The sequence below is a fragment of the Streptomyces sp. NPDC007983 genome (assembly GCF_042958345.1).
Lineage (GTDB): Bacteria > Actinomycetota > Actinomycetes > Streptomycetales > Streptomycetaceae > Streptomyces.
This window is the reverse complement of sequence record NZ_JBIBJI010000002.1, coordinates 1-56,660: the sequence shown is the minus strand read 5'-3', so window position 1 is coordinate 56,660 and position 56,660 is coordinate 1. Positions and strand designations below refer to the sequence as shown.

The following is a 56,660-nucleotide window of genomic DNA, read 5'->3' as shown; positions in this document are numbered from 1 at the left end:
ACTGAGCATTCCGAAACGGCGTGCGAACGTGTGCGATCACCGCGGAGTGACGATGGCCGACATCCGAAGCCTGCACGACGCCGTGGCGGACCTCATCCACGACGGGGACACCGTCGCGATGGAGGGTTTCACCCACCTGATCCCGTACGCCGCCGCGCACGAGGTCATCCGCCAGGGCATCACCGACCTCACCCTCGTCCGCATGACCCCCGACGTCGTCTACGACCAGCTGATCGGCGCCGGACTCGTCCGCAAGCTGGTCTTCTCCTGGGGCGGAAACCCCGGCGTCGGCTCACTGCACCGCTTCCGCGACGCCGTCGAGAACGGCTGGCCCCGGCCCCTGGAGCTGGACGAGCACAGCCACGCGGGCATGGCCAACCGCTATGTGGCGGGGGCGTCCAAGCTGCCGTTCGCCGTGCTGCGCGGCTACCGAGGCAGCGACATCCCGGCCCGTACGGACACCATCTCCACCGTCACCTGCCCCTTCACCGGTGAGGAGCTGGCCGCCGTCGCCGCGCTCAACCCGGACGTCACCGTGATCCACGCCCAGCAGGCCGACCGCGCGGGCAACGTCCAGCTGTGGGGGCTGACCGGGGTGCAGAAGGAGGCAGCACTCGCCGCCGAGCGGGTGCTGGTGACGGTCGAGGAGATCGTCGAGGAGCTGGCGCCGCGGCCGGGCGGGATCGTCCTGCCGACCTGGGTGATCGACGCGGTCTCCGTCGTCCCCGGCGGGGCGCACCCCTCATACGCCACCGGGTACTCGGTGCGCGACAACGGCTTCTACCAGGCGTGGGACCCGATCGCCCGGGACCGCGAGGCGTTCACGCAGTGGATCGAGGAGAACGTGCGTACCGAACGTACCGAAAAGGCTGCCGTGCGATGACCGAAACCCCCGCCAAGACCCCCGCCGAGGACTTCACCGAGGACTTCACCCGCGACGAGCTGATGGAGGTCAACGCCGCCCGCGCCCTCGCCGGGGCCCGGACCTGCTTCGTCGGCATCGGCCTCCCCAGCACCGCCGCCAACCTCGCCCGCGCCACCGTCAACCCCGGGCTGGTCCTCATCTACGAGTCCGGCACCATCGGCTCCAAGCCGACCCGGCTCCCGCTGTCCATCGGCGACGGCGAACTCGCGGAGACCGCCGACTCCGTCGTCCCGGTGCCCGAGATGTTCAACTACTGGCTGCAGGGCGGCCGGATCGACGTCGGCTTCCTCGGCGCCGCCCAGGTCGACCGCTACGCCAACATCAACACCACCGTCGTGGACCGCGGCCCGGACAAGCCCGAGGGGCGGCTGCCCGGCGCGGGCGGCGCCCCCGAAATCGCCTCCAACTGCGGCCGGGTGCTGATGGTGCTGCGCCACTCCACCCGCAACTTCGTGCGGCAACTGGACTTCGTGACCACCATGGGCCACGGCAGCGGTCCCGGCGACCGCACGAAGCTCGGCATGCCCGGCGCGGGCCCGGTCGCCGTCATCACCGACCTCGGCGTCCTGCGCCCCGACCCGGCCACCGCCGAGCTGGTGCTCACCGAGCTGCACCCGGGCGTCACCGTGGAGCGGGTGCGGGCCGCCACCGGCTGGGAGCTGACGGTCGCCGACACCGTGGGCACCACCGAGCCGCCGACCCCCGACGAACTGGCGGCGCTGCGCGCGCTCAAGGCCGCCGGGAAGGACTCCCGATGAACGCATCGCACGCCCTGCGTGACGTCTACATCGTCGACGCCGTCCGCACGCCGATCGGCAAGTACGGCGGCGCGCTCGCGGGCGTGCGCCCCGACGACCTCGCCGCCCACGTCGTCCGCGGCCTGGTCGCCCGTACGCCCGCGCTCGACCCGGCCCGTATCGACGACGTCTACTTCGGCAACGCCAACGGCGCGGGCGAGGACAACCGCGATGTCGCCCGCATGGCCGTCCTGCTGGCCGGGCTCCCCGTCACCGTGCCCGGCGCGACCGTCAACCGGCTGTGCGCCTCCGGTCTGGAGGCCGTGCTCCAGGCGGCCCGGGCCATCGCCACCGGCGACGCGCATATCGCGCTCGCGGGCGGCGTGGAGTCCATGTCGCGCGCCCCCTGGGTGCTGCAGAAGCCGGAGCGCGCCTTCCCCGCCGGGCATCAGCAGATGTACTCCACCACCCTCGGCTGGCGCATGACCAACCCCGACATGCCGCCCGAGTGGACCGTCGCCCTCGGTGAGGGCGCCGAACTGATCGCCGACAAGCACGGCATCACCCGCGAGGCGCAGGACGCGTTCGCGCTCGCCAGCCACGAGAAGGCGGCGCGGGCGTGGAAGGACGGCGCGTACGAGGCCGAGGTGCTGCCGTACCCGGACACCGATCTGCTCCGCGACGAAACCATCCGCGACACGACGTCGATGGAGTCGCTCGCCAAGCTCAAGCCCGCCTTCCGCAAGCCGGGCGGCACGGTCACCGCGGGCAACTCCTCCCCGCTCAACGACGGCGCCGCGGCCCTCCTCCTCGTCGACGACGAGGGCCTGAAGGCCACCGGACGTGAGCCCCTGGCCCGCATCGGCGCCTCCGCCGTCACCGGCATCGAACCGCAGTACTTCGGCCTCGGCCCCGTCGAGGCCGTACGCCGCGCGCTGGCCAAGGCGGGCCGCGGCTTCGACGGCCTGACCACCCTGGAGCTGAACGAGGCCTTCGCCGCCCAGGCGCTCGGCTGCCTCGCCGAATGGCCCGGCCTCGACCCCGCCCTGGTCAACCCGCGCGGCGGCGCCATCGCCATCGGCCACCCGCTCGGCGCCTCCGGCGCCCGCCTCGCCGGGGCCGTCGCCCACCAGCTGGCCGCGGCGGGCTCGGGCACGGGCGTGGCGTCCCTGTGCATCGGCGTCGGGCAGGGCCTCGCCCTCGTCCTCGAAAGGTAAGGCGCACGCTCCCCATGACACTCACGCAAGCCGATATCGACCGCGAACTCGCCGACAGCCGCGCCGCGTACGGCAAGGCACGCGCCGACGGCGCCCCCGCCGCCGACCACCCCGCGCGCGACTTCGCCCCGTACCGCAGCAGCCTGCTGCGCCACCCCAAGCAGCAGCTGGTCGCGGTGGAGGGCGACCCCGAGACCGTCGAGCTGCACACGCCCGTCTTCGGCCACACCGACATCACCGACATCGACAACGACCTCACCATCCAGCACCAGGGCGAACCGCTCGGCGAGCGCATCACCGTCTCCGGGCGGCTGCTGGACAGCCGCGGACGGCCGGTGCGCGGCCAGCTCATCGAGCTGTGGCAGGCCAACGCCGCCGGCCGCTACGCCCACCTCCGCGACCAGCACCCGGCGCCGCTGGACCCCAACTTCACCGGCGTCGGACGCACCCTGACCGGCGACGACGGCTCGTACCGCTTCACCACCATCAAGCCCGGCGCCTATCCATGGCGCAACCACGAGAACGCGTGGCGCCCCGCGCACCTCCACTTCTCCCTCTTCGGTACGGCGTTCACCCAGCGCCTCATCACCCAGATGTACTTCCCCGGCGACCCGCTCTTCGCCTACGACCCGATCCTGCAGTCCGTCACGGACGAATCGGCGCGGCAGCGGCTCGTGGCCACCTACGACCACGGGCTGTCCCAGCCGGAGTGGTCGCTGGGCTACCGCTGGGACATCGTGCTGGACGGGCCGTCGGCCACCTGGATCGAGGAAGGCCGCTGATGACCCAGCTCTCCCCCACCCCCTCCCACACCGTCGGCCCCTTCTACGGCTACGCGCTCCCCTTCCCCGGCGGCGGAGACCTCGCCCCCGCGGGGCACCCCGACGCCATCACCGTGCACGGCCACGTCCACGACGGCGCGGGCGCGCCCGTCCCGGACGCCCTGATCGAGCTGTGGCAGGCGGGTCCGGACGGCTCGCTGTCCGGCGCGCCGGGATCGATGCGCCGCGACCCGGTGACCGGCGGCTTCGCCGGGCGCAACGGCGTCGACTTCACCGGCTTCGGCCGCATCGCCACCGACGCCGACGGCCACTGGACGGCCCGTACGCTCCGCCCCGGCGCCCCCGCCCCGGCAGCCCCCTACATCAGCGTGTGCGTCCACGCCCGGGGGCTGCTGCACCACCTCTACACCCGCCTGTACTTCCCCGAGGACGGCCAGGCCCATGCCGCCGATCCGCTCCTCGCCGCGCTGGATCCGGCGCGCCGGGAGACCCTGGTGGCGACGGCTGAGCCGCAGCCGGGGACGTACCGCTTCGACATCCGCCTGCAGGGTGAGGGAGAGACGGTTTTCCTTGAGTTCAGGTGACGACGCGGGGCTGCTGACCCCCGTACGGGCCGGGTCCGCGGCCGAGGACGCCACCGGCGATACGGCGTTCCTCCAGGCCATGCTCGACGCCGAGGCCGCCCTCGCCCGGGCGCTGGCCCCGGCCGACGCGGCGGCCGTGGTGACGGGCGCGGCCCGCGCCGGGCTGTACGACGTGCGTGACCTCGCCCGGCGGGCCCGCTCCGGCGGCAACCCCGTCATCCCGCTGGTCGCCGACCTCACCGCGGCGGTGGCCCGTGACGACGGCGACGCCGCGGCGTACGTCCACCGGGGCGCCACCAGCCAGGACATCCTGGACACCGCCACCATGCTGGTCGCGGCCCGCACCCTGCCGCTGATCACCACCGACCTCGACCGCACGGCGGCGGAGCTGGCGCGGCTCGCCGCCACCCACCGCGCCACCCCCATGCCGGGCCGCACCCTCACCCAGCACGCCGTCCCCACCACCTTCGGGCTCAAGGCGGCGGGCTGGCGTGCCGTGGTTCTCGATGCCCGCGCCCGGCTCGCGGGGCTGCGCCCGGTGGCCCAACTGGGCGGCGCGGCAGGCACGTTGGCCGCCTTCGACGACGGCATCCCGCTGCTGGCCCGCTTCGCGGCGGAGACCGGGCTCGCCGAACCCGACCTGCCGTGGCACACCCTGCGCACACCCGTCGCCGACCTGGCGTCCGCGCTGGCTTTCACCACTGGCGCGCTGGGCAAAATGGCTGCCGACGTCCTGGTGTTGTCCCGTACGGAGATCGGCGAGGTGGCGGAGGGCACGGGCGGCGGCTCGTCCGCGATGCCGCACAAATCCAACCCGGTACGCGCCACCCTCATCGCCTCCGCCGCCCGCCAGGCCCCCGGGCTCGCCGCCACCCTGCTCGGCTCCCTCGCCGCCGAGGACGAACGCCCCGGTGGGGCGTGGCACGCGGAGTGGCAGCCGCTGCGGGATCTGCTGCGGCTCGCGGGCGGCGCCGCCCGGGACGCCGCGGAACTCGCCTCCGGCCTGCGGGTCTTCCCTGACCGCATGGCCGCGAACCTGGAGCTGACGGACGGCCTGATCGTCAGCGAACGCCTCATCGCGGCCCTCACCCCGGCGCTGGGCCGCGCGGGTGCGAAGCAGCGGCTGACGGAGGCGGCACGGTCCGAGAACGGCCTGGCCGAAGCCCTGTCGGACGTCCTCCCGCCGGACCGCCTACGCGAGTTGCTGACCCCCACCACCTACGTAGGCGCGGCCCCCACCCTGACAGACCGCGCCCTGACCCGCGATGCATAACGCCTGGGCGGCGGGCCTTTCCCCACCCCGCCCCTTCCCGAAACCGGGACTCCGCCCCGGACCCCGGGCGGGGGGGGCTCCGCCCCCAACACCCCGCCGGGGCGCTGTCCCCCACCCCGGCCCCCTTCCCGAACCGGGGGACGCCCCCGGGCCCCCGATGCGGGGTGGACGCGGGGCGCCCCGCACCGGGAGCTCCGCCCCCGGCCCCCCGCCGGGGCTCCGCCCCCGGACCCCGCTCCTCAAACGCCGGAGAGGCTGGGCGGTACCGCCCGGTTGTGGGCAATCGTTCCTCCCCCAGCTACCGCTGGGAGGTGCCCCCTGGCGGAACGGGTGGGCACAACCCACCCACCGGCCCGCACCCGGCCACGAACCCCCGGGCCCCATGCGCAGCGCGCACCCGAGACCCCGGCCCCAGCGGGCCGGGACCGCAGCGAGCCGGTGGGGCACGCGCCCACCGCACCCCGGGGTCCAGGGCCAGCGCCCATGGTTCGGGAAGGGGCGGGGTGGGGGCAAACACCGGTCGCAACCACCCACCCGCACAAGGAGAGCCACCCCGTGACCCACACCCCGCACCTCCACACCACCCTGGACGGCCCCACCACCGCACCACCCCTCATCCTCGGCCCCTCCATCGGCACATCCCTCGCCGTCTGGGAACCCCAACTCCCCGCCCTCGCCCGCACCCACCGCACCCTGCGCTGGGACCTCCCCGGCCACGGCGGCTCACTCGCGGCGCTCCTGCCCTCCGACGGCAGCGCCACCATCGCCGACCTCGCCGCGCTCGTGCTGCGAAGCGCCGACGCGCACGGCTGGGACCGCTTCGGCTACGCGGGGATCTCGATCGGCGGCGCCGTCGGACTGCACCTCGCCGCGCACCACCCCGACCGCATCGCGTCCCTCGCCGTCGTCTGCTCCTCGGCGCACTTCGCCGAGCCCTCCGTGTGGCGGGAGCGGGCGAAGCTCGTACGGGAGCAGGGGACGGAGGCGATGGTGGCGAGCCGGCCGGGGCTCTGGTTCTCGCCGGGGTTCGCCGACACGCCCCGCGGCCGCGCGCTGCTGCAGGATCTGCGCGACACCGACCGCGCGGGGTACGCCGCGTGCTGCGACATCCTCGCCGACTACGACGTACGCGATGTATTGCCGTCCATCACCGCCCCCACCCTGGTCGTGGCGGGCCGCGACGACCCGGCCACCCCTCCCCCGCACGCGCGCGAGATCGCGGACCGGATGCAGGGCGCGAGCCTGGTGGAGGTCGCCCACGCGGCCCACCTGGCAGGCGTGGAGTGCCCGGAGACAGTGACCTCCGCGCTGGTCACCCACCTCGCGAACACGACCACCACCGAGGCGGCCACGGACGACGCCTCCCGGCACGCCGCCGGAATGGCCGTCCGCCGCGCCGTCCTCGGCGACGCGCACGTGGACCGCGCAGTGGCCCGTACGACCCCGTTCACCGCCCGTTTCCAGGACTTCATCACCCGCTACGCGTGGGGCGAGATCTGGACCGGGGACGGTCTGGACCGCCGGATGCGCAGCGCCATCACCCTCACCGCGCTCATCGCGCACGGCCATGACACCGAGCTGGCCATGCACGTCCGGTCCGCGCTCACCAACGGCCTGACGCGCGACGAGATCGGCGAGGTGCTGCTGCAGAGCGCGATCTACTGCGGCGTCCCTGCGGCCAACTCCGCGTTCGCCACCGCCCAACGCGTCTTCGACGAGATCGACAAGGAGCGCGGCAGCGGCAGTTGATATACGGCCGCAACCCACCTGTCGTAATTCCGCCCCATCGTTGATCGTTGTTCATACGGCGAGGCGGAGACGAGGCATCGAGGGGGCGGACATGTCCATCAGCCGTAGGAGACTGCTCGGCACCGGCGGCGGGCTCGTCCTGGCCGGGGCGACGGCCGCCGGATGCGGGTCCAACACGGGGCGCGACGGGGACGACACGGGCGGGAAGCCGGTCCTGTCGCAGTGGTACCACCAGTACGGCGAACCGGGCACCGAGCAGGCGGTGAAGCGGTACGCGGACGCCTTCGACGACGCACGGGTCGAGGTGCAGTGGCGGCCGGGCAACTACGACCAGCAGACGGCCGCCGCGCTGCTCACGGACTCCGGCCCGGACGTCTTCGAGGTCAACGGGCCCACCCTGGACCAGATCCAGGGCGGCCAGGTGGTCGATCTGACGGACCTCCTCAAGGAGGCGAAGGACGACATCAACCCGGCCGTGCTCGCCCCGAAGACGTACGACGGCAAGATCTGGGCCATCCCGCAAGTCGTGGACATGCAGCTGCTCTACTACCGCACGAGCATGCTGAAGGACGCCGGGGTGGAGCCGCCCCGGACCCTGGACGCGCTGGTGGACGCGGCGAAGAAGCTGACCACTGGAGACGTCAAGGGGCTGTTCCTGGGCAACGACGGCGGCCCGGGCGTCCTCGGCGGCACCCCGCTGAACGCCGCCGGTCTGGAGCTGATCACCGAGGACGGCAAGGTCGGCTTCGACGACCCGGCCGCCGCCCGCGCGCTCGGCAAGCTGCGCCAGCTGTACGCGGAGAAGTCGCTGCTGCTGGGGGCGCCGTCGGACTGGTCGGATCCGGCCGCGTTCACGCAGGGGCTGACGGCCATGCAGTGGTCGGGGCTGTGGGCGCTGCCGCAGGTGAAGAAGGCGCTGGGGGACGACTTCGGGGTGCTGCCGTTCCCCAAGGAGGGCGCGCACGGGAGGCCCGCGGTGCCGGTCGGGGCGTACGGGGCGGCGGTGAGCGCGCGCAGCGGGCACAAGGGGCTGGCGAAGGCCTATGTGAAGTGGCTGTGGGTGGAGAAGACGGAGTATCAGGAGGACTTCGCGCTCACCTACGGCTTCCACATCCCGGCCCGGATGTCGCTCGCGCAGAAGGCCGCCAAGCTGCGTCAGGGCGCGGCGGGCGAAGCGGTGCGGTACGCCACCGAGCACGGCCACGCCGAGCCGCTGCTGTGGACGCCGGCGAGCAAGGTCGCGTACCAGGACGCGCTGAGCCGCGTCATCAAGGGCGGCGCGAACCCGGAGAGCGAGCTGCGGTCGGTGGTCCGCAAGACGGCCGCTGAGCTGCGCCGCGTACAGAAGAAGAGCTGATGCGGGGCCGTCAGGACCGCACGCTCTGGTTCTGGGTGTTCGTCGGCCCGTTCGTCCTCGGCCTGACGCTCTTCACGTACGTCCCCCTCGTCTGGAGCGCCTACCTCAGCTTCTTCGACGCGCACAACACGGTCTCGCCGACCCGCTTCGTCGGGCTGGACAACTACACGGCGATGCTGCGCGACGACGCGTTCACCGGCAGCCTGGTGACGTTCCTGGTCTTCACGGCCTTCATCGTCCCGGCGACGTACGTGCTCTCGCTCTCCCTCGCGCTGATGGTGAACCGGCTGCCCCGGGCGCAGGCGTTCTTCCGGTCGGTGTTCTTCCTGCCGGTGGCGTGCAGCTATGTGGTGGCGGCGCTGATCTGGAAGATGTCGCTCTTCAACGGGGTGCGGTTCGGGCTGGCCAACACGGTGCTCGGCTGGTTCGGCGCCGATCAGATCGCCTGGCTGTCGACCACCGATCCGCCCTGGTACTGGCTGGTGATCGTCACCGTGCGGCTGTGGCTCCAGGCGGGCTTCTACATGGTGCTGTTCCTGGCCGGGCTGCAGCGCGTCTCGCCGCGGCTGTACGAGGCGGCCGCCGTGGACGGGGCCCGCCCGGGGTGGCAGGTGTTCCGGCACATCACCTTTCCGCAGCTGCGGGCGACGTCGGTCGCGGTGGTGCTGCTGCTGGTGATCAACGCGTTCCAGGCGTTCGACGAGTTCTACAACCTGCTGGCCGACTCGCGCGGCTATCCGCCGTACGCCCGCCCGCCGCTGGTCTACCTCTACTACACGGCCCTCGGTCAGGGGCAGAACCTGGGCCTGGGCAGCGCGGGCGCGGTGATCCTGGCGCTGATCATCGCGGTGGTGACGGTGATCCAGGCGCGCTGGTTCGGCCTGGGCCGGAAGGAGGACTGATGCCCCCTCGCCAGAAGACGCGTAACACGCGGGACGTACGGGACGCCCTGGTCGGCGTGGGGCGCGCGGTGCGGCTGGTGCTGCTGATCGCCCTCGCGCTGCTGTTCCTGATCCCGTTCTATCTCCTCGTACGCAACGGCCTGTCCAGCGAGGCGGACATCACCGCGCCCGGCTGGACGTTCTTCCCGAGCGAGCTGCACTGGTCGAACGTCACCGAACTGTTCGACGACCCCAATGTGCCGATGGCGCACGCGCTGCTCAACTCCTCCCTGATCGCCGTCCTCACCACCCTCGGTACCGTGCTGCTCGCCTCCCTCGCCGGGTACGGGTTGGCCCGCATCCCGTACGCTCACGCCGACGCCGTCTTCTACTGGATCCTGGGCACCCTCATGGTCCCGGCCGCGGTCACCTTCGTACCGAGCTTCGTGCTGGTCAGCTCGCTCGGCTGGATCTCCACGCTGCGCGGTCTCGTCGTACCGACGCTGTTCAGCGCGGTCGCGGCGTTCATCTTCCGCCAGTACTTCCTGGGCTTCCCGAGGGAGCTGGAGGACGCGGCGCGGGTGGACGGGCTCGGCTACTGGCGTACGTACTGGCAGGTCGTGGTGCCGAACGCGCGGCCGGTCTTCGCGGCGGTCGGCACGATCGTCTTCATCGGCGCCTGGAACGCGTTCCTGTGGCCACTGGTCATCGGCCAGGACCGGGAGGCGTGGACGGTCCAGGTCGCGCTGTCGACGTTCACCACGGCGCAGAGCGTCAATCTGCACGAGCTGTTCGTGGCGGCCGCGGTGTCGATCGTGCCGCTGCTGGTCGTCTTCCTCTTCCTCCAGCGCTACATCGTCGCGGGCGTCGAGCGCACCGGCATCGACGACTGAGATTCACCGGACGGCGTCGGCCCGTAACGCCGCAGCCAGACCTCGGTCTGGGACAGATGGGCGGTCGCGGCCGCGGCGGCGGCCGCCGGGTCGTGCGCGGCCACGGCATTGATGAGCGCCTCGTGCCCGAGGTCGCTGGCCAGCCGGATGGTGTCGGCCTCGGCGGCGCCGTAGATGCTGTAGTGGCTGCCGCGTGCGCGCAGGACGTCGATGAGCGCGGCCAGCGCCTCGTTGCCGCCCGCCGCGCACAGCGTCGCGTGGAACTCGCGGTCCAGGGCGTGCCGTTCGGCCTCGGCGTCGGACTCCGCCAGCCGCTTCTGCAGCTCGCGCAGGCGGGCCACGACCTGCTCGTCGGCGCGGGCCGCGGCGAGCGCGGCGGCCTGCGCCTCCAGGGGGCGGCGTACGTCGAACAGCTCCAGCAGCCCGTCCAGGGGGAGGACGTCGACGGTCGCGGCGAACCCGGCCAGCATCTGCCCGGGGCGCAGCGCCGAGACGAAGGTGCCCGCGCCATGGCGGGACTCCAGCATCCCGAGGGCGGCGAGCGCGCGCACGGCCTCGCGGAGCGAGCCGCGTGAGACGCCGAGCCGGGCGCACAGCTCGGGCTCGGCGGGGAGCTGCGCGCCGGGGGCCAGCTCCCCGCGGGCGATCATGCCGCGCAGTCCGTCGGCCGCCGCGTTGGTTGCCGCCATCGGTCTCACCCTTCCCAGGAGTCATCTGATGACTCGATGTCATCGCGCGATGCCGTTACTGCCATTTTACGCAGGGGGCCTGTTCACGGCGGCCTTCCGCCTCTACGGTTCCCCACAGCGCAATCAAAGTCATCGGACAAGTCATCGGACAACTATGCCGAGGGCCTGCCGGAAGGAGCTTATGTCCGAGCTGTCGCACTGGGCCCTGGACCCCTCGGTCCGCCATCTCAACCACGGCTCGTTCGGTGCCGTCCCCCGCGTCGCCCTCACCCGGCAGCAGACGCTGCGCGAGGAGATGGAGACCAACCCGGACGCGTGGTTCCGGACGCTGCCGGAGCGGGTGGGCGAGGCGCGGGCCGTCCTGGCGCACTGGCTGCGGGTTCCGGCGGAGGCCACCGCGCTGGTGCCGAACGCGAGCGCCGGGGTGAGCACCGTACTGAACAGCCTCGCCCTGCCCGGCGACAGCGAGGTGCTGGTCACCGATCAGGCGTACGGCGCCGTCGCGATGGGGGTGGCCCGGGCCGCCGCCCGGGCCGGGGCCCGGACGCGTACGCTCCACATCCCGCTCACCGCTACCGCCGACGAGATCGCGGCCGTCTTCGCCGCCGCGCTCACCCCCGCCACCTCGCTGGTCGTGGTGGACCAGATCACCTCGGCCACCGCCCGGCTCTTCCCCGTCGCCGAGATCACCCGGCTCGCCCACGCCGCCGGGGCGAAGGTGCTGGTGGACGGCGCGCACGCGCCCGGGATGCTGGCCGATCCGGTCGGCGCCTCGGGGGACGCCGACTTCTGGGTGGGCAATCTGCACAAGTGGTGCTGCGCCCCGCGCGGTACGGCGGCGCTGGTCGCGCGCGGCGCGGACGCCCAGGACCTGTGGCCGCTCACCGACTCGTGGGGCGCCCCGTATCCGTTCCCGCGCCGCTTCGACGAGCAGGGCACCGTGGACCTCACCGCCTGGCTCGCGGCGCCGCGCGCGCTGGAGTTCATCGAGGAGACGTACGGCTGGGACACGGCCCGGGCCGGGATGACGAAGCTCGCCGACGTGGCGCAGGGCATCCTCGCGGACGCCCTGGGCGCGGACCCGGCCGAGGTCGCGGGCGCCCCGGCGCCCGCGATGCGGCTGGTCCCGCTGCCCGCCGGAGTGGCCGCCGACCACGAGGCGTCCCATGCCGTCCAGCGCCACATCGCGGCCGTGACCGGCTGCGAAACCGCCATCACCTCGTGGGACGGCCGCGGCTTCCTGCGGCTGTCCGCCCACGTCTACAACACCGTCGCCGACTACGAGTACCTGGCCGAACGTCTCCCGGGGTGTCTCCCGGGGCGCCTCCCGGCTTGAGGGACGGGCAGAAAGCGAGCACCACCATGCGCACCAAATCCATCGAGGCGACCATCGAGGACGCCGCCGGCCCCGACACCCGGCTGGCCCGGGCCCTGGGTCCGCTGCAACTCACCCTCATGGGCATCGGCGTCACCATCGGCGCGGGCATCTTCGTGCTGACCGGCACCGCCGCCGCGAACTTCGCCGGGCCCAGCATCGCGCTCTCGTACACCATCGGCGCGGTCGCCACGGCGCTGGTCGCGCTGTGCTACATGGAGTTCGCCAGCACCGTCCCGGTCGCGGGCAGCGCCTACACCTTCGCTTACGTCTCGCTGGGCGAGCTGGTGGCCTGGCTCATCGGCTGGGACCTCATCCTCGACATGACGATGGGCGCGGGCGCGGTGGCCAGCGGCTGGGCGCAGTACGTCACCGACTTCCTGGCCACCTTCGGGATCCACCTCCCCGCGTCGCTCTCCGGTCCGGACGCGACGGTCAACGTACCCGCGGTGCTGGTCATCCTGGTGCTCACCGCCGTGCTGGCCTCCGGTGTGCGCACCACCTCCCGCATCAACACGGTCATGACGGTGGTGAAGCTGGCGGCCATCGTCGTCTTCCTCGCCATCGGCGCGTTCCACATCGACCCCGCCAACTGGTCGCCGTTCATCCCCGAGGCCAAACCGGTGGGCGGCGACGGCGACATGTGGCAGCAGCCGCTGCTGGGATGGGCCGGGCTCGGGGCGGACGCCACGTTCGGCACGGCCGGGATCCTGACCGGCGGCGCGATCGTCTTCGGCGCGTACTCCGGCTTCGACATCATGGCCAGCAACGCCGAGGAGGCCAAGCGGCCGCAGCGCACCCTGCCGATCGCGCTGATGTCCACCGTCGCCGTGTGCGCCGTGCTGTACGTGGCGGTGGCGCTCACCGTGACCGGCATGCAGCACTACACCGGGCTGGACAACGCCGCGCCCATCACCGGCGCGCTGAAGGCGGCGGGGGCCGACTGGGCGGTGCGGATCGTGGGCGTCGGCGCGATCTGCGGGCTGACCACGGTGGTGATGATCATGCTGCTGGGGCAGAGCCGGGTGTTCCTCGCGATGAGCCGCGACCGGCTGCTGCCCGCCTGGTTCTCCCATGTCCACCCGGTCACCCGCAGCCCGCGGCGGATCACCTGGACCCTGGGGCTGCTGGTGGCCTTCATGACCGCCGTGCTGCCCATCGGCGACCTCGCCGAACTGGGCAACATCGGCATGCTGACCTCCTTCATCGTCGTGTGCGCCGGCGTCGTCCATCTGCGCCGGGCCCGGCCCGAGCTGCGGCGCGGCTTCCGCACCCCGTGGGTGCCGGTCGTCCCGGCCGTCGCGGTGCTGCTGTGCCTGCTGCTGGTGGGCAGCCTGCCGCTGATCACCTGGGCGCGGTTCCTCGGCTGGATGGCCGCCGGGCTGCTGATCTACTTCTGCTGGGGCCGCCGGCACAGCAAGGTGGCCACCGGCGAACTGGCCGCGGAATCGTCACGCGTGCCCTCAACCACGCCGTGACGGCCCCCGGACCCCCGTCGCCGTGCGGGTGACCACCTGCGGGAACGCCGCGGTCCGGTGGTCACCGAGCGCCGCCCGGTCGGAGGGTGCGCCGCCGCGCAGCAGGGCGGCGCCCAGCGGGGTGAGGGTGTGCAGGACGGCGCCGCCCTGGCGCAGCGTGTGCACGAGCCCCGCCTCGCGCAGCACGCTGGCGTGCTGGCTGGCCGAGGCGAGCGATACGCCGACCCGGCGGGCGAGTTCGCTCGTCGTACAGCCGCCGCCGACCTCCAGCAGCACCGCCGAGCGAGTGTGGCCGACGAGCTTGCCGAGGACACGCGTCTGGCCGGGCGCCGCGGGCGCGGGCGCCACACCGGCACGGGGCTGCTGTGGAACACCGCTGCGGGCATGCTCGACGGGGTAGACCAGGACCGGAGTCAGCTCCTGGTTGAGGTAGGTCACCGGCGTCCTCCGGCAGAAGAACGACGGCAGCAGCAACAGCCCCCGGCCGCACAGCTTCAGGTCCCGGTCGACGGGATAGTCCACCTCCAGCACGGGCGGCCGCCACCGCATGGTCGGCGGCAGCGAGGCCAGCAGCCCATCGGCGCCCCCGTCGAGCAGGGCCCGCCCGCGGACCACCCGGTCCGCCTCGATACGGGCCTGTATGTGCGGCCAGTACGGCGCCACGGCGGCCTCGTGATACGACCGCAACGCACTCACCAACCGCTCCAGCGGCCGCCGCTCCCCCTGCGCCAGCCCGCGTATCCACCCGGGGAGGGACCGGGCGGAGGGCAGCCGGTCGATTTCGGAGTGCAGCCGCTCGGCGGGCGTCGCGTGCAGCGCGTCCATGGCGGCGTCGCACCCGATTACGCCTTCGGCGGGCGTCAGGAAGTCGGGGAAATAGCCCCGCGACGGAATGAGCGGGGCCAGCAGCCGCCCTTCGCCGTTGAGTCGGTTACGCGCCTCCGAGCGCCATTCCCCGTATACGGTCTCGGCGCGGTTCTCGCGCAGCCGGTGGAAACTTAAAACGGTCTCCCAGAGTGCGTCCGGGCGGATTGCCATCCGCAGCCGGGCCAGATCGAGTTCACTGAAATGAACACGTAGCACCAGACCCTCACAAGTGACATGGTGACCGCCCCCCGACCACCGTTGAGTATGCACGCTGGCACGGTCAGTGACCACGCCCTTTTGGCCAGATGTGAAAGGGGGAGCGCTACGAGCCGTCCAAGAGGAAAGCTGATCTCCGGGAAAACCGGAGGCGCCGGGGAAACACCACCGACGTCCGTCCGTAATTCAACAGGCGGTGCTCTGGGCCGTATTGCTCGTTCCCGTGGGGGGTGACGAGTGTGCGACGGCGACAGGGCACTTGTTGCCGCCCGATCCGATGCCGGGCGGCAACGGCTCCCGTGGGGGGAGTGAGAGGGGGCGGCACCTCCGCACAAGGTGCCGTCTCTGACGCCCTGACCAGGTGGCTCCTCATCGGGTCACCTGGTCAGGGCACTTTGAGGGCACACCGCTCAATGCCCGGTCCCTGTAGTCCCGCCGCCCCGCACCCGGTTCCGGCGCTGCCACGCATACGCGCGAGAGCCCAATCTGAGAAAAGACCCCCGATGCTCCTCGGACCCGACCAGTTCAAGTGGAACGAGTGCGTGCCCCGCAGCAGGGGCGCCGACCGCAGTAGGCCCGGAGCACTGGCGCCTCTGAACGGACGCCCCCTCGCTGCCTGCGGGCCGGGCGAGGGGGCTTTCATCATGCTCAGCCTGCGAGGAGCTTCAGCATCCGCTCGGTGTCGGAAAGGTCTTCGACCACATCGGCAGCCCCAACAGCCCGCAGATCCTCCGCGCTGGTGCGCCCGGTGGCGACGCCGACCACGCGGACGCCTGCGCCCAGCCCACCCCGCACATCGGACGGCGTGTCCCCAACCAACACGGCGAACTCCGCACTTACCTGGGCGCGCCCGAGGGCGGTACGCACCAGCTCCGGGCGCCCATCCGCGTCCTCGCCGAACGCACCGATACTGAGGTCGACGTACGGATCGAGGCCGAATGCCTCCAGCTTGACCTGCGCTGCGGCGCGGATGTTGCCCGTCACCGCCGTTTGCACAATGCCGTCGCGCGCTGCCAGCGCAGAGAGCAACGACGACGCCCCGGGGAGAGCGTGCCCGCGCTCACGCAGCTCGGCCGCGCGCCGCATGTGGGCGGCTCCGAGCGCCTGGGCGAAGCGCTCGAACAACGCCCGGCTGCCCTCCAGCCCGTGCAACTCCAGTGTCTCCCGGAGAATCACCGGCTCGGTCGACCCGTCGATCCTCGCCTGCTCCCGCATGGGCTGGCCGGTGACCTCCTCGAATGCCTCAGCCCAGAGTTCCCGGCCGACGCCGCGGGTATCTACGAGCGTGTGGTCGATGTCCCACAGCACCAGCAGCGACACTGTCTCACCTTCCGATCGTTGGATACCGGCCCCGTTGGTGACGCGCACCATACGCTGAGTGGGGATACGTAAGGAGGCAGGCATGGTCGCATCCGATCTGCCCATCGGCGACAGGATCAGGCACTACCGCGGCGAACGACGGCAAGATGTCGTGGCCGGGCTCGTCGGCATCTCGCCTGATTACCTCTCGCAGATCGAACGCGGTCTGAAGGTCCCCTCGTTACCCATCCTGTACGCCATCGCCCAAGAGCTCGGAGTGCCCATCGCCGCACTACTCGCCGATACCCCGGCGCCCAGCCGCGTGCCTCCGGACACTACCGAGCCCGCGATCGTGCAGGCCCTGATGGGCTACGGGCCGCCTCGCAGCGCATCGGCCACGGCTCCGGCGGCACTGCGCGAGCGGGTGGAGAGCGCCTGGCGGGCCTGGCAGAGCAGCAAGACCCGGTTCACGGACATGGCAACCACGCTGCCTCGTTTGATCGCCGATACCGAGCACGCGGCCCGGGCCCACCGGTCAGCCGATGGCGCCAGTACGCGCCGCGACGTCATGCGCGTGACTGCTGACCTGCACTTCCTGCTGCGGTCGTACCTACGGCGCACCGGCCGAGTCGACTTGTCGATGATGGCCGCCGATCGGGCTGTACGGGCAGCCGAAGAAGCGGACGACCCGCTGCGCACAGCAGCTGCTCAATGGAACCTGGGGCACATCCTGCTGGCCGTCCAGGAGCCAGACGGCGCCGAGCAGGTGGCGCTCCGTGCCGTCGAGGAGTTGCACAGGGCGCCGATGGCGGAGCCGGAACGGATCGCGATGTCCGGCGCCCTCCAGCTGGTGGCGGTGGTCGCGGAGGCTCGGCGACGGGACTGGTCGGCAGCCCGGCAGCGACTGCGTACCCAGGCCCGTCCAGCGGCCCGGAGCGTCGGCGAAGGCAACATCATGTGGACCGTCTTCGGGCCGACCAACGTGGATCTGCACGAGGTCAGCATCGAAATGGAGTCCGGCGACGCGAGCGAGGCGCTACATGTGGCGGACGAGGTGGACACCAGCGGCCTGCCGTCGATGGAGCGGTCGTTCACCTTCAATCTGGAGGTGGCTCGCTGTCACAACCTGCGCCGCGAGGATGCCGCGGTGCTCCTGAGCCTCATGGAGTTGGAGGAGTTGGCGCCGGAGGACCTGGCGCGTACACCTCTGGCGCGGGAGCTGATGCTGACGGTGATTCGGCGCGGTCGGGCAATGCATGCTCGGCAGGCGGAGAAGCTGGCGGAGCGGGTCGGGGTCTTCTGACCGGCGAGCTTGTGGTTCACCCGAACTGAGAGTTCGGGTGAACCCCCGGCAAGGCCCCTACTGTCAGTCATCACCTGATCACCGATGACGCCCGGGGGCTCCCGTGCAGCACAACAGAACACCCGCGCCGTGGGCTCCACCGCGCGGCGAAGTAGAGATGGTCAAGGTCGGCCCGCATTGGGACGTCCTTCGCGCCCCCGCTGAGATCGGCGAACGCGCCCTCGAATTACTCGGCGACGCGTCCGGCGCCGTCATCGCGGACTACGGCCTGATGTACTGGCTCATCCCCAGCGGCCACGCCGAGTGGTGGGGCCGCATGCCGAACATCCACGCTCTCGGTGCGCACGCCGCCGAGGTCACCTACGTCGGCGTGCCGCCCGAGGGCTGGACGGAGGGGCCTCGCCTGCACTGGCGCGTCCCCGGGGGGCGCGACCGGTATCTGACCGATCCTCACCTACTGCGCCTGGCCCTGGCGCGGGCCATCGCCGAGCCCGTCGAGGAGGCGACGGCCCGATGACGGTCCAGATCTGCGCCCGCTGCCAGAAGACCACCCGGGAACCGGTCGTCGTCGCGATCGGGCACGGCGCGAGCGCTGGCGGCGGGATCGTGTTCGCCTGCCCCGGCTGCGCGCCCACGTTCCCGAAGCAGCGCGACCCGTTCGGCAGCCTCCTCGCCCGCGACGAGTCCGTCAGGCGGCAGCGATGACGGCCGTCTCGAAGACACCCCGCCGGCAGGCCGCCGCCCTCGTCGCGTCCGCGAGGCCGACCGCATGGGCCCGGTTCCTCGACCACGCTGAGGACTGCCCCGGCTGCCGCAACAGTTACCGATGCCCGAGCGGTGAACGCCTGTACGACATCGTCCGGCGCGCGGCACGCGCCGCGACACCATGACCGGGCGGGCCGCCGCCGGTCCGGTTCCCCCGTGCCGGACGATTCCTCAACAGCCCGCCCTCCCCGCCCCTGCGATCAGCCACACGGCGGCCTCCCACAGGGAGACGGGACTCCGGCACTGGCCAGACGCCCGCCGGAGTCCCGCCGAAGGCAGGGCCGCCGACACGCGCAACCGCGCCCATCCACTAAGGGGAACCGCAGTGACCACACACCCCGTATCGCCGAACACCGTACTCGCCAACGCCCTCACCAACGCCGAAGATGTTCTGGCACCCCACATCCGCACCAAGCCGCCCGAGCGCGTCGCGTTCATGGTCGGTACGCAGATCAACGGCGTGCCGCACCTGGGGACCTCGCTCGTGCAGTCCCTCACCTTCGCCGCCGCCGCACGGGTCCGGGACCGTTTCGGACTCCCTGTCGAGGTCGCGTTCGGCGCACTCGACAACGCGCCGCACGAGGTCGTCGTCGACCCCGGCACGGGGCACCACTACCAACGCGGCTACGCGCAGGCGCTCGGCCAGGCCGCCCTCGCCGACCAGGTCGACGAGCTGTACCGGCCGCTGTTCGATGCCCTGTCCGAACGGCTGTCGATCCCGTACACGATCGAGATGTACTCGCGTCAGCAACAGACCGAGCAGTACCGGCGCACCTGGTTACGGGCGCACCACCGTATCGACTCTGCCCGCTGGTGGCTCGATCCGGCGCACGGCGTGCCGCATGTTCGAGTCCCGTGCCCAGCGTCCGGCTGCGGGTGGGCCGAGAAGTACGCCGAGCGGACCCGCATCCTGCTCGACGTCGACCACGCCGAGGTTCACGCGGTCTGCCTGCACCACGGGTCGTACGAGGTCGTCATCGGCCCGGACGGCGGCGGTTACCTCGACCTCGCAACCCTGTACCGAAACCTCGTGAAAGAGGTCACTGCGGCCGCCGACCGCGACTGCTTGAGTGTGATGGTGAAGGGCGGCGACTGGGTGTTCGGCTCAACCCTCGTCGACAACGCTCTGACCGCGATCGGGCTCATCGGCGCGCAGTTGCCGACCCGGCTGTTCTGCCCGCAGGTCGTCACGGACACGGGCGCGAAGCTATCGAAGTCGCTCATCCGGGACGGCCAGGCGGCGTTGCCCGACGGCGCCGCCCCGTGGATGCTCGACACCCGAATGTGGTCGGGATCGTTGTCCGGGTACGTCGAGCGTCTACTCGTCATGGCCGAGGTGCTGTTGTCCGATCCCCGGCACTTCTTCCGCTCGTACTCGGCCAGCGAACTCGGCCGCCTGATGTCCGACCCGATGAGGAGCGTAACCGCGCCATGTCCCACACCGCCTCCCGCGTGCACGAGCTGAACCTTTACCGCAAGTACTTCGACCTGATCTCAGCTGGCTTGAAAAGGATTGAGGTACGAGTTCGGTACCCGCATTTGGAAGACCTCGCCGAAGGCCACGTGATCCGCTTCCGGATCAAGGGGACCGACGAGACGTGCAACGTGCTGGTGAAGCGAGTCACTTCGTACAACGACTTCGAGGCGCTGCTCGACGGCGAGGGTCCGTCGAACGTCAACCCGACGTCGAGCCGTGATCAGCAACTCGCAAACATCCGCAGCATCTACCCGCCGGAGAAAGAGGCACTCGGCGCGCTCGCCATCGAGATCGAGCTACTCGACGAGTAGGTCGGCCCGTCCGCGTGTCGCCCAGGTGACACACGGACGGGGTAGTTTTTGCAGCTCAGCGACCATGCGGCGTGGCCTTTGCAGCTAAAAGAGGAGGGGGCGGCACCTCCGCACAAGGTGCCGCCCCCTTTGAGAGCCGGGGCTGCTGCCGGGTGAGGGTGGGTGTCCCGGCTGTGGTGCCCCGGTGGCCTTATCGGCTCGGGCTCGCCGTCGTCATGGGCTCGCCCTCATCGGCCGTTGGCCGCCGCGCGGCCCGACTCCAGGCGGGCTACGGGGATGCGGAACGGGGAGCAGGAGACGTAGTCCAGGCCCACCTCGTGGAAGAAGTGGACGGACTCCGGGTCGCCGCCGTGCTCGCCGCAGACGCCGAGCTTGAGGTCGGGGCGGGTGGCGCGACCGGCCCGGGCGGCGTCGCGGACGAGGGAGCCGACGCCGTCCTTGTCGATGGTCTCGAACGGGCTGACGCCGAAGATGCCCTTCTCCAGGTACGCGGTGAAGAAGCTGGCCTCGACGTCGTCGCGGGAGAAGCCCCAGACGGTCTGGGTGAGGTCGTTGGTGCCGAAGGAGAAGAAGTCGGCGGACTCGGCGATCTGGGCGGCGGTCAGCGCGGCCCGGGGCAGCTCGATCATGGTGCCGAGGGAGAGCTTGAGGTCCACGCCGTGGGCCCGCTCGACCTCGGCGATGACCTGCTCGGCCTCCTCGCGGACGATCTCCAGCTCCTGCACCGTGCCCACGAGCGGAATCATGATCTCGGCGCGCGGGTCGCCCTTGGCGGCCCGGCGGGCGGCGGCGGCCTCGGCGATGGCCCGTACCTGCATGGCGAACAGGCCGGGGATGACTAGTCCGAGGCGTACGCCGCGCAGGCCGAGCATCGGGTTCTGCTCGTGCAGCCGGTGGACGGCCTGGAGGAGGCGCAGGTCGTTCTCGTTGTGGTCCTTGCGGGACTCGGCGAGCGCGACGCGCACCGACAGCTCGGTGATGTCGGGCAGGAACTCGTGCAGCGGCGGGTCGAGCAGCCGGACGGTGACGGGCAGCCCGTCCATCGCCTCGAACAGCTCCACGAAGTCCTTCTTCTGGAGCGGCAGCAGCTCGCCGAGGGCGGCGTCGCGCTCCTCGTCGCCGTGGGCGAGGATCAGCCGCTCGACCATCTCGCGGCGCTCGCCGAGGAACATGTGCTCGGTGCGGCACAGCCCGATGCCCTGGGCGCCGAACCGGCGGGCGCGGGCGGCGTCCTCGGCGTTGTCCGCGTTGGCCCGTACGCGCAGGCGGCGGACCCGGTCCGCGTACGCCATGATCCGGTGCACGGCGGCGACCAGCTCGTCGGCGTCGTCGGCGCCCGCGTGCATCCGGCCCTCGAAGTACTCGACCACCGGGGAGGGAACGACCGGGACCTCGCCGAGGTAGACCTTGCCGGAGGAGCCGTCGATCGAGACGACGTCGCCCTCCTCGATGACCAGGTCGTCCTTGCCGTCCGCGCTCGGCACGATCATGCGGCGGCGCTTGGTGTCGACCTCCAGGTCCTCGGCGCCGCACACACAGGTCTTGCCCATGCCGCGGGCAACGACGGCGGCGTGCGAGGTCTTGCCGCCGCGAGAGGTGAGGATGCCCTCAGCGGCGATCATGCCGTCCAGGTCGTCGGGGTTGGTCTCGCGGCGGATGAGGATGACCTTCTCACCGGAGCGGGACCACTTGACGGCGGTGTACGAGTCGAACACGGCCTTGCCGACGGCGGCGCCCGGGGAGGCGGCGATGCCGCGCCCGATCTTCCGTACGGCGTCGCCCGCCGCGGCCTCCTCGTCGAAGCGCGGGAACATCAGCTGCGCGAGCTGCGCGCCGTTGACCCGGCGCAGCGCCTCGGCCTCGTCGATCAGGCCCTGGTCGACCAGCTGGGTGGCGATCCGGAAGGCGGCACCGGCGGTGCGCTTGCCGACCCGGGTCTGCAGCATCCACAGCTTGCCGCGCTCGATGGTGAACTCGATGTCGCACAGGTCCTTGTAGTGCGTCTCGAGGGTTTCCATGATCTGCATCAGCTCGTCGTACGAGCGCTTGTCGATCTGCTCGAGGTCGGCGAGCGGAACGGTGTTGCGGATGCCCGCGACGACGTCCTCGCCCTGGGCGTTCTGCAGGTAGTCGCCGTAGACGCCCTGGTGGCCGCTGGCCGGGTCGCGGGTGAAGGCGACGCCGGTGCCCGAGTCGGGGCCGAGGTTGCCGAAGACCATGGAACAGATGTTGACCGCGGTGCCCAGGTCGTGCGGGATGCGCTCCTGACGACGGTAGAGCTTGGCGCGGTCGCCGTTCCAGGAGTCGAACACGGCCCGTACGGCGAGGTCCATCTGCTCGCGCGGCTCCTGCGGGAAGCTGCGGCCGGTCTCCTGGGCGACGATCGTCTTGAACTCCGCGACCAGTTTCTTGAGGTCGGCGGCGTCGAGGTCGACGTCGACGGTGACACCCTTGGACTGCTTGGCCGCGTCGATGGCCTCCTCGAAGAGGTCACCGTTCACGCCCAGCACGGTCTTGCCGAACATCTGGATGAGGCGGCGGTAGGAGTCCCAGGCGAACCGGTCGTCGCCCGCCTGCGCGGCGAGCCCGGCGACGGACTCGTCGGAGAGGCCGATGTTGAGGACGGTGTCCATCATCCCGGGCATCGAGAACTTCGCGCCGGAGCGTACGGACACCAGGAGCGGGTCGTCGGCCTGGCCGAGCTTCTTGCCCATCTTCCCCTCGAGGGCTTCGAGGTGCGCACTCACCTCGTCGCGGAGGGCCGCGGGCTCGGAACCGCTGTCGAGGTAGACCTTGCACGCCTCGGTGGTGATGGTGAATCCCGGTGGCACGGGGAGACCGAGATTGGTCATCTCGGCGAGGTTCGCTCCCTTCCCGCCGAGGAGGTCCTTGAGATCCTTGTTGCCCTCGGTGAAGTCGTAAACGAACTTCTGCTGATCTTGTGTTTCCGGCACGGGACTCGATCTCCTCGGCTCGGCTGCCCTGACGGCGGGGAGCGTACCCAGATCGAAGGCTCCTGAGTATGTCCACTCCACCGTCATTCGGCCGTAACCACCCGCCTGCCACGTGTTCGAAAGTGCGCCGCCGAGGGGAGTGGCGCGGGTCACTCCTTCAAGAGTCGAACACATGCACACGCCACGCATAGGGCGAGACGGGTGATCACTACACTGCGTTATGGCTGGTTCGAGGTCTCGAACATCGATAGGGTGACACTGAGTGCCACGCATTGAGGAGGTGAGCGCAGCGGACGGCCACCCCATCACCCCTCCACTTCCGCTCATCTGAGCGGCACCTTGATCAGAGTGGCGAGAATCACCCCCTCCAGAATGCCTCATCTCACTCCTCGGACATAACGAGGGGGTGCTCGCTCAGATGAGCGATTCGCAGGTGAGCGACGGCGGCAGGGGCCGGTAGGGTGCCCCTACACTCCATGCTGAGGAGGTCCCGTGACCAGCGCCCGACGCGCGCTCGCGCAGGTGGTGCCCGGCGCGCGGCGCGTCCTCGACGAGAACTGGACCGGCTCCTCCACGGTCCCCTCGCGCGGCCTCTATCCCCACCAGTGGAGCTGGGATTCGGCGTTCATCGCGATCGGATCGCGTCATCTTTCGGTACGCCGCGCCCAGCGGGAACTGGAAACCCTGCTCGCGGCCCAATGGGACGACGGACGCGTCCCCCACATCGTCTACAACCCCGCGGTGCCGCCGGGCGCCTATTTCCCGGGCCGGGACTTCTGGCAGCCGCCCCCGGGCGCCACCGGCGCCCCGCCCGGCGTCGCCACCTCCGGGATCATCCAGCCGCCGGTGCACGCGCTCGCCTGCCTGCTGGTGCACCGCGCCGACCCGCACGCCTCGCTGCGGTCCGGCTTCCTGGCCCGTACGTACCCCCGGCTCGCCGCCTGGCACCGCTATCTGACCGGCCGACGCGACCTGGGCGGCGGCGGGCTGGTGTCGGTGGTCCACCCCTGGGAGCCGGGCATGGACAACAGCCCTTGCTGGGACGCCCCGCTGGCCCGCGTCGACCCCGCCCCGCCGGAGGCGTTCCGCCGCGCCGACCTCGACCACGGCGCGGCCGCCGACCGGCCCACCGACCTGGACTACGGGCGATACGTACGGCTCGCGGCGGACTACCGGGACGGCGGCTACGAGGACCGTGCCGATGCGCTCGGCTTCGTGGTCGAGGACCCGGGCGTCAACGCCCTGCTCATCGCCTCCGAACACGCCCTGGCCGAGATCGCCCGGACCGTCGGCGCGGACCCCGGCCCGCACCGCGCCCGGGCCGCCCGTCTGACGGCCGCCCTGCTGGACCGCCTCTGGGACCCGGCCACCGGGCTGTTCCTGTGCCGCGATGTGCGCGGCGGGGACCTCATCCCCGAGCGGAGCGCGGCGGGCCTGCTGCCCCTGCTCGTCCCCGAGCTGCCCCGGGCCACGGTCGGGACGCTGCTCCGTACGGCCACGGGCGAGCACTTCGGGCTGGGCGCCTCGGTGCGCCTGGTGCCCAGTTACGACCTGCGCGGTCATGCCTTCGACCCCGCCCGCTACTGGCGCGGCCCCGCCTGGTTCAACGTCAACTGGCTCCTGGAACGCGGCCTGCGGCTGCACGGCGCCGCCCCCGAGGCGGACGCGCTCCGGTCCGCCGCCCTGGAGGCGGCCGCCGCCTCCGGGTTCGCCGAGTACGTCGACCCGTACACGGAGGAGCCGCGCGGCACCCGGGACTTCAGCTGGACGGCGGCCCTGGCGCTGGACCTGGCGGTGGCGGCCGTCGGCTGAGGCCGCTCAGCCCTCTCCCCCGACCAGCCCGGCCAGCGCCTCGCGGGTCTTCCGGGTGCAGCGGTGGTCGTCGCCCAGCACCCGCTCGCTCACCTCCAGCACCGCACGCCACTCGGCCTCGGCCTCCGCGGGGCGGCCGAGCCCCTGGAGCGCGGTGCCCAGGTTGTAGCGGGTCCACAGGGTGCCGACATGCTCGGCCCCGAGGACGCGCGTCCGCAGCGCGGCCGTCGCCCGGATCTCCGCTTCCGCCTCCGCGAAGCGGCCCAATTTGTTCAGCACGTTGCCGAGGCTGTGCCGCACCGCCAGCGTTTCCTTGGACTCGGGCCCCAGGACCTTCGTACGCCCCTCGACCACATGCCGGTACTCCGCCTCGGCCTCCTCGTACCGCTCTTGGTTCCGCAGCAGGTCGCCGAGCATTCGATGGGTCAGCAGGGTGCCGGGGTCGAGCGGCCCCCGCACCCGCGCCTCGGCCGCCATGATCGCGCGGTACTCGGCCTCGGCCTCCTCCAGCCGGTCGAGGTCGCTCAGTGCGTTCGCGCGGCAGTACCGGGTCACGAGCGTCGCCGACACTTCGGCTCCCAGCGTGCGGGTCCGGTCCTCCAGCACCTCGGTGAACTCCGTCAGCGCCTCCTCGTAGCGCCCGGCCTCCGCAAGGCAGACCCCCAGGCCATGCCGCGTGGTCAGGGTGCTGGGATGCTCCCGGCCCAGCACGTCGGTCTGCATCACCAACAGGCCCCGGAAGGCCGCTTCCGCCTCCTCGTATCTCTTCTGATCGCCCAGGATCATGGCCCGCAGACGGCGTGCTTCGAACGAGGTGACGTGCTGCTCCCCACAGGCCCGGTCCGACACGTCGATCAGCGCCGCGACCTCGGTCTGCGCCTCCTCGTACCGGCCCAGATCGCGCAGCACGGAAATGTGCCAGTACGCCGCGCTCAGGGCGCGCTGGTGCCCCGGGTCGAGGCCCCGCCCCAACCGGTCGGCGACCTCCCGCCACAACAACTCGGCCTCCTCCTCGCGGCCCCGTTCCACCAGGAGATGTGCCAGCCGGAAGACGGCGGTGGCCCATGCCGGGAGACCGCCCCCTTCCGAGGGCCGGCAGTCCGCCACGGCCGCCCGGCTCTCCGCCTCGGCCTCGTCATAACGCCCGAGCTGCGCCAGCGCGCTGGACAGCCACACCCTGGCGTTGGCCGTGTCCTCGTGCTCCGGGCCCTTGATGTCGGTGAACTCCCGCTGTGCGACGCGGAACTCCCGCTCGGCTTCCTCCGGACGCCCCAGGGCCACCAGCATGCGGCCACGGCTCACCCGGAGTTCCGCGATATGCCCGCGCTGGTCATCCGAGCGGCGAAGGTACGCGTCGATGAGCGCGCGGCGCTCCTCCTCGGCGGCTTGCTTCCGCCCAGCCTGCTCCAGCAGGGCGGCCAGGTGGTCGCGTGCGTTGAGCGTGTACTGGTGATCCCTGCCGTGCACCCGGCCCGAGGTCTCGACCACCGCCCTCAGTTGGCGCTCGGCCTCCTCGTGGTCACCCAGCTTGTTCAGCACGTGGGCCAGATGGCCGCGCAGGTTGCGCGACTCCAGCTCCTCTCCGGCCGACACCTGGGGAAGCTGTTCCAGGCTCGTGCCGCGCAGTTCCTCCGCGTAGTCCCGCCATCCGCCCTCGACCAGCGCCTCGGCCAACCCGGGTAGTAGCCACACCCCGAGCCAGCCCGACTCGTCCCGCTCCTCCGCCTCCTCCAGCAGCCGGTCGACGTGGTCCCGGACCGGCGCCGTGATCCTCTCGTCGGCCGCGATCCGGCGTACCAGGGCGAGGAACGGCGGCTGGACGCGCTCCGAGACATACGAACGGGCCGGGGCATGACCCGACGGCCCGGGCGAGGACGGCGGTTCCTCCGGCTCCGGGCTCTCGTGCGGCGCGTCCCCCAGCAGTCCCAGCCGCCGCAGCAGCTCCGGGGACGCCGCCGCGAACGGCCTGGCCTCCGCCGCCACGCCCGCGTCGCCGCGCTGCCCCGACAGCCGGGCCCGGAACTCCGGGCCGCTCCCCCGGCGGCGCAGCAGGAACTCCGTGACCCGCTTCGCCGTGTCCAGCGCGTCCGAGGTCCGCACCCCGTCCAGCAGCAGATCCGCCACCCCGGGGTAGAACTCGTACTCGTCCGCTCGCCCCTCCCGCCGCCGCAGCAGCCCGCCCAGGAACACCTCCGCGAGCTGTGCCGAACCCGCGCCGCTCGCCTGGTGGATCAGCCGCATCACCGGCAGCGTCAGCGGATGGACGGTGGCGAGCGCACCGGCCAGCCGCCGGCCCTCCGGGGAGGCGCCGCCCCGGAAGCGGCGCAGCCGCTCCTCCGGCGTGGGCTCGGGCACCTCGGCGGTGGCCGCGGCGGCGACCGGCTTGCCGGCGCCTTCCAGCAGCATCACCGGGAGCAGGGCGCTGCCCTCCCCCGTGCCGGTGAGCGCGGCCCACGCGCCCAGCTCGGCCTCCGCCAGCGGCAGCACCGGCACCGGGATGCCCGTGTACTCGACGAGCCCGGGCGGCAGCACCGGGTGGCGCACCGTCAGCGTGCGGCCCGGTGCGCCCGCCCTTCCGCGCGCGGAGACCAGCAGCCGCTGGGTGGGCATGCCGCGCTCCGGCCACAGGCGCGGGGGCAGCGGCTGGACGACCGCGACGGGAGAGTGGCGGGCCCAGCGGCGCAGCAGGCGCGGGATGGCGCCGCTGCGCCATCCCGGACCGACGCCGTCGGAGAGGACGAGGATCATCGTGCGGCCGGAGGTGTCGGTCAGCTGCCGCGCGGTACGGCGCGAGGCCTCCGGGGCGTACGGGCGGGCCCGCAGCCGCGGTTCGGCTTCGGCCGCGCTGTCCAGCCCGTAGGTGCGCACGGCACGGAACGCGCCCTGCCGCTCCAGCATCCCCCGCACTTCGGCGGCGAGCTGCTGCCACAGCACCATCGAGGGGCCGTCGTCGACCACGAGCACGGCGCTGAGCCAGCGCTCCCGCCGGGGCCGGAGCATCGCGTCGGGCAGACCGGTTTCGGCGATCCAGTCGGCGGTGGCGCCCTCGTCCAGGCGGAAGGAGGTCCGGGACGGCACGGTGCGGCGCAGGGGCCGCAGCGCGCGGGAGAGTCCGCGCGCCGCGGGGAGCGCCGGTACGCCGCGTACGCCGACGGCGCGCGCCGGACGGGCACCGGCGGGCCGGGTGCCGGGGGCGAACAGCCCGGCGGGGGCGGCGGGCTCGGGCTCCGGCTCGCGAACGGCGATGTCCCCTGCCGGGGCTGCCCGTACCGCCTTGTCACACTCCTCGGTGTCCTCCGCGGGGGCGGACGGGGCGAGCGGCCCGGCCGTACCGTCCGCCGCGTCGCCGTCGGCGGTGCCGCCGGAGGGCGCGGTGGTGGCCGCGAGCCACAGGGCGTCGCGCAGCTCATCCGTGGAGAGTTCGACCCCCGCGTCCTCCAGCAGGGTGGACAGCCGATGAATCATTACGCGTCCGCTTCGTCCAGCGAGCGCAGCACGTTGCTCAGGATGTGGTGATCGATCGGCACATCGGAGGCGCGGAGGTGGACCGCGTTGAGCAGCTGGTCGGTGGCCAGCTCGCCTTCCTCCCGCAGCGCCAGGAAGTCTTCGATCAGGTCCTGGGCCCGGGCCGCGGTCTCCTCGCCGAGGTGCATGGTGACGATCTGCTGGAGCTGCTGGGCGTCGGGCTGAGTGAGGTCGAGCCGGACGCAGCGGCGCAGGAAGGCCGGGGGGAAGTCTCGCTCGCCATTGCTGGTGATGACGACGACCGGGAACACGCGGCAGCGGACCCGGCCCTCCACGATCCGTTCCTTCTCCTCGGTGCCGGTGACCCGCACATCGGCCCGCGGGTCCTGGAGGCGGGCCAGCTCGGGGATGGTGAACTGGCCCTCCTCGAACACGGTGAGCAGGTCGTTCGGAAGGTCCGCGTCGCCCTTGTCCAGCTCGTCGATGAGCAGGACGCGCGGCAGGTCGCCCGGCAGCAGCGCGGTGCCGAGGGCGCCGAGCCGCAGATAGTCCCCGATGTCCGGTTCGGGCGCGGCGTCCTCGTCCCCCCGGCGGAGCAGGGACGCCTCGCGCAGCCGCCCGACCGCGTCGTACGAATACAGCCCGTCCATGAGCGTGGAACGGCTGTTGATCGGCCAGTGCAGCACCTCGCCGAGCTTCAGTTCATGCGCGATGGCGTACGCGAGCGTCGACTTGCCGGTGCCGGGCCGCCCGGTGACCAGCAGCGGGCGGTGCAGATGCAGCGCCGTGTTGACGATGTCCCGGTGCTCGTCGGTGATGAGGTACGGCAGCGGCTCCGTGTCGGCGCGGCGCGGCACGTCGTCGTCGAAGCGCCGCCACGGCGGGGCCTTGGGCCAGGTCTCGACGGCGTGGGGTGTGGCGCCACCGCCCTGGAAGAGCCTCCAGTCCTGTGCCATGGTCTTTCTTCTCCTCGTGGGGCTGCTCAGGGTGCCGACAGGTCGAGTTGGCCGGGAAGGGGCCGGTGCGGGTCGTCCCACAACAGGGCCAGATGGCGACCCGGATGACTTTCGTTGCCGTCGCTCTCCAGCCGGAGTTTACGAAGACGCCTGGGCAGCGACTCCAACTGCGGCTCCGACGGCTCCGTGATGCCCAGCAGCTCTTTCAGCTTCTCGTCCGTGAGAGCCGGCTCGGCGTCGCTGTCCCAGACGAGCACGGGCAGGCCGTCGAAGAGGCAGGCGGTGAAGACCGCCTCGCGGGCCGCCCTCGGTGCCGCGACCACCGCTCCGGGGGCGGTCTCCTGACGCTCGATGGCGGCCCGCACCTGCTTGAACCCCGTCACCTCGGCGGGCAGCCACTGCAGATCCCCGGTGGTGGCCGTGGCGACCTGCTTCCAGCGCCGCTCCCACAGATGACGCCGCTGGGACTGGCGCAGCTCGACGCAGCGCAGGACGACCGGGAAGTCCGTGCCGAGCGCACGCTCCTGGGGCCGTGACGCGTCCAGCGGCCAGCGGTGCACGCCGAGTTCGAGGTCGGTGGAGGGGACGAAGAACTCCACCAGGGTCTCCGAGACGCGGCCGTGAGCGGCCAGCAGCGCGTCGATCCGGGCCTGTATCTCCTCCAGGGAGGCCGGGCTGTCGACCTTCGCCAGCGCGCCGACTTCCTCGCCGCTCCGCGACCACACCTCGTACGCCCTGCGCTGCCCTGGGCCGCTGGGCGCATGGAGCCTTATCTGGATGCGCCGGTCCGCTGCGGCGACGCGCACCCGCGCCGCGTGCTCCTGCGCTTCGGCGCGCCGATCCCGCAGCGCGGGCTCCAGGCCGAGCCGCCGCGCGCACGCCAGCGACCAGTCGCGCAGCTCGCCCGCGACCGCGCCACCGTCGAGCGCCGCGAAGTGCTCCACGACCCGGAGCAGCTGCGGAAGCCGGTGCGGCGTGGGGAGCAGCGCTTCGAGGCTGTCGGCGAGCGCGACCGGCTCGGTCGACGGCACATCGGCGGCGGTGAACAGTTCGCGCGCCGTCTCGGCGACGCCGTACCGCCCCCGCGCGTCCAGCCGGCCCAGCAGCGTGACGAGGGTGCGGTACTCGCCGCTGGTGAGCCATTGGCTCTGGAGGACATGGCACGCTTCGTACGATGCCGGCCGGATCGGCCGGCCGGGCGCCTGCTCGGCCAGCACGGCCAGCAGGGTGACGAGGCCGTGCGGGTGGGCGAGCGCCCAGTCGACCAGATCGTCCGCCGTGGGAGGCACCGCCGCGGGCGGCGCGGTGGTGAACTCCTCGCACAGCCGGGCGGCGACACCCGCCGCCCGGCCCGGCCGGGCCTCCAGGTGGCTCGCGGTCTCCAGGACGAGCCGCTGCCGGGTCTGCCGCTGCTCCTCGTCCAGGGGCGGGGGCCAGCTGTACTTGTTCTCGTTTCCGGACCAGTCGCTGACGAAAACGGTCGGGTACTGGTCGATGTCCTCCTCCGCGCGGAGCCGGTCGAACTCGCCCCGTACGCCCTCCCAGACGCGCCCGAGGTCCAGCGCCGTGCCGCCGGTCCCGGCCGCGTGGAGCTGACGTAACAGCACGGAGGTGAAGCGCCCGGCCCCTTGCCGCTCCTTGGCGACGGCCCCGGCCTGGCAGGCCCGCATCCAGTACACCGGCCGCTCGGGTCTGATCTGGGCCGACTTGGTGAGCAGATCCGGGTCGTCGACCAGCTCATGGGTGCCGGTGGGGAGAGCCTGGCGGCACGCGTCGATGATGACGGTGACCCGGTCCATTCCGTCCCAGGGCAGATGCTCGGTGCGCATCAGGTCGACGAGGCTGTCGGCGTCCAGACCCAGGAGGTCCGTATTGCTGGTCTCGGGATACAGCAGGCTCCACCGCCCGCCCGGCGCCTGCACCCCGTGCCCGGCCCAGTAGATCCACAGCCAGTCGCCGTCGATCTCGCGCAGCCCCTCCCGGAAGACCTTGCGCACATCGGCGCGCTCCGCCGGGCGGTAGCCGGGGTGCGCCGCCTCCAGGGCCGCCCTGTTGCGCTCCATGGGCGAGGCCAGCAACTGGATGTTCTCCGGCGGTACACCCCGCCCGGTCAGCCACGTGCGCATCCCGATGGCATCGTGCACCGGGCCGTCGAGGTTCAGCTCGTCGCCGCCGTTGTACCGCTCGACCGCCACGATCACGGCATGGGTGCGGCGCCAGTCGTGCTCCACCGCTGTCACTTCGGCAGCTCCGGGGCCAGCAGTTCGTACAGCCGCTGGTGGGCGAAGTACGAGGTGTGGGCGCGCGGGAAGGGCTGACGGGTGGTGACGCGCCAATCGGTCACCCGGTCGGGGAAGACCTTCTCCCCGACGAAGCCGAGCAGGTCCTGCTCGTCGTAGACGTTGATCCAACGGGGGAAGGTGCCGGGCAGGGGTTCGCCGCGGCGCAGCGCGGTGAGCGCGTCCAGCTCGTAGAGGAACGGCGCCTGCGAGCCGACGGTCACCAGCAGTTCCACCTCGGGCGGCCGCTCCGTGGGATCGGCGAGCAGATCGACGCAGGCGATCCCGCCGAGGCTGTGCGCGAGCAGCACCACCGGCCCGCCGCCGTCCTCGGCGGCCTCGCGCACCGCCGCGCGGATCGCGGCGCGCACTCCGGCGCCGCGCACCTGGTAGCGGAGGATGTCGCCGCTCGCCGGGACAAGTTTGCTGGTGATGCCGCCACGGAAGCTGTGGGCCAGCGAGGACAGCGGCGAGAGGTAGGAGTTGAGCGCCCGTACGGCGACGCCCTTCGCGGCGCGGGCGGCGAATCCGCCCCGGCCGGTGCCGCCCAGCTGGCCGGTGAGCGCGCCGACGAGGGTGTCCCGGTCGGCGCCGTCCACCGCGAGCGGCTCGTCGTCGCCGTGCGGGCCCTCGGCGCGCTGGACGGCCAGGGCGTACACGGCGCGGGCCGCGATCGCCTCGATGCCGTCGGCGGGCGCAGTGCCGCCCAGGGCGCGGGAGATCTCATGGGCGACGCGGCCGGTGGCCGGGCCGAGGTGCGGGGCGAGGTCGGACACCAGCTCGTCCAGGCTCGCCCTGCCGCCGGTCGCCGCCGGGCTTCCCGCGTCGCCGGTCGCCGCCGCGGGGCTCTCTCCGCCGGCCACCGCCGCCAGGCTCAGGCCGCGCACCTTGTCGGCGACGGTCTGCCAGGGGTCCTGACGGCCGGGGGCGAAACCGGCCCGGGCGCCTCCGCCGCGCCGCGCCTTCGCCGCCTCGGCGAACTCCCGCAGCTCGGCGAGCGGATCGACCTCCAGCAGCGCCCAGACGGCCAGCGGATCGTCCTCGTCCAGCACCTGGCCCGGCAGATCGTCACCGCCGACGCCGCGGCTCTTCGCCCGCGGCGGGACCGACGCCCCGCCGAGCCCCAGCGACGCCCCGTGCTCCTCGCCCCAGAAGCAGCGGACGACCCGGACGTCGGGTCTCACCCGCCCGAGGCCCTTCACGACCCGCGCGAGGCTCTTGTCGTATGGCTTGGCCCGGACCCCCGTGCCGTGGACGAAGACGACGCTTGTCACCGATCCCCCCAGATCGTCCGGATCCCACCGCGACCACGAATCCATCACTTTAACCCGTGATGACCCCGCGTGGCCCCCGAACTACCCAGCTCAGCCGCCCGAGGTGTCCAGCTCCGCGTCCGCGGTGACGCCCGCGCAGTCGTACGGGTCCTCCAGCCAGCCGTCCGGGAGGACCACCCGGTTGCGGCCCGAGGTGCGGCCGCGGGGGCCGTCGGCGCCGGGCGGCCACTCCTGGTCCAGGTCCAGCCCGGCCAGCAGGTCGTCCAGTTCGGCCAGGGACGAGGTGATCGCGAGCCGCTTGCGCATCTCGGAGCCGACCGAGAAGCCCTTGGTGTACCAGGCGACGTGCTTACGGAAGTCGATCACGCCGCGCTCCTCGTCCTCCAGCCACTCCGCGAGCAGCTCGGCGTGGCGGCGCATCACGGCGGCGACCTCCTTGAGCGTGGGCCGGGCGGCACCGGCCCCACCGCCCGGTGCGCCGCCGGGTTCGAACGCCGCCACCAGGTCGCCGAAGAGCCACGGCCGCCCCAGGCAGCCGCGCCCGACGACCACGCCGTCACAGCCGGTCCGGGCCATCATCCGCACCGCGTCCTCGGCGGACCAGATGTCGCCGTTGCCCAGCACCGGGATCTCCGGGACGGTCTCCTTCAGCCGCGCGATGGCGTCCCAGTCCGCCGTGCCGCCGTAGTGCTGGGCGGCGGTGCGGCCGTGCAGCGCGATCGCGGTCACGCCCTCCTCGACGGCGATCCGGCCCGCGTCGAGGTAGGTGATGTGGTCGTCGTCGATGCCCTTGCGCATCTTCATGGTCACCGGCAGCGGGCCCGCGCCCGTCACGGCCTCGCGCAGGATCGCGCGCAGCAGGTTCCGCTTGTACGGGAGCGCCGAGCCGCCGCCCTTACGGGTCACCTTGGGCACCGGGCAGCCGAAGTTGAGGTCGATGTGGTCGGCCAGGTCCTCGTCCACGATCATCCGTACGGCCTTGCCGACGGTCACCGGGTCGACCCCGTAGAGCTGGATGGAGCGGGGCTTCTCGGTGCCGTCGAAGTGGATCAGCCGCATGGTCTTGGCGTCCCGCTCGACCAGCGCCCGGGTCGTGATCATCTCGCTGACGAACAGCCCCTTGCCGCCGCTGAACTCCCGGCACAGGGTACGGAACGGCGCGTTGGTGATCCCGGCCATCGGTGCGAGCACCACCGGCGGCTGGACCGTATGCGGGCCGATCTGCAGCTGTGTCTGGGTCATGGGGTGAGCTTCCTCGCGGTGCGGGTAGGGGGTTCCGTATGGGTGGCCGTGCCGGACCGTCGTACGAGTCGTACGGATCGCCGTGGGGACCGTCGTGCGGACCGGACCTCTCATTGTCCCGCACTCGCGCAGGGGATCGGCCGGGCGGTTCATACCTTCGTATCCCCGACATCGTTGTAGCGTTCAACCATGCCTGAGCTCAGTCCTCGGCGGCGCATGCTCGTGCTGGCGATCTGCTGCATGAGCCTGTTGATCGTCAGCCTCGACAACACCGTGCTGAACGTCGCCCTGCCCTCGATGCGGAGCGATCTGCACGCCTCGGTCTCCGGAATGCAGTGGACGATCGACGCGTACACGCTCGTCCTCGCCGCGCTGCTGATGCTCGCCGGGTCGACGGCCGACCGGGTGGGGCGCAAGCGCACGTTCCAGACCGGGCTGGTGATCTTCACCCTCGGATCGGCGCTGTGCAGTGTCGCGCCCAGCCTGGGGGCGCTGGTCGGCTTCCGCATGGTGCAGGCCATCGGCGGTTCGATGCTCAACCCCGTGGCCATGTCGATCATCACCAACACCTTCACCGAGCCCCGGGAGCGGGCCCGGGCGATCGGGGTGTGGGGCGGGGTCGTCGGCATCAGCATGGCGGCCGGGCCGATCGTCGGCGGGGTGCTGGTGGAGTCGATCGGCTGGCGCTCGATCTTCTGGATAAACCTTCCGGTCGGGCTCGCGGCGGTGGCGCTGACCGCCCGCTTCGTACCGGAGTCGCGCGCCCCGAAGCCCCGCAGGCCCGATCCGATCGGCCAGCTGCTGGTCATCGCCGTCCTCGGCTCCCTGACGTACGCCATCATCGAGGCGCCGGAGCACGGCTGGGGCTCGCCGCTGATCACCGTCTGCGCGGCGATCGCCGTCGCCGGGCTCATCGCGCTGATCCGCTACGAGCGGCGGCGCACCGAACCGCTGATCGATGTGCGCTTCTTCCACAGCGCCCCCTTCAGCGGGGCGACGGTCATCGCGGTGAGCGCGTTCGCGGCCCTCGGCGGCTTCCTCTTCATGAACACGCTCTATCTGCAGGACGTCCGCGGGCTCTCCGCCCTGCAGGCCGGGCTGTGGATGCTGCCGATGGCGTTCATGTGCTTCGTCTGCGCACCGCTGTCCGGGCGGCTGGTGGGCCACGGCGGGCCCCGGCTGCCGCTGCTGCTGGCCGGGGTGACGATAGGAGCCAGCGGGGTACTGTTCGCGGTCTTCGACGCCCAGTCCACCAATGCGCTGCTGCTGACCGGCTATCTGCTGTTCGGCATCGGCTTCGGCCTGGTCAACGCGCCCATCACCAATACGGCGGTCTCCGGGATGCCCCGTTCACAGGCCGGGGTCGCGTCGGCCGTCGCCTCCACCAGCCGCCAGGTGGGCCAGTCGCTGGGGGTCGCGGTGATCGGCGCCGTGCTGGCCGCGGGCGCGGCGGCCGGGGTGTCGGGTGCGGCGGCGGGCCACAAGGCATCGGCGGCGGCCGCCGCCGCGTTCGTGGACGCCGCCCGCCCCGCCTGGTGGATCATCGCCGGATGCGGTGCCGTCATCCTGCTGCTGGGCGCCCTGACCACCGGCCGATGGGCGCTGGCCACCACCCGGCACGCCGCCAAGCTGTTCGAGGAGGGCGGGCCGACGGGTCAGACCTCGGCCAGTTCGAGCGCCAGGGCGTGAAGCCGGTCCAGGCGCTCACGGGACTCCGCGTCCGCCGGGGTGTAGGTGAGCAGCTTGGGCCCCTGGTTGGGACCGGTCCACAGACTGGTCGAGGTCAGCCGCAGCACACCCACGCTCGACTGCCGGAAGATCTTGATCCGGTCGCCGGGCCGCACCACCTCATGGCGCGCCCAGATCTCCCGGAACTCCGGTGAGGCCTCCTCCAGCCGCCGCAGCAGCGCCTTCCACGCGGGCTCGGCGACGTGTTCGGCCATCGCGGCGCGGAACTTGCCCGCCATCACCCGGATCGTCTCGTCCCGCTCGACCAGGCTCGCCCGCCAGTCGTCGTTGGTGAACGCCAGCCACATGCAGTTGCGGTCCTCCGGCGGCAGCGCGTCCAGATCGCACATCAGCAGCCGGTAGGAGCGGTTGTACGCGAGGAGATCGAACCGGGCGTTCTGCACGCACGCCGGGAACGGCTCCAGCTGCTCCAGCATCACCTGGAGCGACTGCGGCACCCCGGAGCACTCGCTCCCGGGGTTCGGATCGACCGCCCCGGCGAGGACGAACAGATGCGCGCGCTCGCTGCGGTCCAGAAGCAGCGCGCGGGCGATGGCGTCGAGGACCTGCACCGAGACATGGATGTCCCGGGCCTGTTCCAGCCAGGTGTACCAGGTGACGCCCACCGTGGAGAGCTGGGCGACCTCCTCGCGGCGCAGCCCGGGGGTCCGCCGGCGGCGGCCGCGCGGGAGCCCCACCTGCTCGGGGGTGATCCGCTCCCGGCGGCTGCGCAGAAAGGCCGCCAGCTCGGTCCGTCGGATGTCGGCCACGCCGCCGACCGTGGCACCCTGCACCGTGATGGTCATGGCTCCAGAGTGCCCCATGGACTCAGCCGGTTGCCAGGTACTTCTTGTACCAGGATAAAGACACTCTGGTACCCGGCTGAGCGAGGCGCGATCGTCTGAATCGTGACCGAAACCGAAATCCCTACCAGAACCCTCGCCCCGGCCGCCCGGGGCGCCGCCGCGACGACGCCGGTCAGGACGCCGACCGGCGGGGCGCCGACCGGCGGGACGCCGACCGACGGGGCCCTGAGCGGCCCGGGGCTGTTCACCCTGCTGCTCGGGGCGGCCCTCCCTCTCATCGATTTCTTCATCGTCAACGTGGCCCTGCCCACCATGGACCGCGACCTGAACGCGGGCCCGGCCATCCTGGAGCTGATCGTCGCCGGGTACGGCGTGGCGTACGCGGTGCTGCTGGTCCTCGGCGGACGGCTGGGCGACTCCTTCGGGCGGCGCCGGCTCTTCCTCGCCGGAATGGCGGCCTTCGGGCTGACGTCGCTGGCCTGCGGGCTCGCCCCGGACGCGTGGAGCCTGGTCGTGGCGCGCGTCGCGCAGGGCGCCGCGGCGGCGCTGATGCTGCCGCAGGTGCTCGCCACCATCCACGCCTCCACCAGCGGCCCGCGCCGCGCCCGCGCGCTCAGCATGTACGGCGCGACGGCCGGCCTCTCCATGGTGGCGGGGCAGATCCTGGGCGGGGTGCTGGTGGCCGCGGACATCGCGGGCACCGGGTGGCGCGCGGTCTTCCTGGTCAACGTCCCGGTCGCGCTCATCGGCCTGGTCCTGGCCCTGCGTACGGTGCCCGAGACCCGCTCGAACCGGCCCGCGCCGGTGGACGTCCCGGGCACGGTGCTGCTGGCCGTCTCGCTGATCACGCTGATGGTGCCGCTGACCGAGGGGCGGGCGGCGGGCTGGCCGCTGTGGACCTGGCTGCTGCTGGGCGCGTTCCCGTTCGCGGCGACGGCGTTCTACGTGATCGAGCGCCGCGCCGACCGGGCGGGCGCGACCCCGCTGCTGCCGCCGAGTCTGTTCGCCCTGCGGGGGCTGCGGCGCGGGCTGCCGATGGTGGTGCCGTTCTCGATCGGCTTCGGCGGCTTCATGTTCGTCATCGCGGTCGCGCTGCAGCAGGGTCTGCGGTACGGGCCGGTCGCGGCCGGTCTGGCGCTGGCGCCGATGGCCGCCGCCTTCTTCGTGGCCTCGCTCATGGGCCCGCGCCTGGTGGGCCGGTACGGCAGCCGCGTGGTGACCTCCGGCGGACTGTTCCAGGCGGTGGGCCTCGGGCTGCTGATGCTGGCCGTGGCGCGCGACTGGCCGGACCTGTCCCTGGCCGGGCTGCTGCCGGGGGTCGCCCTGGCCGGTTTCGGGCAGGGGCTGCAGTTGCCGGTGCTGATCCGGATCGTGCTGGCCGAGGTGCCGAGCGAGCGGGCGGGGGTGGGCAGCGGCGTGATGGTCACGATCCAGCAGTCCTCGCTGGCGCTGGGCGTCGCCACGCTCGGCACCCTGTTCCTCGCGCTGGCGCCGTCGATGGGGATGGGTGACGCCCTGGTGATCACGCTGGCGGCGCAGCTCGCGGCGGTGGCGCTGACGGTGCTGCTGAGCCTGCGGCTGCCGCGCGTGGTGGTGTGAGCGGGGCTGGTGGGGCCGGCAGACGCGCGACGCCAGACAGGCGATGACAGGTAGGCGATGACATACCTGCGGTGACAGCCATGCGATGACGGGTAGGCGGTAGCGGGTATGCGATGACAGATATTGAAATCTGTCATCGCATATGCCACGCTCGTTGACGCATACACACACGCAGACTCCGCGTCGCACCCCCGAGTCCCCCGCAAGGAGCACCCCATGCAGATGCGCCAACTCGGCACCACCGGCCCCCATGCCTCCGCGATCGGCCTCGGCTGCATGGGCATGTCCGCCCTGTACGGCCCCGCGGACCGCGCCGAGTCCCTGGCCACCATCCACGCCGCGCTCGACGCCGGGGTCACTCTGCTGGACACCGGCGACTTCTACGCCATGGGCCACAACGAACTGCTCATCAACGAGGCCCTGCGCACCGCGCCCGCCGCCCACCGCGAAAGGGCCCTGCTCAGCGTGAAGTTCGGCGCGCTGCGCGGCCCCGACGGCGGCTGGTCCGGCCATGACGGCCGCCCGGCCGCCGTCAAGAACTTCGCCGCCTACTCGCTCCAGCGCCTCGGCGCCGACCACATCGACGTCTACCGCATCGCCCGCGTCGACCCCGACGTCCCGATCGAGGAGACCGTGGGCGCCATCGCCGAGCTGGTCGAGGCCGGGTATGTGCGGCACATCGGGCTCTCGGAGGCGGGTGCGGAGACCATACGCCGCGCCACCGCCGTCGCCCCGATCAGCGATCTGCAGATCGAGTACTCCCTGATCTCCCGCGGCATCGAGGAAGAGATCCTGCCGGTCTGCCGTGAGCTGGGCGTCGGCATCACCGCGTACGGCGTGCTCTCCCGCGGGCTGATCAGCGGCCACTGGAGCCGGGACCGCAAGCTCGCCGAGAACGACGTCCGCGGCTTCGTCCCGCGCTTCAGCGGCGACAACATCGACCACAACCTCAGCCTGGTCGAGGCCCTGCGCAAGATCGCCGACGACAAGGGCGTCAGCGTCGCGCAGATCGCCATCGCCTGGGTGCTCGCCCAGGGCCCGAAGCACGCCACGGCCATCGTGCCGCTGATCGGTTCTCGCACACGCGCACAGCTGACAGAGGCTCTCGGCTCGCTGGACGCTACGCTCGACGCCGACGACCTGGCCGCGATCGAGGAGGCCGTTCCGGCCGGTGCCGCAGCGGGCGACCGCTACCGGGAGTCGCAAATGGCCTTCCTCGACAGCGAGAAGAAGAAGTAGAAGAGGTACGGGACCCGATGCCGCCGCCCGAGACACCCCTGACCCCCGACCGCGTCCTCGAAGCCACCGAGGACGTGCTGCGCCGCTACGGCCCGGCCAAGGCCACGGTCGTGGACGTGGCCCGCGCGCTCGGGGTCAGCCACGGCAGCGTCTACCGGCACTTCCGTACCAAGGCGGCCCTGCGCGAGGCGGTCACCGAGCGGTGGCTCGACCAGGCACACGACGAGCTGTTCCGCATCGCCCGCGCCAAGGGCCCGGCGACCGACCGGCTGCGCGAGTGGCTGTCCGCCCTCTTCGCCGCCAAGCGGGGCAAGGCGGGCGACGATCCGGAGCTGTTCGCCACCTATCTTTCCCTGGCCGGCGAGAACAGCGGCACCGTCGCCCGGCACATCGAGACGATGATCGGCCACCTCACCAGGATCGTCGAAGGCGGCATCGCGAGCGGCGAGTTCAGGACGCCCGACGCCCGCACGACGGCCCGCTCCCTGTGGTCCGCGACGGCCCACTTCCACGACCCGGTGTACGCGGCGGAGTGGTCGGACCCGGGCGTGGAGCTGGCCTTCGCCGACCTCGTCGAGCTGCTGCTCAACGGCTTGCGAGCCTAGAGGGAGGCCCGGCGCTCAGCGCACGCCCAGGAACCGCAGCACCGCCAGCACCCGGCGGTGGTCCGCGTCGGCGACCGGCAGGTCCAGCTTCACGAAGATGCTGTTGATGTGCTTCGCCACCGCGGACTCGCTGATCACCAGCGCCGCGGCGATCCCCGTGTTCGACCGGCCGCCCGCCATCAGCTCCAGCACCTCCCGCTCCCGCCGCGTCAGCCGGTCCAGCGGGTCGCTGTGGCGGCGGACGAGGAGCTGGGAGACCACCTGCGGGTCCAGCGCGGTGCCACCGCCCGCCACCCGCCGCAGCGCGTCGATGAACTCCTCCACGTCCGCGACGCGTTGCTTCAGCAGATAGCCGATCCCGCTCGTGTGCGCGGTGAGCAGATCGGCCGCGTAGCGCTCCTCCACGTACTGCGACAGCAGCAGCACCGCCGTGTCCGGCCACTGCTGCCGGATGAGCAGGGCGGCCCGGACGCCCTCGTCCGTGAAGCCCGGTGGCATCCGTACGTCCACCACGGCGATGTCCGGGCGGTGTTCCTCCACCGCCGTCAGCAGGCCCTCCGCGTCCGCCGCCTCCGCGGTCACCTCGAAGCCCGCCATCCGCAACACCTTGACGAGGCCGATCCGCAGCAGAACCGAATCCTCGGCGATCACAGCACGCACGGCAGCTCCACGGTGATGACGGTCGGGCCCCCGCGGGGGCTGCTGATGCCGAACGTGCCGTCCACCGAGCCCGCCCGCTTGGCGAGCCCGGTGAGACCGGTGCCCCGGGCGGCGTCGGCTCCGCCCTCCCCGTCGTCGGCGACGACGATCCGGAGCGTGTCCCCGGTGCGCACGACCGTGATGTCGGCCCGCTGCGCCCGCGCGTGCTTGGCGACGTTGGCGAGGGCCTCGGAGACGACGAAGTACGCGACGGCCTCGACGGTCGGGGCGGCTCGCTCCGGCACGTGGACGTGCAGCCGCACCGGCAGCGGGGCGCGCGCCGCGATGCCGGAGAGGGCGGCGTCCAGCCCGAGTTCGTCGAGGACGGCCGGGTGCAGCCCGCGCACCAGGCTGCTCAGCTCCTCGATGGCCCCCTTGGCCTCCCGGTGCGCCTCTTCGATCACCTGCCGTGCCTCGTCCGGCAGATCGGTCAGGGTGGCCTTGGCCAGGCCCAGGTTGACCGCCATGGAGACCAGCCGCTGCTGGGCGCCGTCGTGCAGATCGCGTTCGATGCGGCGGCGCTCTGCATCGCCCGCGTCGACCGCGCCCGCACGGCTCTCGGTCAGGTCCTCGACCCTGCGCTTCAGTTCCCTGGCCGGTACGGGACCCAGCAGCGCGGTCGCGGCGCGCGTGTCGAGCCGTACGAGGGCGCCGGTGAGCGCGTAGGCGAGGACCAGCAGGATCAGGCCACCGGCCGTGACGTACGCGGCCTGGGTCGAGTACCCGACATGGTCGAGCCGCCAGGACAGCGGGACGCCCCACACCCAGATGTAGACGGTGGCGGCCACGAAGCCGACGAGGGCCATCACGACGGCCAGCACTCCTCCCCACGCGACCGCCGGTCCGGCCAGCAGGTGGTACCACAGCTGCCGCGGGGCCCGTTCGGGCCCGGTGATCTCGATGCCGAGCAGCTCCTCGAAGCGCCACCGCTGGACGCGCGTCAGCACGGGCGTGGCCACGGCCGGGATCGCGAGGGGGAGGGTCAGGGCGAGCATGACCTCCCCCAGGGTCGTGGTGTCCTCGTAGACCAGCCACGGAACGCTCATCGGTATCGCCCAGGCCACGAACTGCACCGCCGCGCCGACGGCGCCGAAACCGAGGTCGCGCCGCAGCCGGTGAAGCGTCCGTTCGAACGCGGGCCGCAGCGCGGTGGGGAGTCTCATACGGCGACTCTAGAGCGGCTCGGTGCGGCCGCGCGCTGGAGCACGGGCCCGGAAAGGGGGTGCAACTAGTGCCACCCCACATCGGCAACTGCCATGAACGACACGGGAGGTGGCGCCGACAAGGCTGGTGGGCAGGCCCGATCGCCGGGCCGTCCGGAAGGAGACCCGCCCGATGACCGCCCTGTACGCCCCCGACCGGTCCGCCCGGCCCGGCCGGAGCACATCCCGCCCCCGGCCCCGTCTGACGTGGCTCACCCGGGTACGCCCCGAGCCGGTGCTGCTCGCCTCGGGGGTGGCGCTGGTGCCCTGGCTGTACGTACTGGCGCGGACGCTCCCCTCCACCGCCCGGGCCGCGCACTGGAACGCGGCCTGGGTGGGCCTGGACGCGCTCGAAGCGCTCGGGCTGCTCTCCACCGCCGTCCTGCGGCGGCGCGGGGACGACCGTCACCGCCTCACCGCGGCGGCCAGCGGCACGCTGCTGCTGGTGGACGCGTGGTTCGACACGGTGACGGCCGCCTCGGGCGGGGAGCTGGCCGGTGCCGTCGCGATGGCGCTGGGCGCGGAGCTGCCGCTGGCCGCGGTGTGCGCGGCGCTGGCGCTGGGCGGCACGCCGAAGGACCTTCCGCGGGTCAGCCCTGGGACGCCGCCCACCACAGCATCACCGCGGCCGCCGCGAAGCACACGAACATGATCAGTAGCGCCTGGCGCCGCGCCGCCGCGTCGGCCGTCATGCGCGGGGAGCCGAGGGCGCCGTGGGCCTGAGCGAGGTGGTCGAGGCCCTTGTGGCGGGCCCCGCCGTAGGTGATCCGTTCCGTCCAGTCGCAGTGCAGGCAGCCGAGGAGCCGCCGCTGCCCCGGGCCGTAGCCGTAACTCACCTCGAAGACAGTGCCGTCCTCGCGGGTGGCCGTGATGTGATGCGTCACGCCTCGCATGGTTGGTGAACCCCCGTTCCTGCCGAACCTCTGCCGAAACCGAACCTGCCAAGCCGACGGGCTCCGGCGCCGCGGCATTCCCACCGCGGTGCCGGAGCCCGTCCTCGTGCTGTGCGCCCTGCCGTAGCGCGCTGGTCAGCAGCCGATCAGCCGGCCGCCCAGGTACGACTGGATCTGGTCGAGGGAGACCCGCTCCTGCTTCATCGTGTCGCGTTCGCGCACGGTCACCGCGTTGTCGTCGAGCGTGTCGAAGTCGACGGTGACACAGAAGGGCGTGCCGATCTCGTCCTGGCGGCGGTAGCGGCGGCCGATGGCGCCCGCGTCGTCGAACTCGATGTTCCAGTGCTTGCGCAGGTCCGCCGCGAGCCCCTTGGCCTTCGGGGAGAGCTGCGGGTTGCGGGACAGCGGCAGCACCGCGACCTTGACCGGGGCGAGCCGCGGGTCGAGCTGCATCACGGTGCGCTTCTCCAGCTTGCCCTTGGCGTTGGGCGCCTCGTCCTCGATGTACGCGTCGAGCATGAAGGCCAGCATGGCGCGGCCGACGCCCGCCGCCGGCTCGATGACGTACGGGGTCCAGCGCTCCCCGGCCTCCTGGTCGAAGTACGACAGGTCCTGGCCGGACGCCGCGGAGTGCGCCTTGAGGTCGTAGTCGGTGCGGTTGGCCACGCCCTCCAGCTCGCCCCACTCGGAGCCGCCGAAGCTGAAGCGGTACTCGATGTCGGCGGTGCGCTTGGAGTAGTGGGAGAGCTTCTCCTTCGGGTGCTCGTACCAGCGGAGGTTGGCCTCCTGGATGCCGAGGTCGCGGTACCAGTTGTAGCGCTGCTCCATCCAGTACTCGTGCCAGGTCTCGTCCTCGCCCGGCTTGACGAAGAACTCCATCTCCATCTGCTCGAACTCACGGGTGCGGAAGATGAAGTTGCCCGGCGTGATCTCGTTCCGGAAGGACTTGCCGAGCTGCGCGATGCCGAACGGCGGCTTGCGGCGCGAGGTCTGCTGCACGGCGAGGAAGTTGGTGAAGATGCCCTGGGCGGTCTCGGGGCGCAGGTACGCGACCGAGCCGGAGTCCTGGGTCGGGCCGAGGTGGGTGGACAGCAGCCCGGAGAACTGCTTGGGCTCGGTGAAGCTGCCCTTGTTGCCGCAGTGCGGGCAGTTGAGGTCGGCCATGCCGTTCTCGGGCAGCTTGCCGTGCTTGGCCTCGTAGGCCTCCTCCAGGTGGTCCGCGCGGAACCGCTTGTGGCAGGAGGTGCACTCGGTCAGCGGGTCCGTGAAGGTGGCGACGTGGCCGGACGCCTCCCAGACCTCACGGGCGAGGATCACGGACGAGTCGAGTCCCACGACGTCGTCGCGCGAGGTGACCATGGAACGCCACCACTGGCGCTTGATGTTCTCCTTCAGCTCCACGCCGAGCGGTCCGTAGTCCCAGGCGGCGCGCTGGCCGCCGTAGATCTCGCTGCACGGATAGACGAAGCCACGGCGCTTGCTCAGGCTGACGATGGTGTCGATCTTGTCGGCGGCCACGGTGCTCTCTTCATTGATGACGACATTGGAGGACGCGAAGCGAATGCTTCAGGTTACCGGCGGCGGCACCCCCCGGATCAAATCGATACCGGAAGTGATCAAGAACAAGACTCTTGTTGACAACCGTTTCCATCTTTGTTGAAAATGAGAGTCATGAACATACGCCGCCTCTCCCCCGCGGCAGCCCTTGCCGGGGCCGCCGCGATGAGCTTGACCACCCTCACAGCCTGCTCCAACCACACCGGAGACGGAAGGACGGACGGCAAGCTCGATGTGGTGGCGTCGTTCTATCCCATGCAGTTCCTCGCCCAGCGCATCGGGGGGAACCACGTCCATGTCTCCACCCTGACCAAGCCGGGCGTCGAGCCGCACGACCTGGAGATCAGCCCCCGGCAGACGGCCCAGCTCAGCAAGGCCGGTCTGGTGGTCTACCTCAAGGGGCTCCAGCCGTCCGTCGACCGCGCCATCGGCCAGGCCGAGCCGCGGCACGTCGCCGACGCCGCCTCGTACACCAGCCTGGAGGACCACGGGACGGAGGTGGAGGGCGAGGACGGCCACGGGCACGGACACGAGGCGCACGAGGGTGACGCCGCCGCCGATCCGCACATCTGGCTCGACCCGGTGCGCTACGCCCAGGTCGCCGAGGGCGTCGGCAAGGCCCTGCGGAAGGCCGACCCGGACCACGCCGCCGCCTACAAGAAGAACACCGCCGCCCTGGTGAAGCAGCTCGGCGCCCTCAACGAAGACTTCGAGACCGGATTGAAGGGCCGCGGTACGGATACCTTCATCACCACCCACGCCGCGTTCGGCTATCTCTCCGAGCGCTACGGGCTGCGCCAGGAGGCCATCTCCGGGCTCGACCCGGAATCCGAGCCGAGCCCGGCACGGATGCGGGGGCTGCACACCATCGCCAAGAAGGACAAGGTCGGCACCGTCTTCTTCGAGACTCTGGTGAGCGACAAGACGGCGAAGACCCTGGCGGGCGATCTCCACCTCAAGACGGACGTCCTCGACCCCATCGAGGGGATCGGCAAGGCGTCCAAGGGCCGCGACTACTTCGAGGTCATGCGGTCGAACCTGACGGCTCTGCGCAAGGCGCTCGGCGCGGGATGACACGCGATACGACGGAGGAATCCATGGCCAAGGAACCCGACGGCAGCACACGGCCCGGCGAAGCGGCGGAACGTGGAGGCGGGCGCGGTACGGCGAACGGGCGCGCCGCCGCGACCGCCGCCCCCTCGGCAGCCGCCGACGCCGACCCGGTCATATCCCTGCGCGGCGCCACCGCCTCGCTCGGCGGCCGCCCGATCCTGCGCGGCGTCGACCTGACCGTGGGGCGCGGCGAGGTCGTCGCGCTGCTCGGCGCGAACGGCTCCGGCAAGTCGACCGCCGTACGCGCCGTCGTCGGCCAGGTGCCGCTGACCGGCGGCGAGCTGGCGCTGTTCGGCACCCCCGGCCGCCGCTTCCGCGACTGGGCCCGCGTGGGCTACGTACCGCAGCGCACGACCGCGGCGAGCGGCGTCCCCGCGACCGTCCGCGAGGTCGTCTCGGCCGGGCGGCTGGCCCGCCGCCGGTTCGGACCGCCGCGCAAGGCGGACCGGGCGGCCGTGCACCGCGCGCTGGAGCTGGTCGGCATGGCCGACCGCACCCGCGACCCGGTCGGCGCGCTCTCCGGCGGCCAGCACCAGCGGGTGCTGATCGCCCGCGCGCTGGCCGGTGAGCCCGAACTGCTGATCATGGACGAGCCGATGGCCGGGGTCGACCTGGTCAGCCAGGAGATCCTCGCCGGGACGCTGCGCGAGCAGGTCGCGGCGGGGACCACCGTGCTCCTCGTCCTCCATGAGCTGGGCCCGCTGGAGCCGCTGATCGACCGCGCGGTGGTGCTCCGCGACGGCTGTGTCGTCCACGACGGCCCGCCGCCCAAGGCCGTCGGCCAGCATGCGCTGCCCGGCCATGATCACGTCCATCCCCATGCGGCGCCCGACGCCGAACCGATCCGGACAGGGTTGCTGACCTGACATGCTGGAAGTCCTCGACTACGCCTTTATGCAGCGGGCCCTGCTCGCCGCCGTCCTCGTCGGCGTCACCGCCCCCGCCGTCGGCATCTACCTCGTCCAGCGCCGCCAGGCGATCATGGGCGACGGCATCGGCCATGTCGCGCTCACCGGAGTCGCGCTCGGCTTCCTGACCGGCACCAACCCGGTCTGGACCGCCATCCTCGTCTCCGCGCTCGGCGCCGTCCTGATGGAGCTGATCCGCTGGTACGGCAAGACCCGCGGCGACCTCGCGCTCGCGATGCTCTTCTACGGCGGCATGGCCGGCGGCGTCCTGCTGATCAACCTCTCGCCGACCGGCTCCAACGCCAACCTGACCACGTACCTCTTCGGCTCGATCACCACCGTGTCGCAGCAGGACGTCGTCGTGATCAGCCTGCTGGCCGCCTTCGTCGTGCTGATCACCCTCGGGCTGCGGCGGCAGCTGTTCGCGGTCTGCCAGGACGAGGAGTTCGCCCGGGTGACCGGGCTGCCCGTCCGTACGCTCAACCTGCTGCTGGCCGTCACCGCCGCCGTCACCGTCACCGTCGCCATGCGCGTCGTCGGCCTGCTGCTGGTAAGCGCCCTCATGGTGGTCCCGGTCGCCGCCGCCCAGCAGGCCACCCGCGGCTTCGCGATGACCCTGGCGCTGGCGGTCGGCATCGGCGTCGTGGTCACCCTGTCCGGGACGGTCTTCTCCTTCTACAAGAACGTGCCGCCCGGCGCGAGCATCGTCGTCCTCGCCATCGGCGTCTTCGCCGTGATCACCGCGCTCGCCGCGCCCCTGGCCAAACGGCGCGCCCATAGGCCCGCCTCGGCGTCCGAGGGGCGGTGCACCCTGAAGGACGACGTACTCGTCTAGTGCACAGCTAGTCCGTAGCCGATCCGTTAGCTGGCACAATGGCCAGGCAGACGACAGACGCTTACGGGCAGGCGAGGTTGAGGAGGCAACTGTGGCGACCGCGGGTCCCCCAGTACGCGGCCGGTCCACCAGGCAGCGCGCCGCGGTGGCGGCGGCGTTGGACGAGGTGGACGAGTTCCGCAGTGCGCAGGAGCTTCACGACATGCTCAAGCACCGGGGCGACTCGGTCGGCCTGACCACCGTCTACCGCACCCTCCAGTCCCTCGCCGACGCCGGCGAGGTCGACGTCCTGCGCACCACCGAGGGCGAGGCCGTCTACCGCCGCTGCAACAGCGAGGAGCACCACCACCACCTGGTCTGCCGCTCCTGCGGCAAGGCGGTCGAGGTCGAGGGCCCGGCGGTAGAGAAGTGGGCCGACGCGATCGCCGCAGAGCACGGTTTCGTGGACGTGGCCCACACCATCGAGATCTTCGGCACCTGCGGCGACTGCGCGGCCCCCGCGGCCGGGGGCCAGGCCTGACGGCCGGGCCCGGCGGCTAGCGCTTCGGCTGGTTGAAGCGCAGCAGATTCCCGGCCGGGTCGCGGAAGGCGCAGTCGCGCACGCCGTACGGCTGATCGATCGGTTCCTGCAGCACCTCGCCGCCCGCCGCCCGGATGTGCTCGAACGTGGCGTCCACGTCCTCCGTCGCGAAGAGGACCCCACGCAGCATGCCCTTGGCGAGGAGTTCCGCCATGGCCTGCTTGTCGGCGGGCGAGGCGTTGGGATTCGCGGCGGGGGGTTCGAGGACGATGCTGACGTCCGGCTGTGACGGCGACCCGACGGTCACCCAGCGCATCCCTTCGAACCCGACGTCGTTGCGGACCTCCAGGCCCAGGATGTCGCGGTAGAAGGCGAGTGCCTTGTCATGGTCGTCGACGGCTATGAAGCACGTGGAAAGCGTGATGTTGTTCATGTCTGTCACGCTACGACCGGGCGGCGGGATCCGCTTCTCCATTCCTGACCGGATCGCCGTCCGGATTGCCGACCGGCTTGCTGGCCGCGTTCCTGACCGGCCGGGTGAAGACCTTGGCGACACAGGCCGGGATGTCCGCGCCATGCTCATGATCGCGCGCCCGGTACGCGCTCGGGCTCTCCCCGACCAGCTCCGTGAACCGTGAGCTGAACGACCCAAGCGACGTACACCCGACCGCGAAGCAGACCTCCGTCACCGGCAGATCCCCCCGCCGCAGCAACGCCTTGGCCCGCTCGATCCGCCGCGTCATCAGGTAGCTGTACGGCGTCTCCCCGAAGGCCTCCCGGAAGCTCCGCGCGAAGTGCCCCGTCGACATCAGCGCCCCACGCGCCAGCGCCGGCACGTCCAGCGGCTGCGCGTAGTCCCGATCCATCCGGTCCCGCGCCTTCCGCAACCGGACCAAATCCTCCAGATTCACCCCCACAGGATCACACGCCGCCCCAGACGGCTTCCAGATCCCGGCAGTGCACGATGATCACCGCATCGGTCAGGGCGATCTCATGGCTGCATCCGGCGTCATGCGGAAGGATCTCGTCGAGCAGGACCGTGTCCGTCTCCATCCAGTCGATGGCGTGCGCGTAGTCGATCGAGAAGTGCCGGACCCCGGCGTAACGGATCCGCAGCCCTGTGTCGTGCTTCCACTCGCTGGGCACGAAGGTGAGCGTCAGCCCGCCGCCCTTGCGCCCGGGGATGTCGACCCCGGCCAGCCCCAGATCCTTCACACACCTGGCGCCGGTCCCGAAGCGGTAGTGCTCCTCGTCGGCAGCGAACGCCCACGCCCCGGGCGGCAGGGCGTCCCGCAACCGCGGCAGCTCCGCCAGATAGGCGGTCGGGTCGACCCGGAACCCATGCAGCTCCGGGTCCCATGCAGCCTTCGCGAATTCCATGATCCTCAGGTTAAGCGGGTGCGTGCGCCCAGGCCGCCGGCCATGGTGCGGGATCGCGTCGTGTCCGCTGTGCCCACGCTCCTCGGCCGCCGTACGGTCCCGGCGTGAAGCCCTTGGGGAGATGGCGGCGAACGCGGTTCGTTCCGGGCCCCTGGGGAAGGGTCGGCCATCGTGAAGAAGAAGCGCATCGCCCTGCTCGCCTTGTTCGGCGCCCTGGTGGCCTCCGTCTCCGTTCTGGCGACCCTCCCGATCCCCCGTTCCGCCGAGGAGACGTCCGTCGGGAAGGCCTCATCGCGAGGGTCGACCGCCCATGTGCCCGCGCTGAGGGACGGAAAAATCCTGCCCGCCGACGAGTGGCCGGACGCCTGCGGGCTGGTGACCCAGCAGGACATCACGGCGATCCTTCCGGACGCCCAGGACATCCAGCAGGCATACCGCCCGGTCCCCGCGCTCTCGATCAAGGACTTCCGCGCGGACTCCTCGTGGAAGGAGAGCAACCAGTCCCCGTACGGCGAGTGCGTCTACGTCATGCGGCTGCCGGGCGAGACGTACAGCGCCACCCAGGCCTGGATCCGCATCGACGCGGTGGCCGACCCCAAGCTGATAGCCGGCTACTTCAAGCGTGCCGCGGCGGGAGCCAACCCCGGCGGGAGTTCGGACGGGGCGGACAAGTGCGTCATGGCTTCCCCCACCGACCAGAACTGGACCTGCCGCAAGGGCCCGCTCATGTTCACGGTCGGCGGGCAGACCACCGCGACGTTCGAAGGCCAGCAGGACGCGGCGCCCTTCGCCTGGCGCGACGAGGTGACCCCGGAGCTCGTCCGGACCGTGGCCGCGAAGGTCACGTAGCGAGAGGCAGGCCGGGTCTCAGAGTCGCCCCGCTCAGTGGTGCATCCGCGCGCCCTTGAGGACCTTGTCCACCGCGTTGCGCGGCCCGTAGACGGCCATTCCGACCAGGTCGAGCTGGTCGGTGCCCACCGCCCGTACGGCCGCCCGGTTGTCCCGGTCGTTGCCCGTGCCGAACAGATCCGACGTGAACACCGCCCTCGGCAGCGCGCGGGACAGCGCGCGGCCGTGCGCGGTGGTCAGCGTCTCCTTCGTCCCCTCGAAGACCAGCACGGGCTGGCGGAGCATCGGGAGGTACGCGGTGCCGTCGGCGTCCGCGTACGGCTCGCCGATCACCTCGGGTGCCACCGTGCCGAGCCCGCTGACGACGAAGGCGGTCACATTCAGCCGCTGCCAGGTCTCCAGGTCGTCGCGCAGCAGCACGGCGATCTTCGTGTCGAAGCGCACGGGGGCGCTCTCATCGGTCGTCGTTGTCATGCTCCGAGACTGACGGCTGCACGCCGTCGTCGTCTTGTACGTTCTTTGCATGGCGTCCCGACAGAGAATCTCTGCTTGGCGCCCGTCGGTCCCGGGCGTCAGCGAGGTCTTCCATGCCCACTTCACCGAGCACGCGTACCCCATGCACGTCCACGACGTCTGGACCCTGCTGATCGTCGACGACGGCGCGGTCCGCTACGACCTGGACCGCCATGAGCGCGGCACGCCGAACGACACCGTCAGCCTGCTGCCGCCGCAGGTCCCGCACAACGGCTCGCCCGCCACCTCGCACGGCTTCCGCAAGCGGGTGATCTACCTCGACATGACGCAGCTGGACGAAAGCCTCATCGGACCGGCGGTCGACGGCCCGGACCTCACCGATCCGCTCCTGCGCCGACGCATCGGACAGCTGCACGCCGCCCTCGCCACCCCGGGAGACGAGCTCGAGGCGGAGAGCCGCCTGGCCCTCATCAGCCAGCGCCTGCGCGAACACCTGCGCCCCCGGCTGGCCGTGGTCGGCGCGGCGCCCGACCGCGGCATCGCCCAGAACCTGCGCGACCTCCTCGACGAACGCTTCGTCGAAGCCCCCACCCTGGAAGAGGCCGCCCGCCTCCTCCACGCCCACCCCACGCATCTCGTCCGCGCCTTCAGCACCGCGTTCGGCATCGCACCCCACCAGTACGTGACCTCCCGCCGCGTCGACCTGGCCCGCCGCCTGCTCCTCGACGGGCAGCCCCCGGGAGAGGTGGCCACCGCGGTCGGCCTCTACGACCAGTCGCACCTGACGCGCCACTTCAAGCGGGTCGTGGGGATCGCCCCGGGCCAATACGCCCGCACGGGGGCGACGCTACGCCTTGGTTCGCGCCGACTCCTCACGCCTTCAAGCTGAACCCGACGCCACTCCTCCGCCATGCCCTCACTTCGGACGCGAGCCGGTGCACCTCGATCTCCACGCCGCTTTCGCGCCGGGCCGCGTGGATGAGGTCATGGGATCGTGAACCAGCAAATATCTCCCGAGTCGGGCATGGTCGAGAGCTTCCGCATTTCTGACTGAATCCTGTCCAGAGCCCCCTCTTTCGCTACCGGCCACGGAGAGAACGGATGCGCGTCCGATGCGGTGAGCTCTCCGGCCCGGACTCCTCGGTCGTACAGGTCACCAATAATTCGCAACGTCATGTTCATCAACTCCTGGCGACTGGCTCCCCTCCCCAGCAGACTTGCAACCGTTCCGCTGATTACCGAAAACCCCACCCAGTCGTCTCGTGCGTATTGCAGCAGATACTGGAGCTCTGCATCGTAATCGGCCCGGGCTTCCACTCTCATCAGCTCCCGTGCTGCGGTATATGAAACCTTTTCATTTCCAATCCGTCCACATCATTGTAGTCGATGGTTGGCCCACCGGATTTACTGAAGGGACGGTAAGTCACGGTGGACTTGGGGTCTTCCGACAGATGCCAAACTTCGATATCACCCTTGGGCGTATGCTTCACCTCGGGCGCACCTAGCTGTTCGTGCAACCCAGCGCGCACCCGTTTGAGCTCATCCTCGCTCACCATCCTCACACCAGGACTGTCTTCGATTCCGAGCATATTCCCTTGTTTATCGATCGCCGTATTCCGCGCGGCTCCGTGCTTCTCCGCATCCGCCGGGTCAAGGCACTTCAATCCGAGGGGATCGATCCAAGAAAATGGACTGAAAACATAACTGTGGTGGTTTGGTGCCGCTGCGAGCCCGAGAGGGTCCGGTGAGGTGTAGCGGGCGGTTTCGGGGTCGTAGTGGCGGAAGTAGTTGTAGTACAGGCCCGTTTCGGGGTCGGCGTATTGGCCGGGGAAGCGGAGGGGGCAGTCGAGGGCGGCGGGTGGAGTGGGGAGTTGGGTGCCCCAGAGGGTGGTGCGGTGTTGCCAGGCCAGTTCGCCGTCCTGGGAGACCAGTTCGGTGGGGGTGCCGACCAGGTCGGTGATGATGGCGTGGAAGCGGGTCTCCGTCGCGGGGTTGTCCGCGAATTTTGTGAGGAGGGAGGCACCCTGCCGGCGGGTCAGGGTGTGGTGGTTGGTCTGAGTGAGGGGGCGGTGGGTGCCGGGGGTGTAGTCCCAGGTTATGTGGCTGCCATCCGGGGTGGACTGTTCCGCCAGGCGCGTGTCTTCCCAGGTGAAGTGCAGGGTGTCGGCCGCGGTACCGTCGTCGGTGAGGCGGTGCTTGGATATGCGGCGGCCCAGGGGGTCGTACGTGTAGTGCCAGCGGTCGCCGTCCGGGGTGGTCGCGTCGGTGAGGCGGTCTTCGGCGTTCCAGGTGTAGGTCCAGGTGCGGGTCTGGCCGCTCAGGAGTTTGCGGGTGCGGCGGGTCAGGCGGCCCTGGGCGTCGTGTTCGTAGGTGGTGCGGCCGGCGCGGTGGAGGATCGTGCCGGTGAAGGAGCGGTCGCCGGGGGTTTCGTGGTCCGGGGCCGTGGCGTGGGTGAGGTTGCCTGCCGTGTCGTACGCGTAGGTCTCCGTCCAGCCGTGGGCGTGGACGGCGGTGACCCGGCCGAGGGGGTCGAGGTCGAAGCGGCGGGTGCCGGAGGTGAGTTCGCGGATCTCGGTGAGGTAGCCGTCCGCTCGGTAGGCGTACGAGCGGTGTTGGAGGAGGTGGTCGGCGGCGGGCTCGGGGCCTCGGGTGAGGGTTTGGGTGGTGAGGCGGTCTGCCGTGTCCCAGGTTTGGGTCAGCGTCGCGCCGTCGCCCAGGCGGCGTTCGGTTTCCCGGCCCACGGCGTCGTAGGTGAAGGCCAGGGCCCCGGCGTCGCTCCGGAGGTCGACGGGACGGCCTGCGGCGTCGTGGGTCCAGGTGGAGCGCAGCCCGCTGGGGGTGGTGCGTTCGGTGCGGCGGCCGACGGCGTCGTAGGCGTAGGTGGTGGTGCGGCCGTTGACCGACTCCGACAGGACGCGGCCCAAGGGGTCACGTTCGATGGTCAGCTCGGAGTCCGGGTTGGTTGCCTGGGTCAGGCGGCCCGAGGCGTTGTAGGTGTACCGGGTGGTGTCGCCCGCGTCGGTGCGCTGTTCGACGGTGCGGCCCAGCGCGTCGCGGGTGAAGTGGAGCGTTTCGCCCGCGCCGTTGGTGCGGGTCAGGAGGCTTCCGGCCGCGTCGTGGGTGTAGGTGAGGGTACGGCCGTTGAAGTCGGTCTCGGCGGTGAGCCGGCCCGCCGGGTCATAGGTGTACGTCCAGGTCAGGCCCTGCGGGTTGGTGACCTGGGTCAGGCGCACCTCGGTGTCGTACGCGAAGGCGTAGCTCGCGCCGTCCGGGTCGGTACGGGTCGCGGGGACGTCGAAGTGGGTGGCGGTGTGGTGGGTGGTGTTGCCCGCCGGGTCGGTGTGGCTGCGCAGGTTGCCTTCGCCGTCCCAGGTCCAGGTCTCCCGCGTGCCGTCGGCCGCCTCGCGCCAGGCGGGCTTGCCCTCGGTGGTCCAGCCCATGCGGGTGGTGTGGCCGAGGGGGTCGGTCACCTCCACCACGCGTCCGAAGCTGTCGCGGCGGGCGGTGGTGGTGTGGCCCAGGGGGTCCACGACCTCGGTCGGCAGTCCGGCCGGGTCGGGGGTGACGCGGGTGGTGTGGTCGAGAGCGTCGGTGACCTCGGTGAGGTGGCCATGGTCGTTGTACGTGTAGTGGGTCCTCGCGCCGGTCGGGTCGGTGGTGGTGAGGAGGTTCCCGGCGTCGTCGTAGGCGTGGCGCCAGGTGGTGCCGCCCGGTTCGGTGACCTCGGTCGGCAAGCAGAGGTCGTTGTACGCGGCCCGGGCCTCGCTGCCGTCGGGGAGGGTGACGGTGGTGAGGTTGCTGTCCTCGTCGTAGGCGTAACCGGTCGTGCGACCCAGGGGGTCGGTGACCGAGAGACGGCGGTCGCCCCGGGCGTTCCACGTTATGAGGGTGGAGTGGCCGAGCGGGTCGGTCTCCTCGATGACCTGGCCGTCGGCGTTGTAGCGGTAGGTGGTGCGGTGGCCGAGGGAGTCGGTGTAGATGGTCGTGCGCGCGTCGTCGTCGTATTCGAGGGTGCCGTTGTAGACGCCGTCGCTGCCCTCGGTGCGGATCACCCGGCCGTCCGGACCGTAGACGTACGCGAACGACGTGCCGTTGCGGTCGGTCCAGGACGTGACGCGGCCCTGCGCGTCGTAGGTGAAGCGCAGGGGCTCGTTGCTGGAGTTGATGACCTCGGCGAGGTTTCCGGCCTCGTCGTACGCGTAGCGCATGACGACCGTGCCGGTGCCCTCGCGGCCATGGGGGTCGTAGATCGACGGCGCCTCGTCGAGCAGGCGCAGGGCGGTGACGCGCCGGTGGCCGTCGGTGTCGATGGCCACGTAGTAGCCGCCGGAGTGGCGGATCGCGAGGGGGTTGCCGGCCAGGGCGCGTTCGATGTCGACGCGGGTGCCGTTGCGGTCCTGGAGACTGTCCAGCCACAGGTGGACGGCGCCGGACTCGTCGGTGGGGGCGGGCCGGGTGAAGGTGCGGACGACGCCGGTCTGCGGGTCGGTGACGGTCATGACGCCGTCCGGCTTGCCGTCCCACTCCAGCGGCCAGCGCGCGCCCTTCTCCGGCAGCGTGGGAACGCCGGGCTCCGGCACCGGGTACACCAGCCGCATGCCGTCGGCGGCGGCGAACACCACGCCCTGGGAGTCGAGCTGGATGCGCTCGTCCAGCAGGCACGACCAGGTCGGGCCGAAGCTGGTGCCGCCCCGGTAGGACGACAGATGAGTGCGCTCGAAGACCAGCGGCAGGGAGCCCGGGAGGGTCAGGTCGGTCTGTTCCATCAGCATCGCGCCGGTCGCGATGTCGATCGGCTCCCCGACCCTCGGGCATTCCTTCGTCGGGCGGCCGGCTGGGCCCTCCTCGATGAGGCTGGGGCGCATGCCTGGCGGCTTCAGCAGGTTGGGAACGCCACCGGTCTTGGGGAGCACGCCGGGCTTGAGCACGCCCGCTCCCGCGCCGAAGATGCCGCCGTAGATCATGCCGTCCTTGGCGGCGGCGTTCACCTCGTCCAGGCTGAAGCCGTTCTGCTGCCCCAGGATGATCTTCACGGGCTGGGCGACGGCGACGTCCACGGTCACCGAGAGAACGCTGGTGAAGGCCGCGCCGACCAGCATTTCCGCGGCGATGGTGGCGACCGCCTCCTCCACCGCGATGCCCAGCCCGGCCGCCATCGCGATGATCTCCCCCGCGACCGCGTCGGACCCCCCTCCGGTGACGGGAGTCAGCAACACGCCGCCGACGAGGGCGACGGCATCGATGCCGATCTGCGTCCACAGCTTCTCGATCGCGTCATCGACCTGGTCGGCGAATTTGTCCAACGCCTTGGCCATACTGCGGGCGGACTTGGCGAGGTTGCTCAGCCAGCCCTCGTCCTTGCCCTTGGCGTAGCGCTCCCAGAAGGTCTCGAAGGCGTCGATCGCCTCGCCCTTGTTGTTGTGGATGAGTGTCGTGGCCGCTTTGTCGGTCGCGGCGCGCACGTCATCCACGCTGTCGGCGAAGGTCCGCCAGGCGTCGGCCGCGTGGCGCAGGGTGCCGGAGTTGGCGTCCGGCCACCACATGCCGAGCTTCAGCAGAAGAGCCTTGGCCTTCTCCTCTATTTCGCTTCCGAAGCTCACTTGTGGCCACCCTCACCAGGCGCGTGCTTGGCCTTGGTGAACATGCCCTCGATCAGCTTGTCGTTGTCGACGTGGCCGTCGGCCATGTCCTGCATCGCCTCATGGATGCTGGTCAGGCCGAGGACGAGGATGCCGGTGGACGACTCGATGTGCTTCTGGTTGGGCTTGTAGTGCTTCCCGAAGTCCTTGCCCGGTTTGTCGTCCCCCCACGGCTCCCCGTAGCCGTCCAGGGTGCTGATCAGCGTGGTCAGCGCCTCACTCAGCTTCACCGCCTGGTGGTGGAACGTCGGTGAGACGGACTTGATGTCCGCCACCTTGATGTCCAGGACCTTGCCCTTGCCGCGGCCGTCGCCCATGCCACGCCTCCCCCTCCGGCATACGTGTGCAAAGCCTCCAGACTAGTACTGCAACGGTGCTTGTTCTGATTGCTGGGCAGTTTTCAGGGGCTGTGGCCACGCCGTTTGTAGTGACTGAGGCGAGCTTGGTGTTGGCG

The 56,660-nt window shown here is 71.5% G+C and carries 50 protein-coding genes; 29 read left to right on the top strand and 21 right to left on the bottom strand.

From position 1 onward, the window contains the following. Nucleotides 1–52 precede the first annotated feature (52 nt). The 10 genes from ACFZCY_RS05005 (at nt 53) to ACFZCY_RS04960 (ending at nt 10,398) form a co-directional block, all read left to right on the top strand. A complete protein-coding gene (locus ACFZCY_RS05005) occupies nt 53–883 on the top strand; it encodes a CoA-transferase (RefSeq protein WP_391169510.1) in 831 nt (276 codons plus the stop codon). Beyond that, nucleotides 880–1,683 carry a CoA-transferase gene (locus tag ACFZCY_RS05000; protein WP_391169509.1) on the top strand — a complete coding sequence of 268 codons (804 nt, stop codon included), beginning with the start codon at nt 880–882 and terminating at the stop codon, nt 1,681–1,683. The genes ACFZCY_RS05005 and ACFZCY_RS05000 overlap by 4 nt, the downstream gene beginning before the upstream one ends. Continuing rightward, on the top strand, nt 1,680–2,879 hold the full coding sequence (locus tag ACFZCY_RS04995) for an acetyl-CoA C-acyltransferase (RefSeq protein WP_391169508.1): 1,200 nt from the start codon (nt 1,680–1,682) through the stop codon (nt 2,877–2,879). Before ACFZCY_RS05000 ends, ACFZCY_RS04995 begins: the two co-directional genes overlap by 4 nt. Before the next feature lie 14 nt (nt 2,880–2,893). Next, complete coding sequence (gene pcaH / locus ACFZCY_RS04990; protein WP_391169506.1) at nt 2,894–3,661, top strand: protocatechuate 3,4-dioxygenase subunit beta; 768 nt, start codon at nt 2,894–2,896, stop codon at nt 3,659–3,661. Continuing rightward, entirely contained in the window at nt 3,661–4,245 is a 585-nt protein-coding gene (pcaG, locus tag ACFZCY_RS04985; RefSeq protein WP_391169504.1) for a protocatechuate 3,4-dioxygenase subunit alpha, read from the top strand. The genes pcaH and pcaG overlap by 1 nt, the downstream gene beginning before the upstream one ends. After that, complete coding sequence (gene pcaB / locus ACFZCY_RS04980; protein ID WP_391169503.1) at nt 4,232–5,518, top strand: 3-carboxy-cis,cis-muconate cycloisomerase; 1,287 nt, start codon at nt 4,232–4,234, stop codon at nt 5,516–5,518. Before pcaG ends, pcaB begins: the two co-directional genes overlap by 14 nt. A 555-nt stretch (nt 5,519–6,073) precedes the next feature. Then, nucleotides 6,074–7,267 carry a 4-carboxymuconolactone decarboxylase gene (gene pcaC, locus ACFZCY_RS04975; RefSeq protein WP_391169502.1) on the top strand — a complete coding sequence of 398 codons (1,194 nt, stop codon included), beginning with the start codon at nt 6,074–6,076 and terminating at the stop codon, nt 7,265–7,267. A gap of 91 nt (nt 7,268–7,358) precedes the next feature. Further along, on the top strand, nt 7,359–8,624 hold the full coding sequence (locus tag ACFZCY_RS04970) for an extracellular solute-binding protein (protein WP_391169501.1): 1,266 nt from the start codon (nt 7,359–7,361) through the stop codon (nt 8,622–8,624). Continuing rightward, nucleotides 8,624–9,526, top strand: a complete 903-nt coding sequence (locus ACFZCY_RS04965) for an ABC transporter permease subunit (protein ID WP_391169499.1) — start codon at nt 8,624–8,626, stop codon at nt 9,524–9,526. The genes ACFZCY_RS04970 and ACFZCY_RS04965 overlap by 1 nt, the downstream gene beginning before the upstream one ends. After that, the gene (locus ACFZCY_RS04960; RefSeq protein WP_391169498.1) at nt 9,526–10,398 is read left to right on the top strand and encodes an ABC transporter permease subunit; all 873 of its coding nucleotides are present in this window, start codon (nt 9,526–9,528) and stop codon (nt 10,396–10,398) included. Before ACFZCY_RS04965 ends, ACFZCY_RS04960 begins: the two co-directional genes overlap by 1 nt. Here ACFZCY_RS04960 and ACFZCY_RS04955 read toward each other — a convergent pair. Next, a complete protein-coding gene (locus ACFZCY_RS04955) occupies nt 10,356–11,087 on the bottom strand; it encodes an FCD domain-containing protein (protein ID WP_391169497.1) in 732 nt (243 codons plus the stop codon). The two genes, ACFZCY_RS04960 and ACFZCY_RS04955, sit on opposite strands and share 43 nt — an antisense overlap. A 181-nt stretch (nt 11,088–11,268) precedes the next feature. Between ACFZCY_RS04955 and ACFZCY_RS04950 the strand changes: the two genes are divergently transcribed. Both ACFZCY_RS04950 and ACFZCY_RS04945 read left to right on the top strand, forming a co-directional pair. After that, on the top strand, nt 11,269–12,423 hold the full coding sequence (locus ACFZCY_RS04950) for an aminotransferase class V-fold PLP-dependent enzyme (RefSeq protein ID WP_391169496.1): 1,155 nt from the start codon (nt 11,269–11,271) through the stop codon (nt 12,421–12,423). A 26-nt stretch (nt 12,424–12,449) separates the two neighbouring features. Continuing rightward, complete coding sequence (locus ACFZCY_RS04945) at nt 12,450–13,940, top strand: amino acid permease (RefSeq protein WP_391169495.1); 1,491 nt, start codon at nt 12,450–12,452, stop codon at nt 13,938–13,940. Here the strand turns inward: ACFZCY_RS04945 and ACFZCY_RS04940 are convergent. Then, complete coding sequence (locus ACFZCY_RS04940) at nt 13,926–15,023, bottom strand: helix-turn-helix domain-containing protein (RefSeq protein WP_391169493.1); 1,098 nt, start codon at nt 15,021–15,023, stop codon at nt 13,926–13,928. The genes ACFZCY_RS04945 and ACFZCY_RS04940 overlap by 15 nt on opposite strands. Before the next feature lie 648 nt (nt 15,024–15,671). Beyond that, the gene (locus ACFZCY_RS04935) at nt 15,672–16,343 is read right to left on the bottom strand and encodes an HAD family hydrolase (RefSeq protein ID WP_391169492.1); all 672 of its coding nucleotides are present in this window, start codon (nt 16,341–16,343) and stop codon (nt 15,672–15,674) included. Nucleotides 16,344–16,425: 82 nt separating this feature from the next. Here ACFZCY_RS04935 and ACFZCY_RS04930 point away from each other — a divergent pair, with 82 nt between their 5' ends. From ACFZCY_RS04930 to ACFZCY_RS04910, 5 genes are all read left to right on the top strand, one after another. Then, nucleotides 16,426–17,625 carry a helix-turn-helix domain-containing protein gene (locus ACFZCY_RS04930; RefSeq protein ID WP_391169491.1) on the top strand — a complete coding sequence of 400 codons (1,200 nt, stop codon included), beginning with the start codon at nt 16,426–16,428 and terminating at the stop codon, nt 17,623–17,625. Nucleotides 17,626–17,728: 103 nt separating this feature from the next. Further along, nucleotides 17,729–18,142 carry a hypothetical protein gene (locus ACFZCY_RS04925; protein WP_391169489.1) on the top strand — a complete coding sequence of 138 codons (414 nt, stop codon included), beginning with the start codon at nt 17,729–17,731 and terminating at the stop codon, nt 18,140–18,142. Beyond that, entirely contained in the window at nt 18,139–18,330 is a 192-nt protein-coding gene (locus tag ACFZCY_RS04920; RefSeq protein WP_391169488.1) for a hypothetical protein, read from the top strand. Before ACFZCY_RS04925 ends, ACFZCY_RS04920 begins: the two co-directional genes overlap by 4 nt. Nucleotides 18,331–18,715: 385 nt before the next feature. After that, nucleotides 18,716–19,855 carry a hypothetical protein gene (locus ACFZCY_RS04915; protein ID WP_391169487.1) on the top strand — a complete coding sequence of 380 codons (1,140 nt, stop codon included), beginning with the start codon at nt 18,716–18,718 and terminating at the stop codon, nt 19,853–19,855. Further along, entirely contained in the window at nt 19,822–20,178 is a 357-nt protein-coding gene (locus tag ACFZCY_RS04910; protein ID WP_391169485.1) for an ASCH domain-containing protein, read from the top strand. Before ACFZCY_RS04915 ends, ACFZCY_RS04910 begins: the two co-directional genes overlap by 34 nt. Before the next feature lie 227 nt (nt 20,179–20,405). Here ACFZCY_RS04910 and ppdK read toward each other — a convergent pair whose 3' ends face one another. Continuing rightward, the gene (ppdK, locus tag ACFZCY_RS04905; RefSeq protein ID WP_391169483.1) at nt 20,406–23,132 is read right to left on the bottom strand and encodes a pyruvate, phosphate dikinase; all 2,727 of its coding nucleotides are present in this window, start codon (nt 23,130–23,132) and stop codon (nt 20,406–20,408) included. Between the two features lie 492 nt (nt 23,133–23,624). On the opposite strand from ppdK, the gene ACFZCY_RS04900 reads away from it, so the two are divergent. After that, nucleotides 23,625–24,944 (top strand): hypothetical protein, encoded by a 1,320-nt coding sequence (locus ACFZCY_RS04900; RefSeq protein WP_391169482.1) that lies wholly within the window; start codon nt 23,625–23,627, stop codon nt 24,942–24,944. 6 nt (nt 24,945–24,950) lie between these two features. On the opposite strand, the gene ACFZCY_RS04895 is transcribed toward ACFZCY_RS04900, so the two are convergent. The 5 genes from ACFZCY_RS04895 to dusB form a co-directional block, all read right to left on the bottom strand. Further along, complete coding sequence (locus ACFZCY_RS04895; RefSeq protein WP_391169480.1) at nt 24,951–28,409, bottom strand: SAV_2336 N-terminal domain-related protein; 3,459 nt, start codon at nt 28,407–28,409, stop codon at nt 24,951–24,953. Next, a complete protein-coding gene (locus ACFZCY_RS04890) occupies nt 28,409–29,365 on the bottom strand; it encodes an AAA family ATPase (protein WP_391169479.1) in 957 nt (318 codons plus the stop codon). The genes ACFZCY_RS04895 and ACFZCY_RS04890 overlap by 1 nt, the downstream gene beginning before the upstream one ends. 26 nt (nt 29,366–29,391) lie before the next feature. Further along, nucleotides 29,392–31,605 carry a caspase family protein gene (locus ACFZCY_RS04885; RefSeq protein ID WP_391169477.1) on the bottom strand — a complete coding sequence of 738 codons (2,214 nt, stop codon included), beginning with the start codon at nt 31,603–31,605 and terminating at the stop codon, nt 29,392–29,394. Continuing rightward, nucleotides 31,602–32,918: a hypothetical protein gene (locus ACFZCY_RS04880; protein WP_391169476.1), complete on the bottom strand. Its 1,317-nt coding sequence runs from the start codon at nt 32,916–32,918 to the stop codon at nt 31,602–31,604. Before ACFZCY_RS04880 ends, ACFZCY_RS04885 begins: the two co-directional genes overlap by 4 nt. A gap of 90 nt (nt 32,919–33,008) precedes the next feature. Next, the gene (gene dusB, locus ACFZCY_RS04875; RefSeq protein ID WP_391169474.1) at nt 33,009–34,160 is read right to left on the bottom strand and encodes a tRNA dihydrouridine synthase DusB; all 1,152 of its coding nucleotides are present in this window, start codon (nt 34,158–34,160) and stop codon (nt 33,009–33,011) included. Between the two features lie 189 nt (nt 34,161–34,349). On the opposite strand from dusB, the gene ACFZCY_RS04870 reads away from it, so the two are divergent. Next, complete coding sequence (locus ACFZCY_RS04870; protein WP_391169473.1) at nt 34,350–35,849, top strand: DHA2 family efflux MFS transporter permease subunit; 1,500 nt, start codon at nt 34,350–34,352, stop codon at nt 35,847–35,849. On the opposite strand, the gene ACFZCY_RS04865 is transcribed toward ACFZCY_RS04870, so the two are convergent. Next, nucleotides 35,816–36,694, bottom strand: a complete 879-nt coding sequence (locus ACFZCY_RS04865; RefSeq protein ID WP_391169471.1) for a helix-turn-helix domain-containing protein — start codon at nt 36,692–36,694, stop codon at nt 35,816–35,818. The genes ACFZCY_RS04870 and ACFZCY_RS04865 overlap by 34 nt on opposite strands. Nucleotides 36,695–36,796: 102 nt before the next feature. Here ACFZCY_RS04865 and ACFZCY_RS04860 point away from each other — a divergent pair, with 102 nt between their 5' ends. The 3 genes from ACFZCY_RS04860 to ACFZCY_RS04850 all read left to right on the top strand — a co-directional run bounded on the left by ACFZCY_RS04860 (nt 36,797) and on the right by ACFZCY_RS04850 (nt 40,137). Next, nucleotides 36,797–38,293, top strand: coding sequence for an MFS transporter (locus ACFZCY_RS04860; RefSeq protein WP_391169469.1), 1,497 nt, complete (start codon nt 36,797–36,799; stop codon nt 38,291–38,293). Nucleotides 38,294–38,509: 216 nt separating this feature from the next. Next, a complete protein-coding gene (locus ACFZCY_RS04855) occupies nt 38,510–39,532 on the top strand; it encodes an aldo/keto reductase (protein WP_391169468.1) in 1,023 nt (340 codons plus the stop codon). Between the two features lie 17 nt (nt 39,533–39,549). After that, nucleotides 39,550–40,137 (top strand): TetR family transcriptional regulator, encoded by a 588-nt coding sequence (locus tag ACFZCY_RS04850; protein ID WP_391169466.1) that lies wholly within the window; start codon nt 39,550–39,552, stop codon nt 40,135–40,137. 15 nt (nt 40,138–40,152) lie between these two features. Here the strand turns inward: ACFZCY_RS04850 and ACFZCY_RS04845 are convergent, their stop codons facing one another. Continuing rightward, a complete protein-coding gene (locus ACFZCY_RS04845) occupies nt 40,153–40,797 on the bottom strand; it encodes a response regulator (protein WP_391169464.1) in 645 nt (214 codons plus the stop codon). Continuing rightward, nucleotides 40,785–41,999, bottom strand: a complete 1,215-nt coding sequence (locus ACFZCY_RS04840) for a histidine kinase (protein ID WP_391169463.1) — start codon at nt 41,997–41,999, stop codon at nt 40,785–40,787. Before ACFZCY_RS04840 ends, ACFZCY_RS04845 begins: the two co-directional genes overlap by 13 nt. Nucleotides 42,000–42,171: 172 nt before the next feature. Here ACFZCY_RS04840 and ACFZCY_RS04835 point away from each other — a divergent pair, with 172 nt between their 5' ends. Further along, a complete protein-coding gene (locus tag ACFZCY_RS04835; protein ID WP_391169461.1) occupies nt 42,172–42,690 on the top strand; it encodes a hypothetical protein in 519 nt (172 codons plus the stop codon). Here ACFZCY_RS04835 and ACFZCY_RS04830 read toward each other — a convergent pair. Further along, nucleotides 42,629–42,931: a hypothetical protein gene (locus tag ACFZCY_RS04830; protein ID WP_391169459.1), complete on the bottom strand. Its 303-nt coding sequence runs from the start codon at nt 42,929–42,931 to the stop codon at nt 42,629–42,631. The genes ACFZCY_RS04835 and ACFZCY_RS04830 overlap by 62 nt on opposite strands. Before the next feature lie 135 nt (nt 42,932–43,066). Further along, nucleotides 43,067–44,449, bottom strand: coding sequence for a glycine--tRNA ligase (locus ACFZCY_RS04825; protein ID WP_391169458.1), 1,383 nt, complete (start codon nt 44,447–44,449; stop codon nt 43,067–43,069). Nucleotides 44,450–44,602: 153 nt separating this feature from the next. Between ACFZCY_RS04825 and ACFZCY_RS04820 the strand changes: the two genes are divergently transcribed. The 4 genes from ACFZCY_RS04820 (at nt 44,603) to ACFZCY_RS04805 (ending at nt 47,864) form a co-directional block, all read left to right on the top strand. Continuing rightward, complete coding sequence (locus ACFZCY_RS04820; protein ID WP_391169457.1) at nt 44,603–45,562, top strand: metal ABC transporter solute-binding protein, Zn/Mn family; 960 nt, start codon at nt 44,603–44,605, stop codon at nt 45,560–45,562. A gap of 23 nt (nt 45,563–45,585) precedes the next feature. Then, on the top strand, nt 45,586–46,467 hold the full coding sequence (locus tag ACFZCY_RS04815; protein ID WP_391169455.1) for an ATP-binding cassette domain-containing protein: 882 nt from the start codon (nt 45,586–45,588) through the stop codon (nt 46,465–46,467). 1 nt (nt 46,468) lies between these two features. Further along, nucleotides 46,469–47,344 (top strand): iron chelate uptake ABC transporter family permease subunit, encoded by an 876-nt coding sequence (locus ACFZCY_RS04810; RefSeq protein WP_391169453.1) that lies wholly within the window; start codon nt 46,469–46,471, stop codon nt 47,342–47,344. A 91-nt stretch (nt 47,345–47,435) separates the two neighbouring features. Continuing rightward, on the top strand, nt 47,436–47,864 hold the full coding sequence (locus ACFZCY_RS04805) for a transcriptional repressor (protein WP_391169451.1): 429 nt from the start codon (nt 47,436–47,438) through the stop codon (nt 47,862–47,864). A gap of 16 nt (nt 47,865–47,880) precedes the next feature. On the opposite strand, the gene ACFZCY_RS04800 is transcribed toward ACFZCY_RS04805, so the two are convergent. Genes ACFZCY_RS04800 through ACFZCY_RS04790 form a run of 3 tightly spaced genes read right to left on the bottom strand, consistent with a single transcriptional unit; the run spans nt 47,881 to nt 49,244 of the window. Continuing rightward, complete coding sequence (locus tag ACFZCY_RS04800) at nt 47,881–48,339, bottom strand: VOC family protein (RefSeq protein ID WP_391169449.1); 459 nt, start codon at nt 48,337–48,339, stop codon at nt 47,881–47,883. Further along, nucleotides 48,308–48,775, bottom strand: coding sequence for a helix-turn-helix domain-containing protein (locus ACFZCY_RS04795; protein ID WP_391169448.1), 468 nt, complete (start codon nt 48,773–48,775; stop codon nt 48,308–48,310). Before ACFZCY_RS04795 ends, ACFZCY_RS04800 begins: the two co-directional genes overlap by 32 nt. 10 nt (nt 48,776–48,785) lie before the next feature. Next, nucleotides 48,786–49,244 (bottom strand): hypothetical protein, encoded by a 459-nt coding sequence (locus ACFZCY_RS04790; protein ID WP_391169447.1) that lies wholly within the window; start codon nt 49,242–49,244, stop codon nt 48,786–48,788. Between the two features lie 171 nt (nt 49,245–49,415). Between ACFZCY_RS04790 and ACFZCY_RS04785 the strand changes: the two genes are divergently transcribed. Further along, the gene (locus tag ACFZCY_RS04785) at nt 49,416–50,093 is read left to right on the top strand and encodes a hypothetical protein (RefSeq protein ID WP_391169445.1); all 678 of its coding nucleotides are present in this window, start codon (nt 49,416–49,418) and stop codon (nt 50,091–50,093) included. A gap of 33 nt (nt 50,094–50,126) precedes the next feature. On the opposite strand, the gene ACFZCY_RS04780 is transcribed toward ACFZCY_RS04785, so the two are convergent. Then, nucleotides 50,127–50,567, bottom strand: coding sequence for a DUF2000 family protein (locus tag ACFZCY_RS04780; protein ID WP_391169443.1), 441 nt, complete (start codon nt 50,565–50,567; stop codon nt 50,127–50,129). 49 nt (nt 50,568–50,616) lie between these two features. On the opposite strand from ACFZCY_RS04780, the gene ACFZCY_RS04775 reads away from it, so the two are divergent. Further along, nucleotides 50,617–51,456, top strand: a complete 840-nt coding sequence (locus tag ACFZCY_RS04775; protein WP_391169442.1) for an AraC family ligand binding domain-containing protein — start codon at nt 50,617–50,619, stop codon at nt 51,454–51,456. Between the two features lie 95 nt (nt 51,457–51,551). On the opposite strand, the gene ACFZCY_RS04770 is transcribed toward ACFZCY_RS04775, so the two are convergent. Genes ACFZCY_RS04770 through ACFZCY_RS04760 form a run of 3 tightly spaced genes read right to left on the bottom strand, consistent with a single transcriptional unit; the run spans nt 51,552 to nt 56,523 of the window. After that, a complete protein-coding gene (locus tag ACFZCY_RS04770) occupies nt 51,552–51,890 on the bottom strand; it encodes a hypothetical protein (RefSeq protein WP_391169441.1) in 339 nt (112 codons plus the stop codon). Then, the gene (locus ACFZCY_RS04765) at nt 51,890–56,110 is read right to left on the bottom strand and encodes a DUF6531 domain-containing protein (RefSeq protein ID WP_391170360.1); all 4,221 of its coding nucleotides are present in this window, start codon (nt 56,108–56,110) and stop codon (nt 51,890–51,892) included. Before ACFZCY_RS04765 ends, ACFZCY_RS04770 begins: the two co-directional genes overlap by 1 nt. A gap of 53 nt (nt 56,111–56,163) precedes the next feature. Beyond that, nucleotides 56,164–56,523, bottom strand: coding sequence for a hypothetical protein (locus ACFZCY_RS04760; RefSeq protein WP_391169439.1), 360 nt, complete (start codon nt 56,521–56,523; stop codon nt 56,164–56,166). Between the last annotated feature and the right edge of the window lie 137 nt (nt 56,524–56,660).

Excerpts from the sequence above, each read along its gene's own strand:
- ACFZCY_RS04960 (WP_391169498.1), top strand. The coding sequence starts at position 9,526 with ATGCCCCCTCGCCAGAAGACGCGTAACACGCGGGACGTACGGGACGCC.
- ACFZCY_RS04920 (WP_391169488.1), top strand. The coding sequence starts at position 18,139 with ATGACGGTCCAGATCTGCGCCCGCTGCCAGAAGACCACCCGGGAACCG.
- ACFZCY_RS04835 (WP_391169461.1), top strand. The coding sequence starts at position 42,172 with ATGACCGCCCTGTACGCCCCCGACCGGTCCGCCCGGCCCGGCCGGAGC.
- ACFZCY_RS04815 (WP_391169455.1), top strand. The coding sequence starts at position 45,586 with ATGGCCAAGGAACCCGACGGCAGCACACGGCCCGGCGAAGCGGCGGAA.
- ACFZCY_RS04870 (WP_391169473.1), top strand. The coding sequence starts at position 34,350 with ATGCCTGAGCTCAGTCCTCGGCGGCGCATGCTCGTGCTGGCGATCTGC.
- ACFZCY_RS04800 (WP_391169449.1), bottom strand. The coding sequence starts at position 48,339 with ATGGAGAAGCGGATCCCGCCGCCCGGTCGTAGCGTGACAGACATGAAC.
- pcaG (WP_391169504.1), top strand. The coding sequence starts at position 3,661 with ATGACCCAGCTCTCCCCCACCCCCTCCCACACCGTCGGCCCCTTCTAC.
- ACFZCY_RS04810 (WP_391169453.1), top strand. The coding sequence starts at position 46,469 with ATGCTGGAAGTCCTCGACTACGCCTTTATGCAGCGGGCCCTGCTCGCC.
- ACFZCY_RS04995 (WP_391169508.1), top strand. The coding sequence starts at position 1,680 with ATGAACGCATCGCACGCCCTGCGTGACGTCTACATCGTCGACGCCGTC.
- ACFZCY_RS04895 (WP_391169480.1), bottom strand. The coding sequence starts at position 28,409 with ATGATTCATCGGCTGTCCACCCTGCTGGAGGACGCGGGGGTCGAACTC.
- ACFZCY_RS05005 (WP_391169510.1), top strand. The coding sequence starts at position 53 with ATGGCCGACATCCGAAGCCTGCACGACGCCGTGGCGGACCTCATCCAC.
- ACFZCY_RS04830 (WP_391169459.1), bottom strand. The coding sequence starts at position 42,931 with ATGCGAGGCGTGACGCATCACATCACGGCCACCCGCGAGGACGGCACT.
- ACFZCY_RS04910 (WP_391169485.1), top strand. The coding sequence starts at position 19,822 with ATGTCCCACACCGCCTCCCGCGTGCACGAGCTGAACCTTTACCGCAAG.
- ACFZCY_RS04820 (WP_391169457.1), top strand. The coding sequence starts at position 44,603 with ATGAACATACGCCGCCTCTCCCCCGCGGCAGCCCTTGCCGGGGCCGCC.
- dusB (WP_391169474.1), bottom strand. The coding sequence starts at position 34,160 with ATGACCCAGACACAGCTGCAGATCGGCCCGCATACGGTCCAGCCGCCG.
- ACFZCY_RS04850 (WP_391169466.1), top strand. The coding sequence starts at position 39,550 with ATGCCGCCGCCCGAGACACCCCTGACCCCCGACCGCGTCCTCGAAGCC.
- ACFZCY_RS04865 (WP_391169471.1), bottom strand. The coding sequence starts at position 36,694 with ATGACCATCACGGTGCAGGGTGCCACGGTCGGCGGCGTGGCCGACATC.
- ACFZCY_RS04760 (WP_391169439.1), bottom strand. The coding sequence starts at position 56,523 with ATGGGCGACGGCCGCGGCAAGGGCAAGGTCCTGGACATCAAGGTGGCG.
- ACFZCY_RS04790 (WP_391169447.1), bottom strand. The coding sequence starts at position 49,244 with ATGGAATTCGCGAAGGCTGCATGGGACCCGGAGCTGCATGGGTTCCGG.
- ACFZCY_RS04775 (WP_391169442.1), top strand. The coding sequence starts at position 50,617 with ATGGCGTCCCGACAGAGAATCTCTGCTTGGCGCCCGTCGGTCCCGGGC.
- pcaH (WP_391169506.1), top strand. The coding sequence starts at position 2,894 with ATGACACTCACGCAAGCCGATATCGACCGCGAACTCGCCGACAGCCGC.
- ACFZCY_RS04770 (WP_391169441.1), bottom strand. The coding sequence starts at position 51,890 with ATGAGAGTGGAAGCCCGGGCCGATTACGATGCAGAGCTCCAGTATCTG.
- ACFZCY_RS04950 (WP_391169496.1), top strand. The coding sequence starts at position 11,269 with ATGTCCGAGCTGTCGCACTGGGCCCTGGACCCCTCGGTCCGCCATCTC.
- ACFZCY_RS04965 (WP_391169499.1), top strand. The coding sequence starts at position 8,624 with ATGCGGGGCCGTCAGGACCGCACGCTCTGGTTCTGGGTGTTCGTCGGC.
- ACFZCY_RS04890 (WP_391169479.1), bottom strand. The coding sequence starts at position 29,365 with ATGGCACAGGACTGGAGGCTCTTCCAGGGCGGTGGCGCCACACCCCAC.
- ACFZCY_RS04765 (WP_391170360.1), bottom strand. The coding sequence starts at position 56,110 with ATGTGGTGGCCGGACGCCAACTCCGGCACCCTGCGCCACGCGGCCGAC.
- ACFZCY_RS05000 (WP_391169509.1), top strand. The coding sequence starts at position 880 with ATGACCGAAACCCCCGCCAAGACCCCCGCCGAGGACTTCACCGAGGAC.
- ACFZCY_RS04855 (WP_391169468.1), top strand. The coding sequence starts at position 38,510 with ATGCAGATGCGCCAACTCGGCACCACCGGCCCCCATGCCTCCGCGATC.
- ACFZCY_RS04970 (WP_391169501.1), top strand. The coding sequence starts at position 7,359 with ATGTCCATCAGCCGTAGGAGACTGCTCGGCACCGGCGGCGGGCTCGTC.
- ACFZCY_RS04945 (WP_391169495.1), top strand. The coding sequence starts at position 12,450 with ATGCGCACCAAATCCATCGAGGCGACCATCGAGGACGCCGCCGGCCCC.
- ACFZCY_RS04840 (WP_391169463.1), bottom strand. The coding sequence starts at position 41,999 with ATGAGACTCCCCACCGCGCTGCGGCCCGCGTTCGAACGGACGCTTCAC.
- ACFZCY_RS04930 (WP_391169491.1), top strand. The coding sequence starts at position 16,426 with ATGGTCGCATCCGATCTGCCCATCGGCGACAGGATCAGGCACTACCGC.
- ACFZCY_RS04955 (WP_391169497.1), bottom strand. The coding sequence starts at position 11,087 with ATGGCGGCAACCAACGCGGCGGCCGACGGACTGCGCGGCATGATCGCC.
- ACFZCY_RS04780 (WP_391169443.1), bottom strand. The coding sequence starts at position 50,567 with ATGACAACGACGACCGATGAGAGCGCCCCCGTGCGCTTCGACACGAAG.